At 59.5% G+C, this 57671-nt stretch carries 48 protein-coding genes (1 of these 48 running past the window's edge); 29 read left to right on the top strand and 19 right to left on the bottom strand.

What is annotated here, in order from left to right; translation table 11 throughout:
* The 6 genes from IC235_RS01980 to IC235_RS01960 all read left to right on the top strand — a co-directional run.
* Nucleotides 1-623, top strand: the 3' portion of a protein-coding gene (locus IC235_RS01980) for an NAD-dependent epimerase/dehydratase family protein (protein ID WP_191003492.1). The gene continues 67 nt to the left of window position 1, outside the view; only the last 623 of its 690 coding nucleotides appear in the window; its start codon lies beyond the left edge, outside the window; its stop codon occupies nt 621-623.
* Complete coding sequence (locus IC235_RS22355) at nt 620-1501, top strand: MBL fold metallo-hydrolase (protein WP_240540690.1); 882 nt, start codon at nt 620-622, stop codon at nt 1499-1501. Before IC235_RS01980 ends, IC235_RS22355 begins: the two co-directional genes overlap by 4 nt.
* On the top strand, nt 1501-1806 hold the full coding sequence (locus tag IC235_RS22350; protein WP_317173514.1) for an MBL fold metallo-hydrolase: 306 nt from the start codon (nt 1501-1503) through the stop codon (nt 1804-1806). Before IC235_RS22355 ends, IC235_RS22350 begins: the two co-directional genes overlap by 1 nt.
* Nucleotides 1807-1941: 135 nt before the next feature.
* Nucleotides 1942-2547 carry a pseudouridine synthase gene (locus IC235_RS01970; protein ID WP_191003491.1) on the top strand — a complete coding sequence of 202 codons (606 nt, stop codon included), beginning with the start codon at nt 1942-1944 and terminating at the stop codon, nt 2545-2547.
* A gap of 227 nt (nt 2548-2774) precedes the next feature.
* A complete protein-coding gene (locus IC235_RS01965; RefSeq protein WP_191003490.1) occupies nt 2775-4364 on the top strand; it encodes a TPM domain-containing protein in 1590 nt (529 codons plus the stop codon).
* 80 nt (nt 4365-4444) lie between these two features.
* Nucleotides 4445-5395 (top strand): alpha/beta hydrolase, encoded by a 951-nt coding sequence (locus IC235_RS01960; RefSeq protein WP_191003489.1) that lies wholly within the window; start codon nt 4445-4447, stop codon nt 5393-5395.
* Between the two features lie 117 nt (nt 5396-5512).
* On the opposite strand, the gene IC235_RS01955 is transcribed toward IC235_RS01960, so the two are convergent.
* Together IC235_RS01955 and IC235_RS01950 are read right to left on the bottom strand one after the other, a co-directional pair.
* Nucleotides 5513-6271 carry an ATP-grasp domain-containing protein gene (locus IC235_RS01955; RefSeq protein WP_191003488.1) on the bottom strand — a complete coding sequence of 253 codons (759 nt, stop codon included), beginning with the start codon at nt 6269-6271 and terminating at the stop codon, nt 5513-5515.
* A gap of 105 nt (nt 6272-6376) precedes the next feature.
* A complete protein-coding gene (locus tag IC235_RS01950) occupies nt 6377-6973 on the bottom strand; it encodes an HAD family hydrolase (protein ID WP_191003487.1) in 597 nt (198 codons plus the stop codon).
* 384 nt (nt 6974-7357) lie between these two features.
* Here IC235_RS01950 and IC235_RS01945 point away from each other — a divergent pair, with 384 nt between their 5' ends.
* Together IC235_RS01945 and dnaK are read left to right on the top strand one after the other, a co-directional pair.
* The gene (locus IC235_RS01945; protein WP_191003486.1) at nt 7358-10423 is read left to right on the top strand and encodes a nidogen-like domain-containing protein; all 3066 of its coding nucleotides are present in this window, start codon (nt 7358-7360) and stop codon (nt 10421-10423) included.
* Between the two features lie 491 nt (nt 10424-10914).
* Nucleotides 10915-12858 (top strand): molecular chaperone DnaK, encoded by a 1944-nt coding sequence (gene dnaK, locus IC235_RS01940; protein WP_191003485.1) that lies wholly within the window; start codon nt 10915-10917, stop codon nt 12856-12858.
* A gap of 337 nt (nt 12859-13195) precedes the next feature.
* Here dnaK and IC235_RS01935 read toward each other — a convergent pair whose 3' ends face one another.
* Together IC235_RS01935 and purE are read right to left on the bottom strand one after the other, a co-directional pair.
* Nucleotides 13196-14317 (bottom strand): endonuclease/exonuclease/phosphatase family protein, encoded by a 1122-nt coding sequence (locus IC235_RS01935; RefSeq protein ID WP_191003484.1) that lies wholly within the window; start codon nt 14315-14317, stop codon nt 13196-13198.
* A gap of 17 nt (nt 14318-14334) precedes the next feature.
* Complete coding sequence (purE, locus tag IC235_RS01930) at nt 14335-14907, bottom strand: 5-(carboxyamino)imidazole ribonucleotide mutase (protein WP_191003483.1); 573 nt, start codon at nt 14905-14907, stop codon at nt 14335-14337.
* Nucleotides 14908-15027: 120 nt separating this feature from the next.
* Between purE and IC235_RS01925 the strand changes: the two genes are divergently transcribed.
* The 8 genes from IC235_RS01925 (at nt 15028) to IC235_RS01895 (ending at nt 23437) form a co-directional block, all read left to right on the top strand.
* Entirely contained in the window at nt 15028-15648 is a 621-nt protein-coding gene (locus IC235_RS01925; protein ID WP_191003482.1) for a MarC family protein, read from the top strand.
* Nucleotides 15649-15781: 133 nt separating this feature from the next.
* Nucleotides 15782-16213 carry a MarR family winged helix-turn-helix transcriptional regulator gene (locus IC235_RS01920; RefSeq protein WP_191003481.1) on the top strand — a complete coding sequence of 144 codons (432 nt, stop codon included), beginning with the start codon at nt 15782-15784 and terminating at the stop codon, nt 16211-16213.
* A gap of 248 nt (nt 16214-16461) precedes the next feature.
* The gene (locus IC235_RS01915; protein WP_223847031.1) at nt 16462-18909 is read left to right on the top strand and encodes a TonB-dependent receptor; all 2448 of its coding nucleotides are present in this window, start codon (nt 16462-16464) and stop codon (nt 18907-18909) included.
* Nucleotides 18910-19013: 104 nt separating this feature from the next.
* Nucleotides 19014-20039 (top strand): uroporphyrinogen decarboxylase, encoded by a 1026-nt coding sequence (hemE, locus tag IC235_RS01910; RefSeq protein WP_191003480.1) that lies wholly within the window; start codon nt 19014-19016, stop codon nt 20037-20039.
* A gap of 413 nt (nt 20040-20452) precedes the next feature.
* Nucleotides 20453-20635, top strand: a complete 183-nt coding sequence (locus tag IC235_RS22920; protein ID WP_449405146.1) for a recombinase family protein — start codon at nt 20453-20455, stop codon at nt 20633-20635.
* A gap of 43 nt (nt 20636-20678) precedes the next feature.
* Entirely contained in the window at nt 20679-21065 is a 387-nt protein-coding gene (locus IC235_RS22915) for a recombinase family protein (RefSeq protein WP_449405145.1), read from the top strand.
* A 74-nt stretch (nt 21066-21139) separates the two neighbouring features.
* Nucleotides 21140-21406, top strand: a complete 267-nt coding sequence (locus IC235_RS01900) for a transposase (protein WP_317173522.1) — start codon at nt 21140-21142, stop codon at nt 21404-21406.
* Between the two features lie 120 nt (nt 21407-21526).
* Entirely contained in the window at nt 21527-23437 is a 1911-nt protein-coding gene (locus IC235_RS01895; protein ID WP_191003478.1) for a T9SS type A sorting domain-containing protein, read from the top strand.
* Nucleotides 23438-23819: 382 nt separating this feature from the next.
* Here IC235_RS01895 and IC235_RS01890 read toward each other — a convergent pair whose 3' ends face one another.
* From IC235_RS01890 to IC235_RS01865, 6 genes are all read right to left on the bottom strand, one after another.
* Complete coding sequence (locus IC235_RS01890; RefSeq protein WP_191003477.1) at nt 23820-24380, bottom strand: Tn3 family transposase; 561 nt, start codon at nt 24378-24380, stop codon at nt 23820-23822.
* Between the two features lie 89 nt (nt 24381-24469).
* Nucleotides 24470-25471: a bifunctional heptose 7-phosphate kinase/heptose 1-phosphate adenyltransferase gene (locus IC235_RS01885; RefSeq protein ID WP_191003476.1), complete on the bottom strand. Its 1002-nt coding sequence runs from the start codon at nt 25469-25471 to the stop codon at nt 24470-24472.
* An 89-nt stretch (nt 25472-25560) separates the two neighbouring features.
* Nucleotides 25561-26781 carry a pyridoxal phosphate-dependent aminotransferase gene (locus IC235_RS01880; RefSeq protein ID WP_191003475.1) on the bottom strand — a complete coding sequence of 407 codons (1221 nt, stop codon included), beginning with the start codon at nt 26779-26781 and terminating at the stop codon, nt 25561-25563.
* Between the two features lie 236 nt (nt 26782-27017).
* Nucleotides 27018-29036 (bottom strand): glycosyltransferase family 2 protein, encoded by a 2019-nt coding sequence (locus IC235_RS01875; RefSeq protein ID WP_317173513.1) that lies wholly within the window; start codon nt 29034-29036, stop codon nt 27018-27020.
* 216 nt (nt 29037-29252) lie between these two features.
* Complete coding sequence (gene recR, locus IC235_RS01870) at nt 29253-29867, bottom strand: recombination mediator RecR (RefSeq protein ID WP_191003474.1); 615 nt, start codon at nt 29865-29867, stop codon at nt 29253-29255.
* Nucleotides 29868-29966: 99 nt separating this feature from the next.
* Nucleotides 29967-30248, bottom strand: a complete 282-nt coding sequence (locus tag IC235_RS01865; RefSeq protein WP_191003473.1) for an ATP-dependent Clp protease adaptor ClpS — start codon at nt 30246-30248, stop codon at nt 29967-29969.
* 253 nt (nt 30249-30501) lie between these two features.
* On the opposite strand from IC235_RS01865, the gene IC235_RS01860 reads away from it, so the two are divergent.
* Complete coding sequence (locus tag IC235_RS01860) at nt 30502-31059, top strand: hypothetical protein (RefSeq protein ID WP_191003472.1); 558 nt, start codon at nt 30502-30504, stop codon at nt 31057-31059.
* A 352-nt stretch (nt 31060-31411) separates the two neighbouring features.
* On the opposite strand, the gene IC235_RS01855 is transcribed toward IC235_RS01860, so the two are convergent.
* On the bottom strand, nt 31412-32149 hold the full coding sequence (locus tag IC235_RS01855) for a class I SAM-dependent methyltransferase (RefSeq protein WP_191003471.1): 738 nt from the start codon (nt 32147-32149) through the stop codon (nt 31412-31414).
* A gap of 554 nt (nt 32150-32703) precedes the next feature.
* Here IC235_RS01855 and IC235_RS01850 point away from each other — a divergent pair.
* Nucleotides 32704-34338 (top strand): DEAD/DEAH box helicase, encoded by a 1635-nt coding sequence (locus tag IC235_RS01850; RefSeq protein ID WP_191003676.1) that lies wholly within the window; start codon nt 32704-32706, stop codon nt 34336-34338.
* Nucleotides 34339-34463: 125 nt separating this feature from the next.
* Here IC235_RS01850 and IC235_RS01845 read toward each other — a convergent pair whose 3' ends face one another.
* From IC235_RS01845 to IC235_RS01825, 5 genes are all read right to left on the bottom strand, one after another.
* Nucleotides 34464-35357: a 1,4-dihydroxy-2-naphthoate polyprenyltransferase gene (locus IC235_RS01845; RefSeq protein ID WP_191003470.1), complete on the bottom strand. Its 894-nt coding sequence runs from the start codon at nt 35355-35357 to the stop codon at nt 34464-34466.
* Between the two features lie 184 nt (nt 35358-35541).
* A complete protein-coding gene (locus IC235_RS01840) occupies nt 35542-36114 on the bottom strand; it encodes a glutathione peroxidase (protein WP_191003469.1) in 573 nt (190 codons plus the stop codon).
* Between the two features lie 282 nt (nt 36115-36396).
* Nucleotides 36397-36978 carry an LOG family protein gene (locus tag IC235_RS01835; protein WP_191003468.1) on the bottom strand — a complete coding sequence of 194 codons (582 nt, stop codon included), beginning with the start codon at nt 36976-36978 and terminating at the stop codon, nt 36397-36399.
* Between the two features lie 87 nt (nt 36979-37065).
* The gene (gene argS, locus IC235_RS01830) at nt 37066-38901 is read right to left on the bottom strand and encodes an arginine--tRNA ligase (protein WP_191003467.1); all 1836 of its coding nucleotides are present in this window, start codon (nt 38899-38901) and stop codon (nt 37066-37068) included.
* 171 nt (nt 38902-39072) lie between these two features.
* The gene (locus IC235_RS01825) at nt 39073-39669 is read right to left on the bottom strand and encodes a hypothetical protein (RefSeq protein ID WP_191003466.1); all 597 of its coding nucleotides are present in this window, start codon (nt 39667-39669) and stop codon (nt 39073-39075) included.
* A gap of 442 nt (nt 39670-40111) precedes the next feature.
* Between IC235_RS01825 and IC235_RS01820 the strand changes: the two genes are divergently transcribed.
* Nucleotides 40112-41263 (top strand): alpha/beta hydrolase family protein, encoded by a 1152-nt coding sequence (locus IC235_RS01820; protein WP_191003465.1) that lies wholly within the window; start codon nt 40112-40114, stop codon nt 41261-41263.
* 737 nt (nt 41264-42000) lie between these two features.
* Nucleotides 42001-44313, top strand: a complete 2313-nt coding sequence (locus tag IC235_RS01815; RefSeq protein ID WP_191003464.1) for a T9SS type A sorting domain-containing protein — start codon at nt 42001-42003, stop codon at nt 44311-44313.
* A gap of 134 nt (nt 44314-44447) precedes the next feature.
* On the opposite strand, the gene IC235_RS01810 is transcribed toward IC235_RS01815, so the two are convergent.
* Nucleotides 44448-45422 carry an arginase gene (locus IC235_RS01810; RefSeq protein WP_191003463.1) on the bottom strand — a complete coding sequence of 325 codons (975 nt, stop codon included), beginning with the start codon at nt 45420-45422 and terminating at the stop codon, nt 44448-44450.
* 316 nt (nt 45423-45738) lie between these two features.
* On the opposite strand from IC235_RS01810, the gene IC235_RS01805 reads away from it, so the two are divergent.
* Together IC235_RS01805 and IC235_RS01800 are read left to right on the top strand one after the other, a co-directional pair.
* Complete coding sequence (locus tag IC235_RS01805; protein ID WP_191003462.1) at nt 45739-47133, top strand: type III PLP-dependent enzyme domain-containing protein; 1395 nt, start codon at nt 45739-45741, stop codon at nt 47131-47133.
* A gap of 106 nt (nt 47134-47239) precedes the next feature.
* Nucleotides 47240-47395 (top strand): hypothetical protein, encoded by a 156-nt coding sequence (locus IC235_RS01800; RefSeq protein WP_191003461.1) that lies wholly within the window; start codon nt 47240-47242, stop codon nt 47393-47395.
* Nucleotides 47396-47965: 570 nt separating this feature from the next.
* On the opposite strand, the gene IC235_RS01795 is transcribed toward IC235_RS01800, so the two are convergent.
* Nucleotides 47966-48547, bottom strand: coding sequence for a D-glycero-alpha-D-manno-heptose-1,7-bisphosphate 7-phosphatase (locus IC235_RS01795; protein WP_317173512.1), 582 nt, complete (start codon nt 48545-48547; stop codon nt 47966-47968).
* Nucleotides 48548-48562: 15 nt separating this feature from the next.
* Here IC235_RS01795 and hemG point away from each other — a divergent pair, with 15 nt between their 5' ends.
* Together hemG and IC235_RS01785 are read left to right on the top strand one after the other, a co-directional pair.
* Complete coding sequence (hemG, locus tag IC235_RS01790) at nt 48563-49891, top strand: protoporphyrinogen oxidase (protein WP_191003459.1); 1329 nt, start codon at nt 48563-48565, stop codon at nt 49889-49891.
* A gap of 121 nt (nt 49892-50012) precedes the next feature.
* A complete protein-coding gene (locus tag IC235_RS01785) occupies nt 50013-50753 on the top strand; it encodes a polyprenol monophosphomannose synthase (protein WP_191003458.1) in 741 nt (246 codons plus the stop codon).
* Between the two features lie 193 nt (nt 50754-50946).
* Here the strand turns inward: IC235_RS01785 and IC235_RS22545 are convergent, their stop codons facing one another.
* On the bottom strand, nt 50947-53070 hold the full coding sequence (locus tag IC235_RS22545) for a transglycosylase domain-containing protein (protein ID WP_191003457.1): 2124 nt from the start codon (nt 53068-53070) through the stop codon (nt 50947-50949).
* A 163-nt stretch (nt 53071-53233) separates the two neighbouring features.
* Between IC235_RS22545 and purB the strand changes: the two genes are divergently transcribed.
* The 5 genes from purB to IC235_RS01755 all read left to right on the top strand — a co-directional run bounded on the left by purB (nt 53234) and on the right by IC235_RS01755 (nt 57651).
* On the top strand, nt 53234-54574 hold the full coding sequence (purB, locus tag IC235_RS01775; protein WP_191003456.1) for an adenylosuccinate lyase: 1341 nt from the start codon (nt 53234-53236) through the stop codon (nt 54572-54574).
* Nucleotides 54575-54952: 378 nt separating this feature from the next.
* Nucleotides 54953-55402, top strand: a complete 450-nt coding sequence (locus IC235_RS01770) for a DUF6252 family protein (RefSeq protein WP_191003455.1) — start codon at nt 54953-54955, stop codon at nt 55400-55402.
* Nucleotides 55403-55501: 99 nt separating this feature from the next.
* Nucleotides 55502-55969, top strand: a complete 468-nt coding sequence (locus tag IC235_RS01765) for a hypothetical protein (protein ID WP_191003454.1) — start codon at nt 55502-55504, stop codon at nt 55967-55969.
* 107 nt (nt 55970-56076) lie between these two features.
* Entirely contained in the window at nt 56077-57183 is a 1107-nt protein-coding gene (locus IC235_RS01760) for a glycosyltransferase family 9 protein (RefSeq protein WP_191003453.1), read from the top strand.
* Between the two features lie 78 nt (nt 57184-57261).
* The gene (locus IC235_RS01755) at nt 57262-57651 is read left to right on the top strand and encodes a COG3415 family protein (RefSeq protein ID WP_223847029.1); all 390 of its coding nucleotides are present in this window, start codon (nt 57262-57264) and stop codon (nt 57649-57651) included.
* The last annotated feature ends 20 nt before the right edge of the window (nt 57652-57671 follow it).

Below are 57671 nucleotides of genomic sequence, written 5' to 3'. Positions count from 1 at the left end.
TCCGCGACGCCGACGTTGAGTCCGTGCTCCTACTCAGCCGGCAGCCCAGTGGCTACGCCCATCCCAAGCTGCGGGAGCTGCTGCACGCCGACTTCCAGCACTTGCAGGCCGTCGAGTCCCAACTGGCGGGCTACAACGCCTGCTTTTACTGCGCGGGCGTTTCCGCGGTGGGTCGGAGCCCGGCCGAGTATGAGCGCATTACCTTCGACACCACCCTGGCAGTGGCCCAAACGCTCCTGCGGCTAAACCCCGACCTGGCCTTTATTTACGTGACCGGGGCCGGCACCGACAGCTCCGAGCAAGGCCGCAGCCATTGGGCCCGCACCAAAGGCCGAACCGAAAACGCCTTATTGCGACTGCCTTTCCGGCAAGCGTACATGTTCCGGCCGGGCTTCGTGCGCGCCACTCCCGGCCAACGCAACGTGTTGAAGCTGTACAAGTACGTAAGCTGGCTGTATCCCCTATTCCGGCGGCTGGGCTCCAACTACGTCTCCACCATGGCGGAGTTGGGCCAGGCCATGCTGAACGCCGTGCGCGGGGGCTACCCCAAACGGGTACTGGAAGTGCCCGACATCGTGACACTGGCCCGGGCCCAAACAGCCGCCCATTCAACTCCTTCATGAGCCCGGCCCTAAAAACGTTCCTTATGACCACCGGCGGCCTCATCGGCACCCTACTCGTGGCGGCGGTAGCTTTCACCAGCCTCAGCCCGCAGCTGGGCGGCACGCCCACCAAGGCCGAGCGGCAGGCGTACGCGCAATCGGGCCACTACCAGGACGGCAAATTTGTGAATCTGGTGCCCACGGCGGTTTCTACCGGCGGCAGCTTTGGGTCGATGCTGTGGAAGTTTCTCTTTCGCAAAGACCCTCAGGCCACCCCACCCGGCCCGCTGCCCATGCAGCCGCTCGACTCGCTCAGCATCGCCCAAAAAACGCCGCAGCTGGTGCGCGTGACCTGGTTTGGCCACTCGGCCAGCCTAGTGGAGCTGGCCGGGCAGAACATTCTGCTCGACCCCATGCTGAGCATCGAAATGGGCCCCGTGAGCTGGGCCACGCCCAACCGCTACAACCGCCGCCTGCCCATCAGCTCCGAAAAGCTGCCTCCCATTGCTGCCGTGCTCATTTCGCACGACCACTACGACCACCTCGACTACCAAACCATCCGGACCATTAAGGGCAAGGTGGCGCGTTTCTACGTGCCGCTGGGCATCGGGCCGCACCTGCGCGCCTGGGGCGTGGCTCCCGAGCGCATCACCGAAATGAACTGGGGCGATAGTGCCCGCCTGCCCGGCCTCACGCTGCGGTGTACACCCAGCCGCCACTTTTCAGGCCGCGGCCTCACCAACCGCAACTCTACGCTGTGGTGCTCCTGGGTAATGCAGACGCCCACCAAGCGCTTGTTTTACAGCGGCGATGGCGGCTACGGGCCCCACTTCGCCGCGATTGGAGCCAGCTACGGCCCCTTCGACCTCGTGGTAGGCCGGGCGGGCAACGGGCAGTAGTGGGGATTGGAGCCAGCTACGGCCCCTTCGACCTGGCCCTGATGGAGTGCGGCCAGTACGACCCGCAATGGGCCCAAATCCACATGCGGCCCGAACAAAGCGTGCAAGCGGCCCGCGACCTGCGCGCCGCCTTGATGCTGCCCGTGCACTGGGCCGCCTTCACCGAAGCCAACCACGCCTGGTACGACCCCATCAACCGCGCCACCGCCGAAGCCGCGCGGCGGGGGCAGCCCATCACCACTCCGCGCCTGGGCCAGCCCGTAACGTTGGGGGCAGCGATACCCAGTTCGCGGTGGTGGGAGTAGGCCCCCGGACCGCGAACTTTGCAGCTCGCGGCTCAGAATGACACCCAAACATCTTAGCTGAACCGCGAGCTATAACGACACTGGGGTGCCAACTACGCAGCCCGCGCTACCACGCGCCGCCTCTCCGTTTCTTTCATGCGCTACCTCCTGCTGAACAAGCCCTACGAAGTCCTCACCCAGTTCACCGATGAGCATGGCCGCGCCACACTCAAGGATTTCGTGCCCGTGCCAAATGTGTACCCGGTTGGCCGGCTCGATTACGACAGCGAGGGCCTGCTCCTGCTCACCGACGACAAGCAGCTCCAGCACTCCCTCAGTGACCCGCGCTTCAAAGTACCGAAAACGTACTGGGCGCAGGTGGAGGGCCTGATTTCTGAAGTCGCGCTGCAACGGCTGCGGCAAGGGGTGCCGATTAAGGAAGGCCTCACTACCCCCGGCGAAGCCGCCGAAATACCCGAGCCGGCTCATCTTTGGCCGCGCACGCCGGGTATCCGCTACCGGGCCAGCATTCCCACCAGTTGGCTGGAGATTCAGATCTCGCAGGGCATGAACCGCCAGGTGCGCAAGATGTGCGCGGCCGTCGGCCTCCCCTGCCTGCGCCTGGTGCGCGCCGCCCTCGCCGGCCTTTCCCTGGGCGAGCTGCCGCCCGGCGAGTGGCGCGACCTCACCCCCAGCGAGGTCGCCTCATTGCGTTCGGCTCCCGCCACCCCCACCCGCCCACCCCTCCGCCGCTTCCGCTAAAGCGCTGGTTGCGCACGCCGCAATACTGCGTGTTGGCTTCGATGCTTCATGATTTGGGTTCGGTGTTGCCAATGAATCTGCCTACTCTGCCAACACCAGTATAATGGAACCGCTGACGGAATTCCAGCAACTGTTCCAATAGCCCAACCGCGGAAGGAAAGCCCGGGCGGTGCCATCCAGGTATTTTTCCTATCTTCGCTTGACATAGTGCTATATTCTCTCAACTCATGGCCTGGCGATACCTGCATTCATTCCTGCTATCGGCTTGCCTGCTGCTCACGGCCTGTGGCTCCTCGCAAACCCCGCCGGCCGCCGACTACCTGACCTATATTCCGGACCCCAAAACACTGGGCGAAGCCTACGTCAGCGACCCCGATAGCATCCTGGCCCCGAACACGGTGGCCGACCTGAACGCCACCCTGCAAGCCCTCGACCAGTCCGGACGGGCCCACCTGGATGTGGTGCTGGTTAAGAGCATTGGCGAGGCTGTGCCCAAGACGGCGGCCTACGAGCTATTCAACCGCTGGAAAATCGGGGCTAAGGAGAAAGACAATGGCTTGCTGATGCTGCTGGTGCTGGACCAGCACCGCATGGAGTTCGAGACCGGCTACGGCCTGGAAGCGGATTTGCCCGACATCATTTGCTACCGCATTCAGCAGCGCTACATGGTCCCGCTGGCCCGTGCCAACCGCTACGACGAAGCCGTGCGCCAGGGCGTAGCCGCCATCATCCAGCACCTGGCCAACCCCTCGCTCAGCGATGCTTCCCAACCGACCAACAGCGCTACCGATGCCCAGGATGCCGGGGCGGCTCCGAAGCCACCCGAGGCCCAGACTGCCGCGCCGGACCCAGAGCCCTCTGGCAGCGAAACCCAGCCTCAGGCGCAGGAAGAAGGGGCGGTGACTGGCCCGGATTTAGAGTCCACGCCGACTGAAATACCGCCGGAATCACGCCCCGAGATTAGTCCGCTCGGCTGCGTAGGAATCGGGGGGGCAGGTCTGGCAGGATTTTTACTATACATTGTTCTGTGGCAGTTCACGACGGAGGCGGGCAAATGGCCCCGCAAGTTGTTAGGGCTGAGCCTGCTCCTACCAGTGGGGGTTGTGATCGTGACTTTTATCGCAGGCGTCGCCACCCTCTGGCTCCTCTCCGGGGTGCTGTACGGGCTGCCGTTGTTTTATCTCCACGGCTATCTAGGAGTAGTCAACTACCGGGCACGTACCATCTATGCCCAGCAGGGACGCCACCCCCAGTACGAGTACCTGAATAAGGCGCACTATAAACTGGGTTTCAGCGCCTACGTGTTTCCGCTGCTGCTGGCCTTCTACTGGCCCTGGCACCGCCGCCGCCTGGGCCGCTTGCGCGACACGCCTTATAACTGCCCCGGCTGTAGCAGCCCGATGCACCGGCTCGACGAGCATGCCGATGATGAGCACCTGGAGCCGGGGCAGGTGGCCGAAGAAAGGATTTTGTCGGTTGACTACGACGTGTGGCGGTGCGACCGGTGCGCACGGCAACTCGTGTTCGGCTACCGTAATCTGGCCACCGAGGCCTTGCCTTGCCCGGCGTGCCAGCACCAGACCGACCTCCTGAAACAGCGAAAAACTGCTCATCGGGCCACCACTTCGGCCCCCGGCTGGGGCTGGGAACACTACCAGTGCGCGTTTTGCGGCCATCAGCATGAAACGAAGTTTATCATTCCCCAACTATCCGAATCCTCCAGCAGCTCCTCCTCTTCCGGCAGCTCCAGCTCCTCTTCCAGCTCCTCGAGCAGCGGGGGCTCGTCGGGCGGGGGCGGCGCCGGCAGCAGTTGGTAGCTAGGAATTAAAAAATAAAAATGAAGAATTAAAAAATGGACCAGCCGATTTTTAATTCTTTTCCCAAAACTGCTCTTAAGATGAAAAAACGCTTCCCCCGGCGCCAGTTGCTCTTGCTCCTGGGTGTGGGTTTCGCCGCCCTGAACGCCGTAGCTTTCTTCCACGCCTGGCGCTTCACCCACTTCGCCAACGAGGCCGGGGCCCACTCCCCTAACCCCGAGCAGCTCAGCCCAGCCCAGAAATGCTGGGTGCTGCTCACGGGCATCCGTAACCCTAAACCCCGCAGTGGCCCTAAACCTAGCTTCCCGGTCGAAACCGTGACCATCGCCAGCCCCAACGGCGCGCTGGAAGCCTGGTACGCTCGCCCCGACAGTGGCCGCGCCCGTGGCACCGTGGCCCTGTTCCACGGCTACACCAGCAGCAAGTCGCACCTCACCCACGAGGCCGGCTACTTCCGCCGCCTGGGTTACAACGTATTGCTCGTCGACCAAGCCGGCAACGGTAATTCGGCTGGTTTCCGCACCACCGCGGGCTACCGCGAGGCCGACGATGTGGCCGCCGCCGTGCACTGGCTGCAAGGTTCAATCAAACCCCAAACCCTCATTCTCTACGGCGTGAGCATGGGCGCGGTGGCCATCCTGCGGGCCGAAGCTGAGCTGGGCGTCCGCCCCAGCGCCAACATCCTGGAATGCCCCTACGGAAATCTGCGCCAAACGGCCTCCAACCGCTTTGCCTCCATGCACGTTCCCGGTTTTCCGCTGGCTGATTTGCTGGTATTCTGGGGCGGCGTGCAAAACGGGTTCTGGGCCTTCGGCCTCAACGCCGAGCACTACGCCACCCAAATCCACACCCCCACCCTCCTGCTCTGGGGCACCACCGACCCGCGCGTAACCCGCGCCGAAACCGACGCCATCTTCGCGAACCTCGCCGGCCCGAAAGCCCGGCACGACTTCCCCGGCGTGGGCCACGAGCCGTACTGGAAGCGCTATCCGGCAGACTGGGAGCAGCAGCTGCGGGCGTTTTTAGAGTAGTTCTCAAGCCCGTGTACCGTTTTTTAGAAATTAAAAATGAAGAATTAAAAATGGACCAACACATTTTTAATTCTTCATTTTTAATTTTTAATTCTTTCCTCCTATGCGAAAACTGCTCTAAGTCGCTGATTTTATTTCGGCCAAATAGTTTATCGCGGTTTCGTACAGTTCGGCTACATCCCACTCTTTCGTGTCCGAAACCTGTCCGTCGCCGACCTCAATAATAATTGGCTGGCCGGCCCGGGTATAGGCTACGTCTACCGTATAAAAGCAGCGGCTTTGCAGGGCAGTCAGCGCCGGGACCAACGCGGCGGGGAAGGGCTGGCGGGCAGTCCCAAAAGCTCGGTTATGCACCGCGAAGAAGCGCTGCTCTGGCTGGTCGGATAATTTGATAAGCTCGCGTGCAAAGAGGTAATCGTCGGGGTCAATAGCGTGCTTTTTAACCAACTGCTCCAGTTCGACCAAAGAATGAACGTAGGAGTCGGCCCCGAAGGACTTGCTCGCTCCTTTAATGAAACACCCACGGCGTACCAGCTCCAGCATCCCGCCGCGCTCCTCACTGGGCACGAAGTAGCTTTTCGGGGTGAAACCGGCAATGGCCTCGTACCAGCCGTCGGCCCGGTGCGAGGCCAGGTACATCGCCACGGGCACCAGCAGGGGCGTCAGCCGCTCCAGCTTCTGGTATTCGGCCGGGGTCAGCATCCAGCCGCGGTACAGGCTGGGGTAGTTGGGGTTGGGTGACTGATATAGCTTTTCCTGCTCGGAGTCGAATAAGCCGACCGTGTGGCCGAAGCGCTGGGCCGTTTCCATTTCTTCCTGCCACATTGGATCGACCAGCCGCTGGTAAGGCAGGCTGGGGAATATCAGGTTAAGCATCTACCGAAGGTCATCAGGGGTGAGATGCAAAATACGCTAACTTCTTTTCGACCCGAAGACGGAGAATCCCGGAGCGTTTTACGCTAGCAATCATTCCGCACGAACTCAAGGGGCTGGATCAGGGTTTGGCAGGAATTGTTGCCGCCACGGCCGCTTTTCGATGCTTCGGGTGTTCTCCACCGCTTTCAGCGTATCCAGATACGCCGCAAGCATGCTCAATTCCTGGTCGTTCGGATTACCTAGAAAGGGCTCCGGATAAATGGCATTTCCGTAGCAGTTTCGAACCTTAGCCGGCGTATCGTCCACTATTAATACCCTGTTCAGGTTAAAGCCCAGTCGCTTTACTTTCTTCAGTAGCTTAGCATACTCATAATGACTTGAATAGTCGCAATGGTAGTAGCCCAACTCATCCGCGCGGGCCGTGCTTATGGGCGTGCAGCGTGAGCGGCCCCATACAAAAGCCAGTTTTATTTCCTCCGAGAAAATCCTTTTTACCACTTCGGCTACGTAGTCGTCACTAGCCGAGGACCAGACTGCCAGTTGAAACTTCTCGGCGCAGGCCGCGATGAACGCATCCAAACCGGGGCGCTTATACACGTAGTAGTGGTACAGCTGGAACGCGAAATTATCGCCCAGCTTGCTCGCCGTGGCATGGAGCAGGGTTTCGTCAAGATCAAGAATCAGCAGGATTTTAGAGTTCATCGCGTTCAAGCTCATCTTGCTCAAAGTAAATAGGTACTGCTAAGAAGGGTAGTTGGTCAGCCCCACGGCTTGATGGGCAAGTAGGATAACTTCATCGCGGTTGGTTAACGGATGGCCGACGAGTACCGCGCGGGCAAAGTCCAGCCCAGCCAGGTGCGTGGCGGCCTGACTCCAGCAGGTGACCGGGGTCTTCGGCCCTGAACGGGTCGATGAGGGACGCGGTGGAGAAGCAAAAAGTAAAGAGCCGCTCGACAGGGTAGGGAAGCAAAGCCGTCTTTGGCATAATTCCGCTTCCCTGCTTTAATAAATCTGCTGTAACTGTCGAATTACCCTGCTTAGAGTCATATATTTGTCTGGTATTTCAACCTCCTCTCGCGGCTCTTCATGCAAACACTTCTCTCTCCATTATATCGTATCTTACTGGTGCTAGTACTACTGATGGCTACTTGGCACTCCCCAGCAAGAGCCCAGCAGCCGGCTCACAATTGGAGTCCCACCGATACGGACCCCGGCTACCAAGCTCGTAAAGACGAGCAGGCCCGGCGCTGGGCCGCGGGCCATCCCTCGCAGCGCTACGCTCCTGGGCGTACCCCACTGGCCCGCCCGGCCTGTTTCGAACCTTTCGATACCACGGCCAGCGGAGGCTGGTCTCGCTTGAGACGTGATGATGACAACTCTTCGGGCTCGATACCGCTAGGCTTCAACTTCTCTTTGTTCGGCACTATTTACAACCGGGTATACATTAACACGAACGGTAATATCACGTTCGACCGGCCGCTGGATGCTTACACCCCGGCGGGCTTCCCCATTAACACGCCCATGATCGCGGCCTTTTGGGCTGACGTGGATACGCGCGGCCCGGATGACCGAGGTACCGGTAGCGGCTCGGTCTGGTACAAAGTGTTTCCCGATCGGCTGGTGGTGGTCTGGAACCGAGTGGGATACTTTAGCAGGAGGATTGATCGGAAAAACACTTTCCAGCTTGTCATCAAGGCCAATACCGCCCCGGGCTTCACCGGCAACGACGTGCTTATTTCTTATGACGACATGCAGTGGACCTCGGGCGATACCGGAGGGTCCGGAGGCTTCGGAAGGGATCTGGCTACCGTGGGAGCCAACCGGGGTAATGGCGTAGACTACATTCAGACGGGCCGGTTCAACATTAATAACGATCAAGCCCCCAACAGCCCTACCGTAGGTGCTCCCGGTGGGGTCGACTGGCTGGATGGCAAGTGCCTGGGCTACGAGGTCGGTCCCCGCGACAATATTCCACCCGCCGTGGCTGGTTTGCCGGCGGGCAACATCATTACCGTCAATCAAGGCGAGACGCGCACGCTGTCGCTGCAGTTTTCCGGGCCGGAAGTAACGCAGACCGTTAACGTCACTTCCGAACTCAACGGGTTGTGCTCCGCCGCGGAATTTACCACCGAAAACAACAGCTCAAACCCCAACCTGCTGTTTTTCGTGACGGGCAGTGACTGTAACATTGGGACGACCGACGTCACCTTTACCGCTGTCGACAATGGTACCCCCACGGGCGTCTCGGTCTTTACGCTACGGGTGGTCGTGAACCCACCCCTCCCGGACGGGCAGTGGACGGGGGCCGTGAGCACCGACTACACCAATCCGGCCAACTGGAACAACAACACCGTGCCCGGGCGCACCGACAACGTAACCATTCCCGGCGGCGTGGTGAACTTCCCGGTACTCAACGTCCCGGCCGCGGCCAACAGCTTTACGGTGGCCGACGGCGCTTCGATGACCGTAGCTGCGGGCGGGGCACTCAGCCTCAGCGGCAACCTGACCAACAACGGCATCGTGAGCGGCGCCGGCACGCTGCTCGCCACGGGCACCACCACGCAGCAATTCGGCGGCAGCAAAGACATCAGCATCGCTAATCTCACGGTGGGGCCCGCGGGGCTCCAGCTCAACCGCCCGCTGATGGTCGCCCAAGTGCTGTTGCTGAACGGCAGCCTGGTTTCCAACGGCAACCTGACCCTGCGCTCGGACGAGAATGGCACGGCTATGGTCGTCAATAACGGGGCCGCCGTCGTCGTAGGCAGCGCCACGGTACAGCGCTACCTGGACCCCAGCCTGAACGCGGGGCTGGGCTACCGGCAGTTCGCGGCTCCGGTCAGTAACACCACGTTGGCCGATCTGGCGACGCCCAACTTCTCGCCTCGGGTAAACTCCAACTATAACACGGCCGCTAACCCCGGCTCGGTCACGCCCTTCCCCAACGTCTTCTTCTACAACCAGGGCCTGGTCGCGACGACCGGCAACGGAGCCAATGCTGATTTCGATAAGGGCTGGGTGTCACCCGCCAGCACCAGCGAGCCGATGGTACCCGGCAAAGGGTACACGGTAAATTTGAGCGGCGGCCAGGTCCTGGACTTCGTCGGTACGCTCGGCAACGGCAGCGTGGTTCAGTCGGCCCTGCTCCGGGGCTCCCAGGATCAGGCTGGCTGGCACCTGCTCGGCAACCCCTACCCGGCTCCTATCGACTGGACGCAGGCTTTCCTGGGTAGCTCGGGCCTGGCCAACGCCGTACACGTGTTCAAGTCGAGCGGGCAGTACAGCGGTACGTACGCCAGCTTCGTGAATGGGATAGGCACTAACGGGGGCACGAGCATTATTCCGGTGGCGCAGGGCTTCCTCGTGCGGACCAGTGCTCCCGGCATTACCGGCAGCCTGAACCTGACCAACGCGGCCCGCCTGACCACCTACACCAACGCCGCGCTTCAGCGCACCGCCGAAACGCGGCCACTGCTGCGGCTGGACCTGCAAGCGGCCAACGGCAGTACCGAACAGGCGGCCATCTACTTCCAGTCGGGAGCCACCGCCGCCTTCGACCAAGCCTTCGATGCCTTCCGCATTGGCAACAGCAGCTCGGTGCAGCTCGGCACGCTGGCGGGCGCGGAGGAACTAGCCATCAATGGCCTACCGGCTCTGGGCACCAGCGAGGTAACCGTGCCCCTGGTGGTGCGCGTGGCCCGGGCTGGCGCTTACAGCTTGCGCGCCACCGACCTGCTCAACCTGCCCAGCGGCTGGACGGTGACCCTGCGCGACGCCCTGACCGGCCGCACGGTTGATTTGCAACGAAACCCCGTCTACACCTGCACCCTGGAGCCCTCGCAGGCGCCGACGCGCTTCTCGGTGCAGTTCAGCCCAGGCCGCGTGCTGGCCAACGCCTCGCCTCAACTGAGCGCGCAGGTGAGCGTGTATCCCAACCCGGCGCGCGAGCAAGTCTGGTTGAGCCTGCCCGCGCTCAAACAGCCCGTCGAGGTGCTCGTGCTCAATGCGCTGGGCCAACAAGTGCAGCGCCACCAAGTGCCCGCCGGGCGCAGCTCGGTGGCCGCCCTGCCCCTGGCGGGCTTGGCTAAAGGCGTCTACACGCTGCGCATCAGCCTGTCGGAAGGAGTCGTAACGAAACGGCTCGTGGTGGAATAGGCTTTTTCTTCCTTGCATTAAAAAAGCAGCAGGTTCCTCGGGAACCTGCTGCTTTTTTAGTTTGGGAATATCAATATCAACCAATGCTTTTCAGCAGACCGACCTACCCAGCTATTCGCTTCGTTCACCTGACGGGTATCGTTGTGGTCGCTCCGGCTAATGACGACGCTGGTTTGCTTCATGGCATTATGGCGCCGGCTCTACCCTTTTATCTCTTGGCTTTTTTGCTCTGGCTTCCGGTCAGCTAGCACGGGCCGCTTGCATACCGCAAGCGGTCAGCCCTGCTCGGCCCTACTTCTGCAGCCCTGTCAGGAAAAATCTCCTGGTCGAAAACAAACCCGGCCACCGAGTCGCATAAGGCCGGCACTTGCCGATAATCGGTGACAGTTTGTCACCAAAACGACGCTGGTACGTTGCTTGTAATCCCCGGGCAGCGGCCGCGAGGCTGTTTGACCTGACATTCCACTCCTAACCAACCAACACCCAAAAACATGGGCAAGATAATCGGCATTGACCTCGGCACCACCAACTCGTGCGTGGCCGTAATGGAAGGCAACGAACCCGTTGTAATTCCCAACAGCGAAGGCCGCCGCACCACCCCCAGCATCGTCGCGTTTCTCGACGGGGGCAAGGGCGAGCGCAAGGTGGGCGACCCCGCCAAGCGCCAGGCCGTTACCAACCCTAAGAACACCATTCAGAGCATTAAGCGCTTCATGGGCCGCCACTTCAACGAAGTAACGGCCGAGCAGAAGCACGTTTCCTACGAGGTAGTGAGCGGGGCCAACAACACGGTGGCCGTAAAAATTGGCGACCGCAATTACACGCCGCAGGAAATTTCGGCCATGGTGCTGCAAAAGATGAAGCAGACCGCCGAAGACTACCTCGGCACCACCGTAAGCGAAGCCGTTATTACGGTGCCGGCTTACTTTAACGACGCGCAGCGCCAAGCCACCAAAGAAGCCGGCGCCATCGCTGGCCTCGACGTGAAGCGCATCATTAACGAGCCCACGGCCGCGGCCCTGGCCTACGGCCTCGACAAAAAGCACAAAGACCAGAAAATCGCCGTGTACGACCTCGGCGGCGGTACGTTCGACATCTCCATTCTGGAGCTGGGCGATGGTGTGTTCGAAGTACTGAGCACCAACGGCGACACCCACCTGGGTGGCGACGACTTCGACCAGGTTATCATCAACTTCCTGGCTGACCAGTTTGCTTCGGAAAACGAAGGCCTCGACCTGCGCAAGGACCCGATGGCTCTGCAGCGCCTTAAGGAAGCTGCCGAGAAAGCTAAGGTTGAGCTGTCGAGCTCGACCGAGACGGAAATCAACCTGCCCTACATCACCGCGACGGCTTCGGGCCCCAAGCATTTGGTGGTGAAGCTCAGCCGCTCGAAGTTCGAGCAGCTCGCCGACGACCTCGTGCGCCGCTCGATGGACCCCGTGAAAAAGGCTCTGCAAGATGCTGGCCTGTCGACGTCGGACATCAACGAGGTTATTCTCGTGGGTGGCTCGACCCGCATTCCCCGGATTCAGGAGGAGGTGGAGAAGTTCTTCGGCAAGAAGCCTTCTAAGGGCGTGAACCCGGACGAAGTGGTGGCCATCGGCGCCGCCATCCAGGGCGGGGTGTTGACCGGGGAGGTGAAGGACGTGCTTCTGCTCGACGTAACCCCGCTGTCGCTGGGCATCGAGACCATGGGCGGGGTGATGACCAAGCTCATCGAGGCGAACACGACCATCCCGACCAAGAAATCGGAGACCTTCTCAACGGCTTCCGACAACCAGCCTTCGGTCGAGATTCACGTGCTGCAGGGCGAGCGCCCACTGGCGGCTCAGAACCGCACTATTGGCAAGTTCCACCTCGACAGCATCCCCCCCGCCCCGCGCGGCGTACCGCAGATTGAGGTAACGTTCGACATCGATGCCAACGGTATCCTGAACGTAACCGCCAAGGACAAAGGCACCGGCAAGGAGCAGAAGATCCGCATCGAGGCCAGCAGCGGCCTGAGCGAAGCCGACATCAAGCGCATGCGCGACGAAGCGGCCGCCAACGCCGAAGCCGACCGGGCCGAAACCGAGCGCATCAGCAAGGTAAACGCGGCCGACTCGATGATTTTCCAAACCGAAAAGCAGCTGAAAGAGTACGGCGACAAGCTGAGTGATGGCAACAAGACCGCCATCGAAGGTGCCCTTGCCGACTTGCGTAAGGCCCACGAAAGCAAAGATCTCGGCGCAATCGATACGGCCATGACCGCCATCAATGCGGCCTGGCAAGCGGCCTCGCAGGAGATGTACGCGGCGGGTGGTGCCGGGGCCGATGGCCAGGGTCAGCCCGGCGGGGGCTTCCCCGGCGGCAACGGCCAGAGTTCGAACGGCAACGGCCAGCCGGAGGCTGATCATGTTACCGACGTGGACTACGAAGAAGTAGAAGGCAAGTAATGCGCTGATTTCGCGGATTGCTTTTCGCCAACCAAAAAGGCCCGGGGCACAGTGCTCCGGGCCTTTTTGGTTGGCAGCTGCTATTAATTGCCGGTTCGGTTTTCTCTTGCATGAAAATAGCAGGTCTTGACCAGTAACTCAACTCGGTTCTAGTTATCTGCCTAATGAATACCTTTCAACAATACCCGAATTTTCTATCCCCGATGGGGCTTAGCCGCTAATTGAATTGCTCGCCAAGAGTAACGAACGACGTACGGCCGACACAGATTCCAGCCATTACCTAATTAGGGCTTTACTGATGACTAGCTGCGTAAAGTACGCGCAGCCTCTGCCCGACTCATTTTACCCGAGGCTGGGCAGCTTCTTCCAATCCCTCCTCGATTCGCTCGGCCGCCTCGACGTGGTCATCGGCGTCGGCCTGCTCCAGCTCAGCCTCCTGCTCCTGCCAGCCGCTAGGCTCGTAGCTGAGGCGGATGTAAATGGGGTAATGGTCGGAGCCGATGTGGGAGAGACGCTCCAACCGCTGAATGCGGAAGTGCGCCGAATGAAACACATGGTCTAGAGGCCAGCGCAGCAGCTTGTAGTCGGCGTGGAAGGTGGGCAGCAGGCCCCGCCCGATGCGCGGGTCGAGCAGGCGCGAAAGCCGCCGAAACAACTCCGAGGTGTGCGACCAGGCCACGTCGTTCAGGTCGCCGGCCACGATGGTGGGGCCGTCGTGGTGCTGAATAATTTTGCCTACCACCAGCAGCTCGGCGTCGCGGCGGGCACTGGTTTTCGATTCCTGCGGCGCGGGCGGCTTGGGGTGGAGGAAGTGCAAGTTTACCGGGACCCCGTTGGGTAGCACCGCGCACCCGTGGAACGAGGGAATTTCCGGGTCCAGAATGTAGCGAATCTGCGGCTCCCGCAGGGGCAAGCGCGAAAACACCAGCATGCCGTAGGTATTGGGCAGCGGCGCGTGGCAGGTGTACGGATGCGTTTTTTCGATGCTTTGGAGCTGGCTCAGCCACCAGTCATCGGTTTCGACGGCTAGCACGATATCGGGCTGGTAGTCGCGAATGTGGCCCAGGCAGCGCGAGGCGTCGCGGTTATACATCAGCACGTTGGTCACCAGCAGACTAATATGGTGCTCGTCGTCGTCGGCCGGGCGGGCGGCGTCGGCCACCTGCTTGCGGTGCAAGGGCGTGTAGGGCCAGATGCGAGTGGTTTGGTAAACCAAGGCGGCGGCCAGGCTCACGGCGAAAACGTCGCGGCCAAAGCTGGGCGAGGCGGGCAAGGCCACGGCCGCCAGCAAGCTCAATGCCAGCCCGGCTACTATTTGCAGGCGTGGAAAGTCGCAAATGCGAATCCACCACGCAGTTTGGCGCAGAATGGGCAACAGGGTCGCTACCAGGGCCAAGCTGCCCAAAATCCAGGTAAGCCAATGAACCAGGGTGAGCAGCAAGGCAAGAAGATCAGCCATCGACAGGGCGCTGGGAATTATACATCATCCTGAAAGCCTCCCTTCCGCAGTTCTTCAATGGTGCGCATCACCCGGTCTTTGAGCGTGATGCGGTACTTTTCCAGGGCATCGGCCAGCCGGGCGTTGTTCAGGGCCAGCATCTGGATGGCCAGCACGGCGGCATTGGTGGCGCTGTCGATGCCGACGGTGGCCACGGGCACGCCGGCCGGCATCTGAATCATGCTCAGAATGGAGTCGAGCCCCTGGACGGACAGGGTGCTGTTGATGGGTACGCCAATGATGGGTATGGTGGTGAACGCGGCCACCATGCCGGGCAGGTGGGCCGCCCCGCCCCCGCCGGCAATCAGTACGCGCAGGCCCCGCTTGCGGGCACTTTCAGCGTACTCAACCATGCGGTGCGGCGTGCGATGCGGCGACACCAAGGTGATTTCATACGGAATGCCGAATTGGCGGAGCAGGTCCGCGGCGGCCGACATAATTTTTAAATCGGATTTCGACCCCATGATAATGCCGACGAGGGGCGTTTCAAGGGTAGGGCGGTCGTCGTGGTCGGAGCCCGACGAAGGACCGCCGGAAGAATCAGGAATCATAAAGTGCGAAAGAGTATATTAAGAACGCATAATACACGGCAAAAGGGGGAAACCAACCGTTGAGGTAGCAAAATACGGCTTTTCTGTCCGGCCCAGCACTTCTCCTACCTTTGTACCGCCATGGAAGTACTGCTCGCCACCTTCACCACCCTGTTTTCCATCGTTAACCCGTTTGGGGCGATGCCGGTTTTCCTCACGCTCACCGCCGACGACCGGGCTTCCGAGCGGGCCCGCACCGCCCTGCGGGCCTGCGTGTACATGGTGGCCATCCTGAGCGTGGCCTTCTTTGGTGGGCAGTATATCCTCAACTTTTTCGGCATCAACATCCAGCACCTGCGCATTGCGGGCGGCATCTTGCTCATGCGCTCGGCCTTCGAATTGCTCACCCCCGGCGCCAACCGCGACCGCGTCGGTCCCGATGCCCTGGAGGAAAGCAAACACAAGGACGATGTGAGCTTCACGCCGCTGGCTATGCCCATGCTATCAGGGCCGGGGTCCATGGCCATTTGCATCGGCCTCATCCGCCCGACTTACGTGGACAAGGCCATGACCATAGCCGGCTTTTCGCTGGTGGCGCTGGCCAGCTTTATCATTCTGCTATTTTCCCTGCGCCTGACGCGGGTGCTGGGCAAGCCCGGCATGGCGGCCATGGCGCGTATTATGGGCTTTATCACGCTGGCTATCGGCGTTAACTTCTTCGCCACGGCCATCGCGGCCCTGTTTCCGGGCCTGACTAGGTAGCGCCCGCCACGGCAACCCGACGGCGCTACGACGTTCAACAAGCCTACGGCGTGGCAGTACTTCCTCCCCTCGACACCAGGGTTCGCAAATTTTTTATGATATATCATAAACATTGCCGTATCTTTGCTTCATCATGCTTAACTCCATTCTTTTTTACTCGCTTGATAAGGCTATCCGTAGCTACCGGCGGATGGCTCAGGCCAACATCGACCGGGCGGGGCTCGCCATTACCATCGACCAGTGGCTGGTGCTGCGGGTGCTGCTGGAGCATGACGACCTGACCCAACACGAAATCGCGGAGCAGGTTTTTAAGGATCAGGCGTCGGTGGCCCGCATGCTGGCGCTGCTCACCAAGCGCGGCCTGCTGTCGGCGGTACCCTTGCCGAACGATGGGCGCCGCACCAAGCTCCGAGTCACCGAACAGGGGCAGCACTTGCTCGACGCCGTGCACCCCCTGATCCTGAATAACCGGGCCCGGGCGCTGGCCGGCATTTCGGTTGAGGAGATAGCCGTGCTCCAACAACTGCTGGAGCGCATTGCCGGCAACTGCGTACCCACTGACTAGGTCTTTCGACCGTTTCGCCTGCTTCGCAACGGCTTAACAAATAACAGCCCTCTCTTACCATCTTGCCGAAGCTCATCAGCTTGATACAAGCTGCTGCGGAATACGCACATCTAAGCAATGTTTATGATATATCATGCTCTTTTAACCACTCCCGGTTTTCCTACGATTCAGCTCTGAGCCTATCAGCCTCAGGCTTGCCAAAACGCCTTCAACTTCTATTTATCCCCAACACCTCCCCACTCTTTATTATGAAACCTCTCCGTTATCCCTTCATGAAAGCGGGCTGCTGGCTGCTGGCCCTGCGACTCACGGGTGCCCTGGCAGCGCAGGCCCAGGCGCCCGTTGATGTGCACGGCACGGTACAAAGTGCCGCCGGCGCTCCCATCGAATTTGCCACCGTGACTTTGCACCGGGCGACTGATTCCACGGTGGTCAAAACTGAATTCAGCGACCCGAAAGGGCATTTCCAGTTTGAGCGGGCCGCCAACGGGCGCTACCTGGTTTCGGCCGCGCAGGTCGGCTTCGTGCGGCAGTGGTCGCCGCCCTTTGAGGTGGCGGGCCAGGCCGTGGCGCTGCCGGTGCTGGCGCTGGCGACCAGCGCGGCCACGGCGCTGAAGGAAGTGATGGTAGTGGGACAAAAGCCGTTGTACGAGCACGAAGCCGACCGCACCATTGTCAACGTGGAGGGCTCGACGCTGGCGGCCGGCAACACGTCTCTGGACATCCTGCGCCGTTCGCCGGGCGTGACGGTTGACGGCAACGACAACCTGGCTCTGCGCGGCAAACAGGGCGTCCTGGTGCTTATCGACGGCAAGCGCCAGCCCATGACCGGCGCCGAGCTGGCCGACTACCTGCGCGCCCTGCCCGCCGACCAGCTCAAAAGCCTGGAACTGATAACCAACCCGCCGGCCAAGTACGACGCCCAGGGCGGGGCCGGCATCATCGCCATCAACCTCAAAAAAGACCAGCGCCTCGGCACCAACGGCACCCTTAACCTGAGCTACGCCCGAGGGGCGTTTAACCGGTACACCGGCGGCCTGAGCCTGAACCACCGCCGGCAAAACCTTAACTTGTTTGGCTCCTACAACTACTCCGACCGTTCGTTTTTGAACCTGCTGACTATTCACCGGGACTTTTACAGCCGCCTCACCGCCACCGGCCGGCCCCTGACGGGCACCTCCGACCAGGACAACCGCAGCCCGATTACCCTGCATTCGCACAGCTGGCGCGGCGGGCTGGACTATAATCTATCGGAGAACACCACGCTCGGGGCGGTGGTGAGCGGCCTCGACAACCGGAACGCCACCGCCGGTACCAACCAAACGGTGCTGAACGACTTACTGCGCGGCCGGGAGCAGCGCTACAACGCCACCAACACCAGCCAGAACCAGCTGGATAACGTGGCCGGCAACCTCAACCTCCGGCGCACTTTCACCAACGCCTTCGGCCCGCAGGAGCTCACGGCCGATGCCGACTACGCCCGCTACCGCAGCAACCGCAACCAACTGCTGCGAACCTACTTCGTGGGGGAGCCTGACCTGGCCAACCGCCTCGACCAAAACGGCCTCCTGGTTATTCAATCAGTTAAGATTGATTACCTGCAGGCACTCAGCAAGCAGTTGCGGGTGGAACTGGGGGCCAAATCCAGCTTGGTGACGGCCGATAACGACCTGAAATATTTCAATGACGCCCGGCTGGATTTGAGCCGTTCGAACCGCTTTCGCTACGACGAGAACATCAACGCGGGCTACGTGAACCTGAACTACAGCCAACCCCGGCTGACGCTGCAAGCGGGGTTACGCGGCGAGCAAACCAACGCCGTAGGTAAGCAGGACCGCGAGGTGGAATACCAGGACTTCCAGCGCAATTACTTCCAGCTGTTTCCGAGCGCGTCCATCAAGCGCCAGGTGGGTGACAACCACGAGCTGGCCCTATCCCTGAGCCGGCGCATCGACCGGCCAGGCTACGGGCAGCTGAACCCCTTCCGCCAGCTCATTGACCGTACTACCTCGGGCAGCGGCAACCCCAACCTGCTACCCCAAACCAGCTACAACGTGGAGCTGACCCATACTTTCAAGCAGAAATACAGTGCGGGCCTGAGCTACAGCCGGACCAGCGACCCGCTCCTCGGCGTGGTGCAGCCCGAAACGGACAGTACGGTGCTCTCGACCTTCCGCAACCTCACCCGCCAGCACTATTATGCCCTTACGCTGACGGCCCCGGTGGATATTACCCCCTGGTGGAAGACCTTCAACAACGCGGTACTGTATTACAACCGCTTCAGCGGCGCGGTGGCGGGCACCAACCTCGACCGCGGCGGCGTGGCCGTGACGCTCACCTCCAACCACACCTTCACCTTCGGCAAGGGCTGGAGCGCGGAGCTGAGCGGCAGCTACGAGTCGCGGCAAGTGGATGGCTTCTTCGTGCAGCGCCCGAACGGGGAAGTGAGCGGCGGGGCCCAAAAGAGCCTGTGGGAACGCAAAGCCACCCTGAAACTGGCCGTGACCGACCTCTTTTTCACCCGAACCGGGCGGGTTACTTCCACTTACGACAACTACGTGGAGCGTTTCTACCAGCGCCGCGACTCGCGCTTTATGACGCTGTCCTTCAGCTACCGCTTCGGCAACGATAAGCTCACGCCCACTCGCCGCCGCGGCGGGGGGGCCGAAGACGAAAAGCGCCGCGCTGGCAGCTAGCCCACTTGGCGACTGATCGCGCAGTTGGACTGGATTTTAAGCAAGGGGACACTTTTCGGCCGGCCTTCAAAGGACTAGCCGGAGGGTGTACCTTTGCCTTTCCTATGCTGAAAAACGACCTTTTCCTGCGCGCCGCCCGCGGCGAAGCCACCGAGCGCCCCCCCGTCTGGCTGATGCGCCAAGCCGGCCGCATTCTGCCCGAGTACCGCGCTCTGCGGGCGCGCCTCTCCGGCTTTAAAGAGCTGGTGGAAACGCCCGCCCTGGCCGCCGAAGTCACCATCCAACCCGTGGATGCGCTCGACGTGGATGCCGCCATCATCTTCTCCGATATTCTGGTGGTGCCCGACGCCATGGGCCTGCCCTACGAGATGGTCGAAGCCCGGGGGCCGCTCTTCCCCAACGTCATCCGTACGGCTGCCGACGTGGCCAAGCTCCGCGTCGCGGACCCCGAAGAAGGTCTTGGCTACGTGCTCGAAGCCCTGCGCATCACCAAGCGCGCCCTCAACGGCCGGGTGCCGCTCATTGGTTTCGCCGGGGCGCCCTGGACCCTGCTGGCCTACATGGTGGAGGGCCACGGCTCCAAAACATTCAGCAAAGCCCGGGGCATGCTCTACCGCGAGCCCGCCCTGGCCCACCAGCTACTGGCCAAGATAACGGCCACGACCATCGCCTACCTCCAGGCCCAGGTCGCGGCTGGTGCCCAGGTGGTGCAGATATTCGACTCCTGGGCGGGCACCCTGCCCCCCGAACACTACCGCGAGTTTTCGACGCGCTACATCGCCGAAATCTGCGAAGCGCTGGCCCCGCGGGTGCCCGTCACCGTCTTCGCCAAAGGAGCCTGGTGGGCCGTGCCCGATTTTGCTGCCACCCCCTGCCGCACCATTGGGCTCGACTGGAACCAGGATCCCGCTCAGGTGCGCCAGCAAGCCGGCGACAAAACCCTGCAAGGCAACCTCGACCCCTGCGCCCTCTACGGCACCCGCGAACAAGTGAAAGCAGCCACCGTAACCATGCTTCGCAAGTTTGCGGGTGGCCCCCACATCGCCAACCTCGGCCACGGGGTGTACCCGGACACTGACCCAGACAATGTACGCGTATTTGTGGACACGGTGAAGACTTGGCGGGGATAACGATTGGTCAGGGGCTTTATGAAACTTCTTTTGGTCCCTCCTACTGCCTGCTGGCCCCTATTGCGCTACTGGCGCGAGTTTAGCGCAGCGTAACTCGTGCCGACCATTCGGGCGAGGCTGAGCCTCGCGTAGAACGACTTCATTAACGATTCGTCGGCATGATTGAGTAATCCTGGCCTTGGTTAAAAGGTTGGTGCAAAAGTTAAACAAGACACTTTAAAACAGGCCCACTACCTGCTGACGCTCTGCAGAGGCTATTTAGCTTGTTCAGCCAAATGAACGTATTTCTGTACAAGTTAATTAAACACCTGTAGTCCGGCGAAGCCAAAACCAGCCGATTTGGTACAGAAAACTTGTTCAGCAATCAAAGTGCAGAAGGGTACCTGCGCAACGGATAACCTGTACTTTGCCCCATGAAAATCGGCTACGCCCGCGTCTCCACCCGCGACCAGCACCTGGAACTGCAACTTGATGCCTTACACAAGGCCGGGTGTGAAACTATCTTCCAGGAACATGCTTCCGGGGCCACCAAAGCCCGCCCGGAATTAGACCGGCTCTTGGCCAGCTTGCGCAAAGGCGATACGGTCTACACCTAATAAGCTCGACCGGTTGGGCCGCTCGCTCAAGCATTTGCTGGATATGGTGGCCGAACTCGAGTTTCGCGGCGTGGGCCTGGTCTCGCTGGCCGATGCCATCAACACGACCTCCGCCCAGGGCCGGCTCGTGTTTAACCGGTTTGCCTCACTGGCCGAATTTGAACAGGAGCTGATTCGCGAGCGTACCCACGCCGGACTGGCTTCGGCGCGCGCCCGGGGCCGGGTGGGTGGCCGCCAGCGGGGCCTCTCGAAAGAGGCCGAGCGCACGGCCATTATCGCCGAAACCCTCTATCGGGAACAGCTGCTTGGCATCAACGAAACTGCCCAGCGCCTGAGCATCTCTAAGGTCACACTCTATAAATACTTACGCCACCGGGGCGTCGTCATTCATAGTCATCGCAAAGCTGCTATGGGCAAGCAGACCGCGTGAGTTTTGTGCCAAGTGCTCGGTTCAATTCCTTAGCGTGCTATTTTTCCGTTTCCTGAGAGGCCCCCTTTACAACCATCATCTCAGCCACGGCCGAACGCTTTGTGTTGGCCGTAGCCAAGTTCCTCACCCACCTGACCCAGCCCACCGTGCTCGACAATGCCTCCATTCATAAGGCCCACCTAGTCAAAGCGCACCAGGCGGCCTGGGCAGCTGCGGGCTTGACGCTCTTGTTTTTACCACGCTATTCCCCCGAACTCAACCGCATCAAAATCCTCTGGCACTTTTGCAAGCACTATTGGCTCACGCCCGCAGCCTGTCAAACCCCGCAGACATTGCTCTAACACGTTACCGACCTGCTGCTAGCCATTGGAACCCCACAATACCAGATTACTTTTGGCTGAATAATTATTTAATGATTACTTTTGATAATCTACGCTCAGACACCTTTTTTCTCTTAATTGATGAACAAAACACTTACTCTCAGCTGCTGCTTCCTGCTAGCTGGCCTCAGCGCCCGGGCGCAAGCCCTAACCGGCACCGTTACGGTGGGCGGCACTACCCCAACTTATTCAACCCTGACTGCCGCCGTGACGGCTCTACAAAGTCGTGGGGTAGGGGCCGGCGGAGTTACGTTAGCCGTGCGCCCAGGTACTTACGCGGAACGTATTACCCTAACCACGCTCACGGGCTCGTCGGCCGCCAATCCAGTGCGATTTGTAGGGCGCGGCGGAACCGTAACGTTGCGGCCCGTGGGTACCAACGCCAATACCGATGCAGCCGTTACTATCACAGCCTGCGACTATATTACCCTCGATTCGCTGAACGTAGCCGACGGCGGTACTAGCGGCGCCGATCAGGTGGAGGTTGGTTACTCTATCACGGGTACTGCCACCAAGGGTAGCACCCACGTTACGATTAGTAACTGTTCGGTACGGTTGGGCGGCGGAACGGCGCCATCCGGGTCCTCTAGCAGCCGAGGAGTGCAAATAGTGTCGGTAGCTACTACAGCTAGTGGAGCCAACAACTTCAACCGCATCCTGAATGTGCAGGTAGACAAAGCCGCTAGGGGAATCCAGCTGAGTGGCCAACCCACTTTTCGCGACCAAGGCAACGAAGTGCGCGGCTGTGTACTAGGTGGACGCACGTTCATTGGAATTGATGGCATAGATGCCGGAGCGAGGGCCATTGGCATTTCGGCGGCAGAGCAACGGGCCGTACGCCTGCTCAACAACCGCATCGACAGCGTGCTGGTCCGTAACTCGAACCCGCTTCCTAGGACTAGCATATCCGGCATTGGCTTGGACAATGTGAGTGGCCGACTTGAAGGGAACCGTATTAGCTATGTGCGGTTTGCTGGGGAAGGACTATCCTTAGCCCAAGGCATCCGCGCCAGTGTTATAGATGGGGATACTCTCAAAGTATTCAACAATTTCGTAGGAGGCATTTCTCGCATTAATTTCACCATCGGCCCTGCAGACAATGCGCTTTATGCTCTGGGCATCTGGCTAAATTATCTGCCGGGTGGCGGCGGCCTCACGCAGGTCTTCCACAACACTATTGTATTGCCCGCCGCTCCCACGCCAGTGGGCTACAGCTCCGCTGGTTTCCACATGATCGGTGGTGTCCTCGTCGGTGGTATCATCCGTACCGTCCCAGCCGAGCTGCGTAATAACATTATTATCAATCGGCTCAGCACCAGTGTAAATGGGCATGGTGCTTTTGCCATTGTAGATGGCAACTCGGCCCGTGGCAACCTAACCAGTGATACCAACGTGCTACTAGCGCCTGGTACTAACGGCAGTATCGGGCAGACTGGCCGCGAGGATGGTGGCACCCGCATCACATCGGTTACACTAGCGGAGTGGCGCACCAACACCGGTACTGATGCTCGGTCGATAAGCAAGGCCGTGGCCTTCATAAACGAAGCCGCTAGCGACCTGCATCTGGCCGGGGCTTCGGTTGGTGACCGGGAACTAGCCGGCAATTTCCTCGCCGCAGTAAATCTTGATATCGACGGGGCTTCGCGTAGTCGTACTGCTCCCTACATTGGGGCCGACGAGGCTAGTGTACCATTACGCAACGCGGAGGCCAAGGCACTGGCGCTAGGTTTGCAAGCGTATCCCAATCCGGCCCTGAGCGCAGTGAATGTGCGCTACGTTCAGCCTCTGTCAGGTTTCGTGCGCATAACGGTGGTGGATGCGTTGGGCCGGTCGGTGCAGCACTTTACCACGCTGCCGCAAGCTGCCGGCGCGCAACAGCGTCAACTCGATATGGCTGGTTTAGCTGATGGAGTGTATGTGGTACAGGTAGCAGTCCCCGCGCCTGGCAACACCTTCACTACGGCTTCAACCCGTGTAAGCATAGTTCGCTAACTACGCGTTTAAATACCTTGTTCAGGAAGTTTTAGTGTATTTCAGATGCATGAGAACACCGCATCTGACCCTTACGCCTGAGCAGGTGACGTACCTGACGGAATTGAGCCTGCACCGTATCGCAACCCACTGCGTAGGCGGCGGCCAACTGGTCCAGACTCAAGCCCCGGCTGTGGCTGAGCACGGCCTGCGTTCGCCTGCGCTCGCGGGCATGAACCCCGGCCGCGGCGGCCTGCTCCAGCGCCAGCAGGCAAGAAAATGGGCCTTGGTTAAAAGTTTGGTACAAAGGTTAAACGAGCGGGGCGGCTGGGGCTCCCACTGGAAGGCAAAAAGCGCCTCTACATCGAAGCGGAGCGAGTCTTTTAGGGCTTCGTCGGAAAAGTCAAACTCGCCGTGTAGGTTGGGGTGCTGCCAGCTTACGAGCGAACTGGCGGCGATGGTATCGGCCACCGCCTGGCGCTCGGCCGCCGGGGCCTGGAGTAGGTACTGGTTCAGGTACAGGCAATTCCAGCACACAATCACGGCCAAATGCTTGAAGCGCATTTTGGACCAGCCGTTTGCAGGCATCGGCCAGTTGCTGCTCTTCCTTGCCGGCGTAGGGAATCTGCCCGTTCTGGCCGTAAAACACGGCCCGCGCGAATGAATGGGCGCTTTCGAGCTTGTCCAATTGGTCGTCGATGCGCTGGCGCAGGTCCTGGTCGTCCATGTAGCGCAACAGGAATTCGGTGCGCACCGCCCGGCCCAGCTCGCGCAGGGCCAGGTACACGGGGTGGTGCTGGGAGTAGGAATTGAGCCGCAGCAGCACGGTGGAAGCCGTCACGTGCTTTTGTTTGAGGCTCACGACCAGCCGCAGCAGCGTGTCCCACTGGGCCTCAATCAGCGCCCGGTCAACGCGCTTGACCGGGGACAGGGCGTAGGCCGTCAGGCCCAGCCTCCACCCCATAAACAGGCACGAGTTACGCTGCGCTAAACTCGCGCCAGGGGCAGTCAGGGCAGTGATAAAGCGTCTGGCGGAAAAATCGGAATAGAAGCTTAAGTGGCTATTCCAGCTTCGGCTGCTTCGACTAGCAGCAACTGCTTTTCCACGGGCACCACGCCGACCTGCTCGCACACCAGCCCGCCGCCGAGGTTGGCGAGTGCAGCAGTAAAGGAAGCCGGGCAACCCAAGGCCACACAGAGGGCGGCAATGCTAATCACGGTGTCGCCCGCGCCGGACACATCCGAAATCGTGCGCAGATGAGCCGGCAAGTAGGTTTTCTGAGCGTCTTGCTGGGCAAATATCCCGTACTCCGAGAGCGTGACCAGCACCGTTTCGGGCTCCAGTACTTCGCGCAGTCTGGCTACCGCGGCCTCAAAGCCGGGGCGGTCGGAATCGGGGTCGCCAAATTCCAGCTTCAGGCCTTCGCGCAGCTCTTTCAAATTGGGCTTGAACAGGGTGCAATGGCGGTAAGCCAGGAAGTTTTTCTTTTTGGGGTCGACCACCGTAGGGATGCCGCGCCGCCGCGCCCGGGCAATGCACTCGGTGATGATGGCCTCGTTCAACACGCCCTTGTCGTAATCTTCAAATACCACCACGTCGGCGCGGACCAGCAGGTCGTCGTAGGCGGCCAGCATCTGGGCGCTTTCGTCGGCATTCACGTCGGTTTCCACCTCCGAGTCGATGCGCAGCAGCTGTTGGCCGTGCGCCAGAATGCGTTGCTTGACCGTGGTGGGCCGGTGGGCACTGCGAATAATGCCCTCGGCCGAAAGCTGCCGCTCGTGCAACAGCTGCAGGAGCTGGTCGCCACCCACGTCGGTGCCGATGACGGCGCACAGCAGCGGTGTCGCGCCGAGCGCCTGCACGTTCAGGGCCACGTTGGCGGCCCCGCCCAGGCGCTGCTCGGTGCGGGCCACGTGTACGATGGGCACCGGTGCTTCGGGCGAGAGCCGCGTCGAGCGACCCCACACGTAGGCGTCCACCATCACGTCGCCGATGATGAGGACGCGCAGGTTGTTGAAGTTTTCAAAAAGTGTCAGTAGAGAATCAATGGGCATTACGGCAGCAGAAATATTTGTAGCGCGGACTCTGCGAGTCCGCGCCCCTCTGAACAAGACCACTCATTCGCGGACTCGCAAAGTCCGCGTTACAGCTTCGCCAGGCTGGCTTTCACCCGCCGGAAAGCCTCTACTAGTTTGTCGTCGGCGGCGGCGGTGCTGAAGCGCAGGCACTCTGGGGCCCCAAACGCCTCGCCTGACACGGCCGACACCAGGGCGTCGTTCAGCAGATAAAGGGCCAGATCCAGGGAGTTACGGATGGTACTACCATCGGGGGCGGTGCGGCCGAAGTAGGCCGACACCTCCGGAAAAATGTAGAAGGCTCCGCTCGGCGTGGGCGTTTTGAAGCCCGGAATGTCTTTCACAATGTCCAGCACCAAATCGCGGCGGCGGCGGTAGGCTTCGACCATCTCATCGGCCGAGGTGCGGCCGCCGCGCAGGGCCGCCAGGCCGGCCCGCTGGGTGATGGAGCAGGTGCCGGACGTAATCTGGCTCTGCATTTTGTCACACGCCGCGGCAATGTCCGGCCGAGCGGCCAGGTAGCCCAAACGCCAGCCGGTCATGGCGTAGCCTTTGGAGAAGCCGTTCACAGTAATCACCCGGTCCTTAACCGCCGGAAACTGAGCCAGGCTCACGTGTTCGCCCACGAAGTTGATGTACTCATAAATCTCGTCGGCCAGGGCGTACACCTGGGGGTGCCGGCTCATAACTGCCGCGATTTCCTCCAGCTCCGCGCGGGTAAACACGGCTCCCGTTGGGTTGCAGGGCGACGAATACATGATGAGCTTGGTGCGTTCCGTGATGGCCGCTTCGAGCTGCGCCGCCGTCACCTTGTAGTCGTTTTCGAGGGTGCCCACCAGCGGCACCGAAGTGCCTTCGGCCAGCCGCACCATCTCCTCGTAGCTCACCCAATAAGGCGAAAACACAATGACCTCATCGCCAGGATTTACCAGGCTGAGCACCACGTTGGCCAGGGCCTGCTTGGCGCCGGTGCTCACCACAATCTGGTTGGGCAGAAAGTCGAGTTGGTTATCGCGCTTGAATTTGTCGCAAATGGCCTGCCGCAGCTCCGGGATACCAGGGACGGGCGTGTAGAAGGTGTAGCCTTCATCCAGGGCCTGCTTGGCGGCATCTTTAATGTATTGGGGCGTTTGAAAGTCGGGCTCGCCGAAGCTGAGGTTAATCACATCGAAACCCTTGGCGATCAACTCCCGGCACTTTTTGGCCATGGCAATGGTCGCCGATTCATTCATCGCTAGCACCCGATCGGAGAGCGGCGAAGCAGACGTGAGGGTGACAGTGGTGGGCATAAGCACAAATAATTGCGTTGGATGGATAAAGATACAGCGCCTCAACCCGTCAACCCGACGCCCCGTGATGGTTGCCATCTATTTTACCCGTGATCTGCTGGTCCTACCCACCCATTATCGCTATCAAAGGGTTTCCAGAACCTGGAACTTAGAACCTAGAGCTTAGAGCAGAGATTTCAGTCATAAGCCGGTTCCTTTCTTCGGTCTAAGTTCTAGGTTCTGAGTTCTGAGTAAAGTTACTGCCCTAGCCGCCGCCAGCAACGCCAGAGCACGCTTAAATCCATCCCCGGCTCGTAATCTTTGGCGTACAGCAGTTCCAGCCGCCGCTGGGTTACCTCGGTCAGCGGCGTAACCGTCGCCACGGCATCGGCCGGCGACAGCACGGCGGGCACCGCCTGCGCCGGGCCCGTGGTGTAGCGCAGGCCCACCCAGGTCCGGTTCCCGAGCAGGACCTCCAGGCAGTTGCGCAAAAAGCCTTCTTTCCGGGGTTGCCACCAGATGAGCAGCGGGGCCAGCAGCAGCAGCCCGGCACTACTCACCACGTCGAGCAAGCGCTTGGCCCGGGCCTGCTGAGGCTGGTAGAGGCTCAGGGCAATGTCGAGGGTATAATAGTCACCTGGCGTATCCTTGTTGCTGCTGCCGATGATGTACTGGCTGTCTTCGGGCAGAATTTTATAGGCCACCGGCGGGTCCGCGGGCAAGCTGAGCATCAGGGCGATGATTTGACTGGCGGGCAGGTCTTTACCACAGAAAATCAGCTCATCCAACGCGTAGAGGTGGATGATGTCGGCCAGCTGGCGCAGCTCGCCAAGCGCATCCTCAAGGGGCGAATGCGGCAACGGGGAAGGCGCGGCGTGCGCATCGGCAGCCGCGACGGCAGGGGTGGTAGCTTCGGGCGCCACGTTCACGTAGCCAATCACGCGGGCCTGCACGCCGGCGGCTTCCAGCAACTGGCGCACGCGACGGCTTTCGGGCCCCGAACCCACGATGGCAATGTTTTTCTGTCGGCGCTCACTCAAGCGCAAATCGCGGTACTTGATGAAGTGCGCTACCAGCTGCCGCCCCACCAACGCGGCCACGGCCCACACCCCGCCCAGAATAATCAAGGCCTTGGAAAAGCGCCAGGCATCCAGAAAGTTGGAAGCCGCCGAAATCACGAGCGTCCCGACGAAAACGCCCCGCACCACCCGTGAGGTTTTCACGGGCCGGTCGTAGGCCCCGCTCAGGTAAGCCGACGTCAGCCACACCAGAATGTAAGCCGGCACCACCACTTCCATGTACTGCGGCGGGTAGTTGCCGGGCGCGAACTTGTGGTTACGCTCCCAGTACGTTTTCAGAAAGTACATGCCGCCCCAAATCAGGCCGGCGTCGAGCAGCAGCGGGGCCACCCGCACGGCTAGCCGCTCCAGCAGCGCAGCCCCGGCCCGCAGCCAGATGGCAGCATTGATCAGCAGCGAAAACAGGCCCGCCCGCCCCGGCGCGAAGTGCTTGCGAGCAAAAATCACCATGGCCCGATAAAACACGAACACGAAGTTCACGCTCGTGCGCTTAGTGCTTTCGCCTTTGTAGTGAATGATGCGGGTGCCAGGGTAATAGTAGTTTTTCCAGCCGCCCTGCGTGAGGCGGTACGAGAGGTCGATGTCCTCGCCGTACATAAAATAATCCTCGTCGAGTAAGCCGATTTCGTCGAGTGCGGCTTTGCGCAACAGCATAAAGGCACCACTCAGCACTTCAACTTCGTGGGTTTCGTCGGGGCTCAGAAAGCCCAGGTGGTAGCGGCCGAACGTGCGCGACCTGGGCAGCAGCCGGGCCAGCCCAAACATCTTGTAGAAGGCGACTGTGGGCGTGGGCAGAGCGCGCTTGCTCTCGGGCAGGAACCGGCCCTGGCCGTCCAGCATTTTCACTCCCAGCCCCCCACACTCGGGGTGGGCGTCCATAAAGGCGCAGCAGGCGCGGAAGGTGTCCTCCTCCACCACCGTGTCGGGGTTCAGCAGCAGCTGGTACTGGCCGGTGGCCCGGCGCAGGGCCTGGTTGTTGGCCTTCGAAAAGCCGGGGTTGGTATGGTTGGCAATGAGCACCACCTCCGGAAAGCGGGCCTGCACCATGGCCACCGAGCCATCAGCCGAGTTGTTGTCGACCACGAAGACCTCCACCGGCTGCCCCAGTTTTTCCACTGCTCGCCGCACGGATAGCAGCGCCTGCTCCAGAAAATAGCAGACATTGTAATTGACCACAACGACGGAGAGCTTCACCACAGGGCGAAATTACGGGTCGTTCTACGAAACCTCACTAGCTCCCACGGGGCATGCCCCCCTCTCCGCAGTCGAGGGGCACCGGTTCAGCGCAAATCAATACTGAAACCGAAAACCCAAGAGCCCGCTCTCTAGCGGGCTCTTGGGTTGAATGTATGGAATGATACGTGGCGCAAGACCGGTGCCCCGCCGGAGAAGGGTTAGGGAATGAGGCTGCACTTACCGGGCCTGCCGCAGGCGCTCGACAATGCTGCGGCCCAGGGTGATTTCGTCGGCGTACTCCAACTCCCCTCCTACCGGAATGCCCCGGGCAATGGTGCTGATGTGCACGTTGGGCAAGTCGCGCAGGCGGCGCGAGAGGTAAAAAGCCGTCGTATCACCCTCCATGGTCGGGCTGATGGCCAGAATGACTTCGCGAATTTCCGAACCTTCTACCCCGGCCCGCTCGACCAGCGAGTCGATATGCAAATCCGAAGGACCCACGCCTTCGATGGGCGAGATCACACCTCCCAGCACATGGTACACGCCTTTGTACTGGCCCGTATTTTCGATGGCAATGACGTCGCGCACGTCCGAAACCACACACACCAGGCTGTGGTCGCGCAGCTTATTGGCGCAGATGTCGCATTCCTCGGCGTCGGCAATACTGTGGCACGTGCGGCAGTAGCTTATCTCGAAGCGCATCTTAGCCAAGGCCTCCGCCAGCGAAGCCGTGGTATCCATCTCCGCCTTGAGCAAGTGCAGGGCCAGCCGCAGCGCAGTTTTGCGCCCAATGCCGGGCAGGCGAGACAGCTCACCCACAGCGTTTTCAATCAGTTTTGAGGGAAACTCCATTCAGGTAGTGGTGCTTGGTTGTTGGTGCCTGGTGCGTGGTTGAAAAGTGCGGCTTTACCGAAAGCCAAGCACCAAGCACCAACAACCAAGCACCAAAAATTAAACGACGTCGGCCGAAATGCCGCGGTCGTGAATGGCGGTGCACATAGGCTCCAGTTCCTCGTAAGTCCCTATTTTGACGGCGCACTGCCCTTTGTAGTGGATGAGCAGGGTGCATTGCTCGGCCTGCTCGGGCTGGTGGCCACACACGTCAATCAGGGTTTTGATGACGTGTTCGAAGGTGTTGACGTCGTCGTTGTACACAACGAGGTTGCGGAGCTCGACTTCCTCTTCGAGCAGCAGTACCTCTTCATCGTAGTCAATTTGTGGGCGGGTGTTCATAGGGCAAATTTACGCAGGAATGGCCGTTTAGGGCAGCCCTTAATAACCCCAAATCCGGTTGATTCGTTTCGTCGCCAGCGGTTGATTCAGTTATGACTTAGTTAAACCCGACTGGAGAGGATGCGCGCCGGGCACCCGAAGCTTCTGGCCCCAAAGCCAGCGCCTGGGTTTCGGGCGTAATTTTTCCTCTCCACCCCCTCAATCAATTAGCTCCGGCATTCGACACCCAAATTCCGGCTTAACCCCGCTCCTCATGCCCGTTCCTTCTTCTGATTTCAAAAAAGCGCTTAAGCGCCTCCCCGAGAGCGACAAGGAAGCGCTGTTGCTGCGGGCCGTGCGCCGCGACGCCGAGCTGTACGAAACCTTCCGCTACGAGCTCCTGGCCGACGTAACCCTGAACCAGATTCAGGAGGAAACCGTCGACCGCATCCACGAGCTGTTCAACGTGGCCGTGTCGGGGCGCTTGCTCAATCGCAGCCTAGTGAAAGCCTTGCGTGCCAGCGTCCAGGAAGCGGCCCGGGCCCGCCGCATCACCAAAAGCAAGCAGCTGGAAATCGACCTGCTGGTCTACGCCCTCCGCCAGTGCATCGACCACTACTCCGGCCAGTTCGATAGCGTGTACGACGGCTTTTTCAACGCCACGGCCCGGCTCGCTGCCCGGCTCCCGGCCCTGATTCTGAAAAACCTGCACGAAGACCTATGGGTCGAATACCAACCGGAAATCGATGGGATACTGGGCGAGTTGCACGGCCGCAGTAAAAGCCACCAATTGCGGTTTGAGCTGCCCCGCCGCTTCAGTCTGCCCGAATAAAAAAGCCTGCGCGGGCTAGGCTTTTTTATTCATTGCGATGGCCAACCAGAAAAAGCGGGGTTGCTAAGAGGGGTTAACCGTAGGTAGTAAGTTTGGCACACGCTGCGGCTGAACTCGACCACGGTGCGGGCCCGCCAACACGCCAGCGGAGCACGCACAAAAACGGGCCGCACGCCCTCGGGCGCCACGGCTTGATCAGCAAGCTATGACAAGCGTGATGCCCATTTTAGGCCTTTATTCACCTCACTGCAGCCGCCCTGTGACTGCGTGACTGTTAACACTTCCTAGATCTTACCACGCCTTTAAGATCGGCAGCCGTTTTACCTGCCAACGCGGCTCAACTCGGCTTATTCTACTCTATGCGCCCGGCGCGCGCAAAAACGGGGAAAATCACCTCCCGCTCCCCTGCTTGCCAGCGCCGCGACACTTCTTCGGCCAGGGCCCCGACCGGGTCTTCGCCGTGCTGCTTGTGGTATTTCTGCACGCTCGACCAGGTGCGCAGATACTGCAGAAACCATTCGGCCGACCAGCGGCGCCGCACCGCGAAATGCGCCCGCTGCACCTCGGTACCAGGAAACGGGATCCGGGCGTACTCGTCGTCGATGTGCCAGCGGTTAGCGTCCCAGTACGGGCCCATGGTGGCGCGGTAAAAATGCTCAATAAGCGGGTCGATTTCCGGGCTTACCCGCACCAGGCCGTAGCCCCACTCGGCCAGCACCGCCCCCGGCCGACTCACCCGACGCACCTCCTGGTGGTAAGCGGCGGGCTCGAACCAGTGCACGGCCTGAGCCACAGTGATTAAGTCAAAATGCTGGTCAGGAAAGGGCGTTTGCTCGGCGCGGGCCGGCTGATAGTGGATATTTGAACGAGGGACGGCTTGTGCCAATTGATTCTCGCTCAAGTCGGTCGCATCGACCCGGGCGAAATAGTCGGCCAATACGACGGCGACCTGGCCGTTGCCAGTGGCGCAGTCCCAGGCCCGTGCGCGCCGGCCTACCTGGGGCAGCAGCCACTCGTAGAGGGCGGCGGGGTAGTCGATACGGTAGCGGGCATAGTCGGCGGCCTGGGCGGAGAAGCGGTCGAGGGCCATAGGCGGATTCTGGTTAACCCCAGTGGTGGAATAGATGAGTAGCGGCGGCAAGTTGGCAGAAAATTTAACGCCTGCCAACCCGCGGTGTCGGAGCCATTAGATGGATGAAGGTGCCACCGCTACGCGGCTTTAACTACGCTGCTTCTTTATATTCTACCAACCGGTCGCCGCTACGCGGCTAGGCCGCAATTTGAATTAGTAAAGCGATTTTCAGTTCAAAGTACCTGTCGCTGGGCTCCGCTCTGCTTTGGCACCACTCTGCTGGGGCTTCGCGCCTGAAGCGAACTGGGGTCGTACCCGGTAGTCTCGCCCTACCTGGTACGACCCCGTAGGACTCACGGGAGGTTCCACTAGCGGTACTCTGACTTGAAAAGTGGTGGTTAGGCCAACGGTTTGCCAACGAAAAGTTGGCGTAGCGCTACCGTATCTTTACCCCAAATCAAGCGGTTTGCTGGCCAATGCATCGGGGTCAGCCTTTTACAACTCTCATAAGCTGAACCTTGACCTTCCATGAATTTAACCTCCACGACGACCTTCTGGCCGGCGTGGATGCCATGAACTACCAGCAGGCCACCCCCATTCAGGAGCAGGCCATTCCCAAAATTATCGAGGGCAAAGACCTGATTGCCTGCGCCCAAACCGGAACCGGCAAAACGGCGGCCTACCTGCTGCCCCTGCTCGACAAGATTTCGCACGCCAAGCACGGCCACACCACCACCCTTATTCTGGTGCCCACCCGGGAGCTGGCCACTCAGATCGACGAACAGGTGATGGGCTTTGGCTATTATGTCGAGGCCAGCAGCATTGCCATCTACGGCGGCGGCAAAAGCGAGAACTGGGAGCAGCAGAAACGCGCCCTCACCAGCGGCGCCGACATCATCATCGCCACTCCCGGCCGCCTCATTGCCCACCTGCAGATGGGCTACGTGAAGTTCGACCAGATCCGGTATCTGGTGCTCGACGAGGCCGATAAGATGATGGACATGGGCTTTTCGGACGACATCCTGAACATCGTGCGCCAACTGCCCAAAGACCGGCAGACCCTGCTGTTCTCGGCCACCATGCCCAACAAAATCCGCGACTTCTCGCAGCAGATCCTCAAGAACCCCGAGGAAATCCGCCTGGCCGTTTCGAAGCCCGCCGCCGGCATCGACCAGCAGCTGTACATGGCCTTCGACCGCCAGAAGATCTACGTTCTGGAGCACATTATCAAAACCCAGGACGTGCAGAGCATGGTGCTCTTCACCAGCCAGAAAGCCGCCGTAGGGGGCATCGTGAAGGCCATCAACAAGCTGGGCTACGAGGCCCGCGGCATCAGCTCCGACCGCACCCAGGAAGAGCGCGAGGAAATCATGCGCGCCTTTAAAAACAAGCAGTTTCCCATCCTGGTGGCTACCGACGTGCTCAGCCGAGGCATCGACATCGACTCGCTGAGCCACGTGGTGAATTACGACATTCCGCGCGCCGCCGAAGACTACGTGCACCGCATTGGCCGCACGGCCCGCGCGGCTACCAAGGGCACGGCCATCACCTTCGTCTCCGACCAGGACCAGGACCGGGTGGTGAAAATTGAAAAGCTGATCGAGCGCGACCTGGAGAAGCGTTCCATCACCGAGGAGTTGGGTCTGGGCCCGGCTCCGGAGTTCGACCCCCGGCGCTTCGCCGGCCTGGGTGGTAAAATCGGCGGTCGGCCTCCCCGCGGTAGCCACGGCGGTAGTGGGGGCGGCCGAAATGGCGGCTCCCGCGAAGGGGGCAGGCGCGAAGGCGGTCGGGAGGGGGGCCGCCCCTCCCGCCGCGACGCGCCCGACCCGAAGGACCCTAAGCACTTGGAGCGTCTGGCCCACGCCAAAAATGCCCTGGCCGCGCTCGATTCCGGTCAGGCCCCTACTGTGCCCTACCAGCGCCCGCCCCGGGAGCCCCGCCCCGAAGGTGAAGCCCGCCCCGAGCGCCGGCCCCGGCCGGAAGGGGAAGCGCGCCCGCCCCGGGAGCCCCGCCCGCCCCGCTCCGAAGCTGAATCGCGCGAACCGCGCGCCGAAGGCGAGGCCGGCCCGCCCCGACCCGAAGGCGAGCGGCGGGGCAATCGCGGCGGACGCAATCGTGGTGGTCGTAATCGGGGTGGCCGGGGTCCCCGGCCCGGAGGCGCCGCGGCTACTGGTGAGACGCCGGCGGCTCCCGCTCCAACCGAATAAGCGGGCTTCCCGACAGCAAAACAAAAAAGCGGCTCATCGGAGCCGCTTTTTTGTTATTCCATGGTTTGGTGCCCGGGCCCGCCCGAGGCATACCAGCGCGTGGCCCCAGCATCAGGGCCCCGGCTTCACATCACCTGCCCCACCCCAAACAGCAGCGTAAAAACCAGCGTGCTCAAAGCCATTTGCTTGAGCAGCGGGTCAATCTGCATGGAATCTTGCCGCAGCCACACCTGGACGGCATTGAACGCGAACAGCGGGGTAGCCAGCGCGTACAGCCACTGCCAGGCCGAGTGGTACGTGAGGGCCACGAACACCGTCGCGCAGCCCAGGCCCAGCAGCAGGAGCAGCCAGTGGTAGCGCCGGGCACGAATGGCCCCCAGCCGCACCGGAATGGTGATTTTGCCGGCGAGCAGGTCGGAATTAATGTCGCGGATGTTGTTCACGTTCAGCACCGCCGTGGCAAAGCAGCCCAGGGCGGCGGCGGGCAGTAGTACCGGCAGTGGCAGAGCCCGCGCCTGCAGAAAGTACGTGCCGCCCACTCCTACCAGCCCGAAGAACAGGAACACCGAAAGGTCGCCCAACCCCGCGTAGCCGTACGGGTTCGAGCCGGCCGTGTAGTTCACGGCCGCCCAAATGGCTGCCAGCCCCAACGCCAGGAACCCCAGGAACAGCCCCAGGCCCCCCGCGCCCAGCGCCACCCACAGTAGCACGAGGCCGCTCGCCAGCGCCAGCAAGCCACAAATAACCATGCCCCGCTTCATCTGGGCGGGCGTGATGGCCCCGCTTTGCACGGCGCGCTGGGGCCCCTGGCGGTGCACGCTGTCGGCGCCGTTCTGGGAGTCGCCATAGTCGTTGGCGAGGTTGCTCAACACTTGCAGCAGGATGGTGGTGAGCGCAGCCAGCCCTACCACCAGCCCATTAAAACGGCCCGCCGCCGCGGCCAGGAAGCCACCCGTGAGGATGCTAGCCAAGGCCAACGGCAGGGTGCGAGGACGGAATGCGGAAATCCAGGGAGACATGGGCAAGGACAATACGGTACTAAACCAAACCAGCGGCAAAATAAAACGTCATGCCGAACTGGCCGAAAGCTCGCTTCTCTACAAAAGAGTAGTCCAATCTTAGGATTTACGCTCGTGGTAGAGATGCTTCGGCCAGCTCAGCATGACGGTCGGTTAGCTCAGCTCATGCCGTGACGATTAACGACTACTTGGTGATATCGGCCACCAGCTCGGGGCTCAGCGGCGTCACCCTGGAATTATAGAACTTCACGACGCGGCCTTGCTCATTGACCAGGTATTTGCAGAAGTTCCAGTTCGGAGCCTCGCTTATTGCGCCATTCTTGCTTTTGTCGGCCAGGTACTTGTAAAGCGGCGCGGCATCCGCGCCCTTCACCGAAACCGTTTCAAACAGTGGGAAGGTGACGCCAAAATTCTTCTCGCAGAAGGTGGCGACTTCGGCGTTGGAAGCCAGCTCCTGGTTGAAGCTGTTGGACGGAAAGCCGAGGACGACCACCTTGTTGCCATACTTCTTTGATAGCTCCTCCAGCTCCTTGTACTGCGGGGTGAAACCGCATTTGGAAGCGGTATTCACAATCAGCAGCTTTTTGCCCTTGTATTTACTCAGGCTCACTTCTTTGCCATCGATGGATTTCACTTTGAAATCATATACGGAAGGAGGAGCAGTGGTTTCGGCGGGGGTAGTCATGGCGGTAAATTGAGCGGGCTTGGCGGCGATAAAGGCGGCGGTAGCCAGCGTAAGCAGAATCGTTTTTTTCATGGGGCGAAGGTAATAATTACGGGTTCGACAGCGTAACCGCCCGCAGACCAGCAGGGTTTTAATTCGATGGTTGTTGGTTGTCTGTTCTGACGGCTTTTGTCAGATGTTCCAGTTGTCGATTCAGAGCAGATTTTAGATTAGCCGAGCGCGGCTGTGGGAACCTCAGGTGCCCCCCTGGGGTCGTACCCTGTTTGCCTCATGCGCGAAGCCGCAGGAAATGGGAGCCGGGCGACGGGACACGGAATAAAAAACGGCTCAAAAACCAACTATCAGCAACTACAATCAAGTGCTGGGCGGCGTCAGCCACTTCTCTAGCCGCACCGGCTGGTAGGCGGCCAGCTGGGCCAACAGCGCTTCGGGGTCGGCCGATTGCAGGAGCTGAGCGCGATTCTCAGCGCGCAAGAGCTGGTCGTCGCGCATGCGGTCGAGGGCCAGCAGCAGGTGGTCGTAGTAGCCAGCTACGTTGAGCAGGGCCACGGGCTTTTCGTGCAGCCCCAACTGGCCCCAGGTCAGGACTTCGAACAGCTCTTCCAGCGTGCCGTAGCCGCCGGGCATGGCGATGAAGGCATCGGCCCGGTCGGCCATCAGCAGCTTGCGCTCGTGCATGGATCCGACCACGTGCAGCTCCGTACAGCCCAGGTGAGCCAACTCTTTGTTGGCCAGAAAATCGGGGATAACGCCCACAACCCGGCCCCCATGAGCCAGCACGGCGTCGGCAATGGTGCCCATCAGGCCCACGCGCCCACCGCCGTATACCAACGTAAGGTTTCGGGCAACGAGCGCTGCCCCCAAGGCCCGGGCCTGGGCCACATAAAGAGGGTTGGTTCCGGCACTGGAGCCACAATAAACAGCGACGCTTTTCATTAGGATAACCCAGCTTTTTAGGGACTAGGTCGTTAGATGCTAATCATTGGGCAGCCGGCAACGCAGCCAGCGTGCCAACTGCGAGAGTTACATGCGTTCGGGGGCTTGCATGCCCAGCAGGCCGAGCGACGCCTTGATCTGCTCGCCTACACGGGCCGACAGGGCTACCCGCAGGCTGCGCCGGGCCGGGTCGGGCTCCTGGAAAATGGAAACTTCGGCGTAGAAGCGGTTATAGGCTTTGGCCAGGTCATAGGCATACTGGGCTACCACGGCAGGCGACAGGTTGCGGGCTGCCTCGGCCACCACCGCGGGGTAGCGGGCCAGCTCCTGCACCAACTCCCGCTCGGTGCCATCGAGGCTAGCGATGCTGGCCCAGTCGGCCGTTTCGCTGATGCCCAGCTCGGCCGCTTTGCGGCGGATGGCCGCGATGCGGGCGTGCGAATACTGAATAAACGGCCCCGTATGCCCCTCCAGGCTCACCGACTCTTCGGGGTTGAAGAGCATGCGCTTCTTGGGGTCGACTTTCAGCAGATAGTATTTCAACGCGCCCAGGCCGAGCATATGGTACAGTTCTGCCAGCTCGGCATCGGTCAGGCCTTCGGTTTTGCCTTTTTCGAGGGTGGCGGCTTGGGCGGCGGCCACGACCTCGCGCACCAGCTCGTCGGCGTCGACCACGGTGCCTTCGCGCGACTTCATCTTGCCCGAGGGTAAATCCACCATGCCGTAACTCAGGTGATGAATCGCCTCGGCATAGGGCTTGCCCAATTTACGCAAGGTGGCTTGCAGCACCTGCATGTGGTAGTTCTGCTCGTCGGCGATGACGTAGATGCTGGAGTCGTAGCCAAAGTCCTGGTACTTCAGCTCGGCCGTGCCCAGGTCCTGGGTGATGTACACGCTGGTGCCGTCGGCGCGCAGCAGCAGCTTTTCGTCCAGGCCCTCGGCTTGCAGGTCGACCCACACCGAGCCGTCTTCCTTCCGGAAAAACACCCCTTTTTGCAAGCCTTCCTCGACCCGTTCCTTGCCCAGCAGATACGTAGCGGACTCGTAGTAAAACTTGTCAAAATCGACGCCAATGGTCTGGTAGGTTTCGTCGAAGCCCTCGTACACCCAGCCGTTCATCTGGCGCCAGAGGCTCACTACTGCCTCGTCGCCGGCCTCCCAGGCTTGCAGCATCTGCTGGGCCTCGGTGATGAGCGGGGCGCTTTTCTTCGCGATATCGGGAGCCACCCCTTCGGCTTCGAGCTGACGGATTTCTTCGCGGTAATGCTTCTCAAACAGCACGTAGTATTTGCCGGCGAGGTGGTCGCCCTTCAGGCCCGCGCTCTGCGGCGTTTCGCCGTGGCCGAAGTGCTGGTAAGCAATCATCGACTTGCAGATGTGAATGCCGCGGTCGTTCACCAAATTCGCTTTGGTGACGGCAGCGCCGGTGGCCTTCAGAATCTCCGCCACCGAGTAGCCCAGAAAATTGTTGCGCAAGTGGCCCAGGTGCAGGGGCTTGTTGGTGTTGGGCGACGAATACTCGACCACCACCCGGCGCGGACCCTCGGTGGCTACGGGCGCGGTGGCCGGCTGCGCGCGCAGCTGGCCAAACACCGTCAGCCACTCCGAGTCGGCAATTTCGAGGTTCAGGAAGCCTTTCACCACGTTGTAGCCGCTCACGCGGGGCTCGTGGGCTTGCAACCACTCGCCCAGCCCCTGCCCGATTTGCTCCGGGCCCTTGCCCAAGGCTTTGGTGAGGGGAAACGTGACGAGGGTGAAGCTGCCGGCAAACTCCTTGCGAGTGGGCTGAAGCGTGAGGCTGGCGGCGGAGATTTCAACCCCGAAAACAGCCTGAGCGGCGGTTTGCAGGGCGGTTTTGAGGGAGTTTTCTAACTGTTGCACGGGGCAAAGGTACGGGCAAGCGCTAACCTTACGGGACCCCATGGGGTGGGCCCCGGCTTACTCACCGCCGCGAGGCCCAAAAGAGTGGGCACCAGTTCCGGTTCTCTCGGTGGCCTGCTGGCTCCGGCCCAGCGCCAGCCAGATGAACAGCCCACCTAAATTTAAGCGACGGCCGCCCTGCCAGGGTTTAGCGGAGTTGGAGCTCGTTGTTGCTCACTTTCTTGGACGATTGTACCATTTATAATTCTGCCACTGCTTCAGTTTGCGCCAGCTCTTCGGCAATGGTTGTTCTTTGTCACCCCATCTATATAGGCCCCCTAAATCAACCAACGATTTAATTAGAGAGACCACTGCGTAATGCTGGTTGTGGTACCTGTTTACCACTAATACTTGGTCATGTACAGAAACTTCAATGGGATAAAAGTCACCATAACCGACCGCTATTTCAACTCTGCTAATATGGTTTAAACGGGCCTTTTCTTCTTTCATCCGATCTCTCAGTGCAGCGGCTTGTTCGTACTGACTTGCTAAAAGCACACATCTTTCTTCAACGTTGTACCGATTCTCAATTGCGGCAACTGCGGCGGCATCCGACTGCAGAATCGAAACAAGAGTAGCTGAGTCCTTCAATACCTCTCCAAATTCACCGGTAGCCAAGTGGATAGTAGCTGTTAACGCTATATCAAGGCCCGTTTGCTGTTTGTATTGTTGGCTAATAGTTTGGAAAGTAGGCGTTTTCTCTTTAAAGAAAATTTCTGCTTGACAAAGGCCCATTGTGGCTATAAGGCTTAGTTGGTGAATAGCAAACATACTTCTACTCTCACCTAGCAGATATTCTTAAGGAGCCTGAGTTAGCACAATGAGCTGATTGCCGAGTAGCGTCGCCGCTGGCTTCGCGGGCAACGCGGAAGGCGAAGGCTTTGTCAGATTACAGGCTTGTGGTAATGGCGCCGAGCTACAAACCCTTCTTTCTATCGGGGAACCTTACTCCCCGCTCAGCATCTGCTTTATGCGCAGAGCCCCCAGGAGAGGGGAGCCTGACGATTCCAGCCCGCGCATGACCGGGGCCCCCCTCTCTTGCGGAGAGGGGGTTAGGGGGTGAGGTCCCGGTCGTGCCTTCGCTACCGGGCCTCCCCGGAACGCCGGCCCCATAGAACGGCGTTAGGGTTTTGATTCCTCCACTTCAAGCCTTTCCCGTGTGTCGCTATTCCGCTTTTCCATCGTTTCCAGATATCGCTTTGTATGGTTGTTTATGGCATTGCTGGCCGCCCCAGCCTGCAAGAGCAATGCTCCGGAGCCAACCACCGCCCCTCCCACCGCCGAAGCTGCCGTTCTGACCGGCAGTACCCTTATTGGCGAATACAGCACGACCGCCCTGGCCGGGCGCGTGCCGGGGGTGCCCCTGGCGGGTAGCCTGGTGCGCTACCCCATCCGGGTGTACCGGCTTACCTATCACACCCAGACTCCCGAGGGAGCCGAAACGACGGCCTCCGGGGCGGTGCTGGTGCCAGTGGGGGCTGGTCCGCTGCCCGTGCTCAGTTACCAGCACGGCACACTCGAACCCCGTAGCGAAACTCAGGCGCCCTCGTACTACGCCACTGGCAGCGACGTCTGGTCGGTGGTGTCGGTGCTGGCTTCGGCGGGGTACGTGGTGTCGGCGCCCGACTACCTAGGCTACGGCGCCTCCAAAGCTCTGCCCCACCCCTACGAGCACGCGGCTTCGCTGGCCTCGGCCTCGGCCGACATGCTACGGGCCACGCGGGAGTTCTGCCAGCAGCAAAACGTCGGGGTCAACCCGAAAAACTTCCTGCTTGGCTACTCCGAGGGCGGGTACGCCACCATGGCCTTGCACAAGCTGCTGGAAGAGCGATACGCTACCACGCTGCCCGTTACGGCCAGCGCCCCCGGGGCGGGAGCCTATCACAAGACGGCCTTCGCCCGCTACGTTCTCGGCGCCACGCAGCCGCTTAACTTCCTGAGCACCTACGTATGGGTGCTGCGAACCTACGACCGCATCTACCGCTTAAACCGGCCTCTCTCCTTCTACTACCAGGAACCGTACGCCACGCGGTTGCAAGCCGACCCGTTCGCCGCGGTGCCCAGCCAGCCGAACCAGCTATTTACCCCGGCCTTCCGCCAGGCGGTGTTAGCCAACACCGATGCGCCGTTTGCCGCCGCCTTGGCCGCCAACGATCTTTACGACTGGCGGCCGCGCGCTCCGCTGGCCCTCTTCCACGGCACCGCCGACGATTACGTGCCCTTCTTCAACTCGCAAGATGCCTATGAGGCCATGCGCGGGCGCGGTGCTACTCAGGTTGAGCTGCACCCGATTCCGGGCGGCAACCATTTCTCATCGGCCGCTGCCTATACACTAGGGGCTTACGCATTTATCAGTCAGTATTAACTGCAAGTAGTGCCGTATTCCCTTTCGTGTCGCTAATCCACGTTGTGGAATAGCCGCGTAGCGGTGAGAGGTTGGTAGCATCTTTACCCTGTGACAACCAGAGCCGCGTCGCGGTGGCAGAGCCGCCGGACGAGTCTGTCACCGCTACGCGGCTTCAACCCCGTTCCGGCTGCCCATGCTACCAACCGCTCGCCGCGACGCGGCTGTTCGGCAACTTGAGTTTGCTATCGTCTCCCCTCTCCCGAAACTTCGCGCCTGAAGCGAACGAGGAGCGTAGCTGGTAGCACCCGCCCTGACAGCTATACCCCGTTTGTCGCGCATGCGCTAGGGGTCGAAGTAGCTTTCGCCGAGTTCAACGCCCCCCCGGACCAGTAGGCACCGGACCCCGGGGCTGGGCGGCGCACGCTCAGTCCCGGGAGTCGGGCCGTATTTAACGGCCGTCAAATCCAAGGAACACAACCGCAACAGGTAGTGGAATTTGTCCTCGGGCGGTTATAATGGCGATTAGCAGGTCGGATAACAATTAAGTTAGTTCTTCGCCTACTATGATTGCTTCCTAAACGCTTTGTTTTATATCTTGAATTTTGGTGAGTTGGTAAAACAAGTCCGTTTACCTATATGCCAGTTGTAAGCTTGGTCATAGCAATTCTAAGTTACCATTATCGTTCAAGCTTTAATCAGAGGTAGCCTGCGAAGGATTAATCAATAAAAAAATTAATTAAAATCCGGTTTATACCATGAAAATTATTACGTTAATCATAGCAACCCTGTTAATAGCAACTCTTGGTTTTCAAAATGCTTTAGCACAAGCTCCTATAGCCCCTGTAGGTACCATTAAACAATCCTGGGTAGGCAATACGTTTAGCAGATTTATTGATCTACAGAGGGTTGAGAGAGTACCGGAAGAACTTGAAGACATAAAGCTTGGTAACGGGGCCTTATTCTTCGCCGGGTATCACGAAAGAGGCGGAGGTGGTGCTTCATTCAATACCACTGACGGGAGTTTTTCGGGGCAATATGATGGTTTTAATTCCGGTTTTGGAAGCCCCGTAAAGGCGGTAGCTGCCACTGCTGATAATGTCTATTTTGGTACACCCGGCCAAGGGATAAAAAAATATGCTTACGGGGGATCTTTAACTCCGCTGGTCACTTATTTGAATGGGAAAGATATAGAGGGGCTGTACATAAAGAACGAAAAAATGTACATAAGCAATTACACCGACAATAAGGTTCATATATACAATATTATTACCATGACAGAAGATATCAGTTGGGCAGTAACTAATCCAACCAGGATAACGGTGGACAACAATGGAAAGATATGGGTACTGCAGTGGGATCCTACCAGCAGTCAGACACCGGCTGATGGACCTACCTGGTACGGGAAAAACATTCTTTCGTTTTCAAATACGGGGGTACCGGGAGCAAGCATTTCTGATTTTGAAAAGCCTAAAAGCTTAGCTATCGACAACCGTAACCAATTGCTGGTAGGCGGCCTGAACGAGCATAGCCAAATTTGGAAGTATGGCAACCTATCGGGCACCCCGAGTAAAGTAGGTACGTTTGGAGTTATGAACGGAATATTCTCCGGGGTTGCAGGGCAGTTTAACAATACCGCCAAGCTACACTGGATAAGTGGTATTGATGTTGACGCAGCCGGAAACATCTATGTAGCTTGTCGCTACGGAAGTTTTTGGGGCGCGGCGGTTGAGAAATTCAATGAAGCCGGCACCTTGCAATGGCGGATTTTTTGCGGGTCTTCATTGGATGGCGGGGGCATAGATCCTGATAACGAAACCGAGGTTTACACCAAATATCACCATTACTCCCTGGATTATAGTAAAACCACGCCCGGCAGCGAATGGTCCTTAAAAGGGTTTACAATGAATCGTTTCAGATATCCTTTGGACCCCAGAGTCGACCATTTAACCGATGTTATAGTACGCTCATTGGGCCATGGTGTATTTAGAATCCAAGGCAAGCTGTTTACTACCCGCTCAGATCAGGCAGGGTATGATTTGGAGATGTTTCGTTTCGACAGAACAAATGACGGTGAAGTTGCCATTCCATCGGTCATAATGCCTACGGGCTTTAACTATAACATTGCTACCTATAACCCTACAACCCGTACGTGGAATACTGTTTTAGGCAGGGAAGAATATACATCTTACTCACAGGTTAAGAAAAACGGGGATATCTATATGCTGGCCCAAAAGCCTAATCCTTTTGATCATTGCATCAAGTATCCGTTTAAGGGCTTTGATAGTTTTGGCAATCCTGTTTACAATACTTCTACAATTGCTCCAATCCCTGATTCCAGATACAGATCAAGTGGATTGGCCTTGGATGAGGATACCGATTGCTTATACCTGATTGCAAGCCTTACTACTGATAGGGATGGCGACAATAAGTATATACGATGCATCCAGAATTGGAATACTAGTCCATCTGAAAAGTGGATTGCGAATGTTCCTTTCAATGATTTACAGTATACCCCCGAAATAAACTACGGCGGCGGCCGTGTAGTTGCCATAAGAGTAGCGGGTGATTATTTGTTCGCTGCATACGGTTATGGGCACATCCGAATTTTAAATAAATCGACCGGATCTTTAGTGGGTACTATAACCCAAAATATGAATGGGTGGATCGGTGGCGAGGGCCAGGTGGATGCCAAATGCGGAATAAATGTTTTTAAACGCAGCAATGGCGAGTATGTGATTTTATTTGAAAATGCTGGAATGGGCAACATTCAAATGCATAGATGGTGCCCAACCGGAGATTGCAGAGAAGTAATAACGGCAACCAATCAAGATAACCAAATCCGCAATTTATACAGCCTGCACCCCAACCCGACCAAAAATCAGCTCTACCTTTCAGGAAACATTTTAAAGGGTACTACTTATGAAATAAACTCCATAGAAGGAAAGTTGTTGCAGAAAGGCGCACTAGATGCTGGAGTCATTTCCATCGAAAATCTTAAAGTCGGACTATATATTATCAGAATAAAAACCGATGCGCGGGAGTGGGTGCAGCGGTTCGTAAAAGAATAAATCCAGATGAGGTTTCACAGCGGCCTTTACCCTGTATACGAATTAGAAAGCTACTCTGAATAAAGATAAAAACACCGAATTAAAAGCGGTCGTAAACCCCTCTTTTAATTTGGTGTTTTTACTTTTCAATTGATTCACCGGCTCACCACCTCATTGAGCCGCAGGCGCCGTTCGATGGCTTCGGTAGCGGCTTCCAGAATACTGAAAGCATTTTTAGCCATGGTATTCTCGCTGTCGAGCGTGGGGTTGATTTCGACCATCTCGAAGCACACTACCCGGTCGTTTTCGAGCAGGGCGCGGCAGAGGGCAATGGCTTCGGGCACGTCGAGGCCCAGCTCAACCGGCGTACCAGTACCCTTGCTGAAGCGCGAGTCCAGCGAGTCCACATCAAAGGAAATGTACACCAGGTCGCAGAAACGCAGCTGCTCATAAATCTCGCGGGCCACCTGACGCGGGCCTTTGGCGCGAAACTCGGGCAGCTTAAAGTTCTTGATACCCAACGATTCGATAATGGCATTCTCCTGCTCCTCGGTGTCGCGCACCACCACGTACACCAGGTGGTCGGGGCTGAGCTTGGGGCCGGGCTCGCCGAGGTTTTGCAGGCGATGCCAGAAAAACTCGGTTTCCGGGTCGGGCCGGTTGCGCTGGTGGGCGAGGTTGTCGAGGCCCAGGGCAGCGGCCAGGGGCATGCCGTGCACGTTGCCGCTGGGGGTGGTGTAGGGCGAATGAATGTCAGCGTGGGCATCAATCCAAACCACGCCCAGGGTTTTGTGCGGGTACGTAGCCTTGATGCCGGCAATGGTAGCGTTGGCGCTGCTGTGGTCGCCGGCCAGCACCAGCGGAAACTCCCCAAAACGTAAGGTTTGCTCCACAGTATTGGCAATGGCCTTTTGCACCGTGTAAATAGAGTCGATGTGCTTGGCGAATGGAAAGTGGTTTTTGTCGAAGAGCACGTGGTTCAGGTCCGGGACCGTTACGGAGTTGAACCGGCTGAAATAGTTACAGCCCTTGTTGAGGCAGGCCACGCGCAAGGCATCGATGCCCATACTGGCCCCGCGGGTACCGGCCCCCAGCTCAGAGCGAACCTCCAGTAGTTTTATGCGTTTCATCGGGTGGGAATTGTAGGTAGGACATGGCGGCATCGTTCCAAGGCGGCTCTCAGTCGTCAGCTGCTGGTAGCCAGTCGCTCGGGTCGAAAACCCGTGCTCACTGACCATCAGCAACCGACAACTACAGAATAACCTTCGAGCGCTGCCTTGCGGGAGAGGGACGCTCTACCGTAGCCAAGTCGCTTAATTCCATCGTCACGATGCAAGGCGGGACGGCTCACGAACAACTGCTTGCTCCTGCCACTTCCGCACCCCGGCGGTACTTTTGACCCGCCCGAAGCAAATATCGGCTTTTCTCGCCGCATTCAAAAATAGAATGGACACTTACCACGACCTAATTTCCCAAACGTTTGACTTCCCTACGGCCGACTTTACCGTCCAAAACCACGAGCTGCGCTTCCACGATATTGACCTGATGGGCCTTGTGGCGAAGTACGGCACCCCGCTGCGCCTCACCTACCTGCCCAAGATCAGCTCCCAGATTCAGCGGGCCAAGCACTGGTTTGCCGAGGCCATTCAACAAACCAACTACCAGGGCTCGTACACCTACGCCTACTGCACCAAGTCGTCGCACTTCCGTTTTGTGCTGGAAGAAGCCCTGAAAAACGACATCCACCTCGAAACTTCGTCGTGGTTCGACATCAGCATCATTCGCAACCTGCACGCCCAGGGCAAGGTCGACAAGCAGAAGCACATCATCTGCAACGGCTTCAAGCCCGAAGCCTACAAGCAGGAAATCGCCGACCTGATCAACGACGGCTTTGTGAACTGCATGCCCATCATCGACGCGCCGAACGAAATCGACTATTACCACGACCACGTGCGCGAGAAGGTGAACCTGGGCATGCGCCTGGCTTCCGACGAGGAGCCGCGCTTCCAGTTCTACACCTCCCGCCTGGGCATCCGGTACGCCGATGCCATCCCGCTCTACGAGAAGCGCATCAAGGAAGACCCGCGCTTCGAGCTCACCATGCTGCACTACTTCATCAACACCGGCATCAAGGACACGTCGTATTACTGGTCGGAGCTGAGCCGCTTCGTGCACAAGTACTGCGAGCTGCGCAAGGTGTGCCCCACCCTGACCACTATTGATATTGGCGGCGGCTTCCCCATCCAAACCAGCATCCAGCCCGAGTACGACTACCCGTACATGGTAACCGAGATTCTGCGGACCATCCAGCGCATCTGCGCCGAGGAAGGCGTACCGGAGCCCGACATTTTCACCGAGTTCGGCATCTTCACGGTGGGCGAAAGCGGCGCCATCATCTACAGCATCCTCGACGAAAAGCTGCAGAACGACAAAGAGCTGTGGTACATGATCGACGGCTCCTTCATTACCAACTTGCCCGACACCTGGGCGCTGAACCAACGGTTTATCATGCTCGCGGTCAATGGCTGGGAGAAGGGCTACAAGCGGCTTCAGTTGGGCGGCCTCACCTGCGATTCCCAGGATTATTACAACGCCGAAAAGCACATCTACCAGGTTTTCCTGCCCGAACGCAAGCCCACCGACACCCAGCCGCTCTACGTCGGGTTTTTCCATACCGGCGCCTACCAGGAGAGCCTGAGTGGCTACGGCGGCATCAAGCATTGCCTTATTCCCGCCCCGCAGCACGTTATTCTTGACCGTGCCCCCGACGGTACCCTTATTGACACCGTGTTCGCGCCGCAGCAGGAAGCGGCGAGCATGATGCGGATTCTTGGCTACTAAATAGTACTATTTTTCGCCCTCATCATTTTTTCATCAGGTATAGGCTAACGTGCTTATCTTTGAACTTCAGCTCAGCCGCGTCATCCTCCACCCGTTTTTTATAATTATGAAAAAGTTCGTTTTGCTCGCCGCCGGTGTTGCTGCTCTTTCACTCGGCGCTTGCAACCGCCAAAAGTGCCCGGCCTACACCAGCACCAAGGAAGCCAGTCGCATTTCCTCGCCCATTACGGCTAGTACGGCTACGCCCGCCACCCGCCAGTAGGCTCCGAACTCGATTACCGCAGGCCGGCTTCCTCCGTAGGAAGCCGGCCTTTCTACTTTTAGCTACCCTCGGCCATGTTTAGGAAAATCAAAGTCGAAATCGTTCGGTTTGTTGATGATCCCTTTCCTGGTTTCGTAGAATGCCGCTTGGTCGATTGGGGCAGCGCCCGTGGTTCTTCGTAGAGAAAGTCCCGGTTGTAACAGCTTAGCATCTCGACTCGGCCAGTGTTTATCCCCGCCCGGGCGTCATTGCCGGCCGGGTGGTTGAAACGAAATTTAGCAAGGGCCAGGCAGTTATCCGGGTAGATACCGAGCCCCCCTGGGGCATCTGTGCAGTAGATGGCGCAACCCTATTTGATATTTTCCCGGAGCAACTGACTGAGGAATAGCCGCTGTCCGGGTGGTGGCCCGAATTGCCCGGAGGGCTTCGTGGTACCACTGGAATGACTGGTGGCAACCCCGTTCTCCCGAGTAGTGGTGCTACGAACCGCTCCGCGGGATTCGTAACACCACTCGGCTAGCCCCCTGCCGGGTTTGGTCCTTTTCGCTCAGTGCTCGTTCTCACCTTGGGTTAATTTGCCGGCGCAGCTCCCAGGATAACATCGGTGGCCGCCCGCAAATCTGCTACCCGGGGGGTGAAATCAACCGGCTCCGTTTCGCCCACCATGATGCCGCGCACGCCAATCTTAGCCCCGGCCTCCATGTCGCGGTACCGGTCGCCGACTATCCAGCACTGAGCCGGGTCGAGGTTGAAGCGGGCCACGGCTTTTTCGAGCATGCCCGAATCGGGCTTGCGCAGGATGGACTCGCTCACGCTCGGGTGGGCCTCGCTGAAATAAAGGGCGTCGAGCGCACTGCCGCAGGCGGCTTGCAGTTGGGCATGACAGGCCCGCACCTCCGTAGCCGTGTAGAGCTGCTTGGCGATGCCAGCCTGATTGGTGACGACAATCAGGTAGTAGCCAGCGGCTTTGAGGCGGGCTAGGCTTTCGGGCACGCCGGGGCTGACGATGAACTCCTCCAGCTTCCACACGTAGTCGCCGATTTCGTTATTTAACACCCCGTCGCGGTCGAGAAAAATGGCTTTGTTCTTTGTAGTCATCAGGGCAAAGCTACGGGCGCCCCGCCAGATGGGGTAGCTACCTTTGCCACCCACTTCCGCGACGACTCTATGAACATTGCGATTATCGGCGGCGGCATCAGCGGCCTCACCCTCGCCTGGTACCTGCAACAAGCCGGCGTGGCCTACGACTTGTTCGAAGCCAGCTCCCGGCCCGGCGGCAACCTCCACAGTTGGCCCACGCCCGAAGGCTACCTGCTCGAAACTGGTCCCAACTCCCTGCAGCTGAGCGTCGAACTAGAAGAGCTGCTGGCCGAACTCGGCCTGACCGACCAGATTGAGGACACCGCGGCCGTGAGCCAGCACCGCTTCGTGCTGCGCGGCGGCCGCTACCGCCAGTTGCCGGGCTCACCGCCGGCCCTGCTCAGTAACGGGTTCTTCAGCGTGCGCGCCAAATGGCACCTGCTGCGCGAGCTGCGCCGCCCCGCCGGTCCGCCCGACGTCAACGAAACCGTGGCCCATTTTTTTCGCCGCCGTTTCGGCCCCGAAATCGTGGACTATGCCGTCAACCCCTTTACGGCCGGCATTTACGCCGGCGACCCGGAGAAGCTGCTGCTGCACAAAACCTTCCCGCAATTGGTGGCCCTGGAGCAACAATACGGCTCGGTGCTGCGCGGCCTGGCCAAAACCGGTAAAGGAGCCCTGCGGCGGCGCATTGTCTCGCTTAAGCAGGGAGTGCAAACCATTACTGACACCCTCGCGGCCAAGCTCTCGCACTACCATCCCAGCACTGCCGTAACGGGGGTCGCCCGCCGCCCCGACGGCACTTACCAGCTACAGCTTGCGCCGGCCACCAACTCAGCGGCCTATACTCACCTGGCGCTAGCCCTGCCGGCTTATGGCGCCGCCCCGCTCCTGGCGCCCCTTTTTCCGCAGGCCGCCCGCGCCCTGGCCGCGGTGCACTACCCCCCGATGAGCGTCGTCTTCTCGGCCTACGACCGGGCAGCCGTCGCGCATGCCCTCAACGGATTTGGGGCCTTGCACCCCAAAGTAGAGCAACCCTACGCGGCCGGCTCCATCTGGACCAGCGCCATCTACCCGGGCCGGGTGCCCAAGGGGCAAGTGCTGTTCACCACGTTTGTCGGGGGCGCGCAGTACGAGGAAGCCGCCCACCAACCCGAAGACGCCCAAAAGGCCGCCGTGCACGCCGAATTAAGCCGCTTCTACGGCATTGTGGGTGAGCCGCGCTGGCAAGGGCGCTACGTATGGCCCCGTAGCATTCCGCAGTTCGACACGGCTATCGTTGGCGCCCACGTAGCTGCCAAGACGCTCGAAGCCGACAACATCGTGGCGGTTGCCAACTGGCGGGCCGGGGTGAGCGTACCCGACTGTGTGCGCTATGCCCGGCAGGTAGCTAATGCCTTAGCTGCTGGCCAATAGTAGGTTTTTGGCTGGCACCAGGGATCAGTTAATATAACTATTATTATTTAATTGCTAAATAATAGCCCTGGGCACCGTATCAGCATGCAGCTTCGTGCGGCAAAACCCTATCTTTGATCCCATGAGTGAAGGCCTCGTCCTAATTCCTACCTACAACGAGCGCGAAAATGCGGAATTGATTATCCGAAAGGTGATGTCTTTGCCGAAGGCGTTCGATCTGTTGATTATCGACGACGGCTCGCCTGATGGCACGGCCGCCATTGTGCGAGGGCTGCAGGCTCAGTTTCCAGGCCGGCTGTTTTTAGAAGAGCGTAGCGGCAAGCAGGGCTTAGGTACCGCCTACCTGCACGGCTTCCGCTGGGCACTTGAGCACAGCTACGAATACGTATTCGAGATGGACGCCGACTTCTCGCACAACCCTGACGACTTGGTGCGCCTGTACGAGGCCTGCGCCCTTGAGGGGTTCGATATGGCCATCGGTTCGCGCTACATTCAGGGGGTGAACGTGGTCAACTGGCCCATGTCGCGGGTCCTGCTGTCTTTCTTTGCCTCCTGGTACGTGCGCCTGATAACCGGCATGCCCATTCGCGATGCCACCGCCGGCTTCAAATGTTACACGGCCCGCGTGCTGCGCACCATCGACCTGGCCAGCATTCACTTTGTGGGCTACGCTTTTCAGATTGAGATGAAGTGGCTGGCCTACCAGTTGGGCTTTCGCATCAAAGAAGTGCCGATTATTTTCACCGACCGCACCCGGGGCACCTCCAAAATGTCGAAGGGCATTTTCGAGGAAGCCCTCTTTGGCGTGTTGCGAATGAAAGTGAGCAGTTGGCTGCACCCCCTGAAGCCGGCAGCCAAGTAAAGCCAGCCTTAGCACGTGGAACGCAGCTTGGACGGTGGCGCGCCCGCGCTGTGGTGAAATCGTTTAAGGTTGTGCCACATAGGCCCAGCTACCGAGCATAATACACAAGAAGCAAAAAGGGACGGCCGAATGGCCGTCCCTTTTTGCTTTATCCCCCTCACAAACCAGCGGCTTGGTGAGGATGAAAGCTCCCCTATTTGGGAGCCGTCGGCGCGTCCTCATCCCGGGCTCCGGAATTCACGCCGGCGTCCGGGGCGCCGCCGGTGTTCAGCAGATCAATCAGGTTGAGGGGCTCAAATTGACTGGAATCGGCCGCGGCCGTGGTGCGCGTAGTATCCGGGCGGGTGGCAAAGTGCATGTACTGACGCGCGGGACCGTTGAGATTAAGCGCATAGGACAGGTTCCCACGGTCCGCATTAGTGATAAGGCCGCGGTTGGCCATAATGTCGGCAATTAGCCGAAAGAAGTAGCGGGTGCTGCGGCGCAGGTCGCCGTAGGCATCGAAGGAATAGCGGTAGAACTTAGGCTTGGGAATGATGCTGGCCAAATATAAGCTTTCCGCCAGGTTGAGCTCGCTGGGGCGCTTGCCGTAGTAGAACAAAGCAGCATCCTTCACGCCGTATACGCCCCGCTTGCCGCTGGGCCAGCGGTACTTGCTGGGGCCCCACTCAATAATATTCAGGTACACCTCAAACATGCGCTGCTTGCTGGCCATGTGGGTGTTTTCGAGCAGCCACACGATGAGGGCCTCCTCTACCTTCCGGGCTACGGTTTTTTGGCGGGTCAGGAACACGTTCTTGACCAACTGCATCGATAAGGTGCTGCCGCCGCGGGCAAAGCGGCCCTCTTTGATGTTCTGAATAGCCGATTTCACGAACGCCTGCTCCATAAAGCCCCGGTGCGTGAAGAAGCGCGGGTCCTCGGCCGTGGTAATGGCGTGGATGAGGTAGGGCGACACGTCGTTGTAGGAGACGAAGTCGGGGTTGGGCGGCCCCACGGTGAAGCTGCGGACCGAGTCGCCCTGGTCATTGTAGGCCGTGTAACGGAAAGACGTGTTCAGCTTGTTCAGGTCTTCCTCGCCGAAGGCGGTGAGTTGAAAGTTCCTGCCCTGCAGGCTGGAATCAAATTTCAGGCTATCGACCTTAGCCATGTCGAGGCTGGTCCTCAGACGATACGTGAGCGTGCCCGTACCCCGGGCCCCGCGCACTTCGTCGAAGATGCCGGTGGGCAAGGACGCAAAGAAGTCGTTCGCCCCGGTTTCAGCCGAAGTCACGCTGATATTAACCGCCAGACTAGGTTTCATCCGCACGCTGATTTCGGGGTTGAACACCAGCTTGTTCACCGTTATCTGGCTGCCCTTTTCCAGCGCCATCGTGCCCCGGCCCAGCGTAGCCACGAAGTCGAGCGACCCGCGCTGCACCTCAATCTCGTTGGCGGCCAGCTTCGGGTGGTATAAGCTAAAGTTCCGGGCGGCCAGCGAGCCGCGCACCATCAGCTCCCCCCCCGCATCGTTGCTTTCAAAATCCTTGCTGTCGAGGCGGACCAGCACCGTATCGAAGCTCACAAGGGCCCCGAACTGGCGGGGCACGTAGGGCAACTGCACCGAGCTGCCCCGGCCGAACACCCGGGCCGAGAGGGAATAATCACCCGGCTCGATGTGCCCGCTGATGCCTAATTCGTTTGTTACGGAATCGATGTTCGCCGTGAGTTGGCCGGTAATGTCGCCGTCCTTGATCTGCAGCTCCGGCAGGCGCAACAGCGCCATGTGGTGCGGACTGTTGTAGCTCACGTAAAAATTCTTGAAGCTGGCCTCCCCGGGCACGTTGTCAAACGCGGTTTCGAGCACTTGGTTCAGCAGTAAGCCATAATTAGTGCCTTTGGTGACATCGCGCGGTACAACGGGGGTTTTCTGCTTCTTAATCAGAAATCCAAAGTTGTCGCTCGTCGGGGTTTTCCGGGCCGTCAGGTGCGCCGCCATGATTTCCAGTTCACTGAATACCGGGCGGCCGGCGAACAAGGAGCGCACGCTCAAGCTGGCCTGCAAACACTTGGCAGTGAGCAGGGTATCGGTAGGCGCCGCACTGGGCACGAGGCTCATGCCCGCGATTTCCACCGTTTTAAAGCCGACGAACCGGGCTCGCCCCAGGGTGAGAACGACCGGGTACTTGCGCTCAACTTTGGCCTTTATTTTCTCCAGCGCATACGTCAGGAGCTGCTGGCGCTTCCATTGAAATACGGCGAAGGCCAGTCCCAGCAGCAGGGTTACACCAGCCAGAATGCGGATGAAAAGTCGTTTGGTGGAAGGGGATATGGACACGGAACTCAGGAAGGTGGGCGGTTTAGCCAATGTCAAAGGTAAGAAGAACGGTTGCGCTAAACCGAAATTTACCTGGGTGATTGACCCAGCTAGCGGGGCCGGCCCGCGCACCGGCGCCCCCTGGCACGGGTTCACAGGTCGCGCCGTTCCTACTTTTGCCTTCATGCCGAGTTCCCTTACTGCCCTGTCGCCCCTCGACGGGCGCTACGCCCGCGCCACCGCCCCCCTGGCCCAGCGCTTCTCCGAAATGGCCCTGATGCGTTACCGCGTGCTGGTCGAAGTTGAGTACTTCATCGCCCTGGCCGAGTTGCCGCTGCCCCAGCTGCAAGACGTGCCGGCCGCCACTTTCCCCGCCTTGCGCCGCCTCTACGAAACCTTCGCCGAAGCCGACGCCGAAGCCATCAAGGCCCACGAAGCCATCACCAACCACGACGTGAAAGCCGTGGAGTACTGGCTGCGCGACCAGTTCACGGCCCTGGGCCTCGGGGGCTTCCTCGAGTTCATTCATTTCGGCCTCACGTCTCAGGACGTCAACAACACGGCCATTCCCCTGAGCTTCCGCGATGCCTTGGTGGGAGTGCTGCTGCCCGGCTACGCCCAGGTCCGCAACGCGCTGGCGGCCCGGGCTCAGGAGTGGGCGGCCGTGCCCATGCTGGCCCGCACTCATGGGCAGCCGGCCTCGCCCACCCGGCTGGGCAAGGAGCTTGAGGTGTTCGTGGCCCGGCTCGACGCTCAGGTGGAGTTGCTGGCTCAGGTTCCGTTTGGCGCTAAATTCGGCGGGGCCACCGGCAACTTCAACGCTCATTACGTGGCCTACCCGCAAGTCGACTGGCACGCGTTTGCTGCCACTTTCGTGAACGACCGGCTGGGCCTGCACCGCTCGTTTCCCACTACTCAAATCGAGCACTACGACCACCTGGCGGCCCATTGCGACGGCCTGAAGCGTCTCAATACTATTTTGCTCGACCTGGCCCGCGACGTGTGGCAGTACATTTCCCTCGGCTACTTCCGGCAAACCATCAAGGCGGGTGAGGTTGGCTCCTCCGCCATGCCGCACAAGGTGAACCCCATCGACTTCGAGAACGCGGAGGGCAACCTGGGGGTGGCCAGCGCTCTGCTCGAACACCTCGCCGCCAAGCTGCCCGTCTCCCGCCTCCAACGCGACCTGACCGATTCCACGGTACTGCGCAACCTGGGCGTGCCACTGGGCCACATTCTCATTGCTCTGGGCGCCCTACAGCGGGGCCTGTGTAAGCTGGCCCTGGATGAGTCGGCGCTGCAGCGCGACCTGGCGGCCAACTGGGCCGTAGTGGCTGAGGGCATCCAAACCATTCTCCGAAGAGAAGCTTATCCCGACCCCTACAACGCACTGAAGGCCCTTACCCGCACCGGCGAGGCCATTTCGGCGGACAGCATCGGAGCATTCATTGATGGGCTGAACGTGAGCGAGGACCTAAAGGCTGAGCTACGCGCCATTACGCCCAGCACCTACGTAGGCCGCTGAGCGCCCGTGCACCCTTTTATTTTTATTTGCCTGCCTCGTGCCCCGCACCGGGCAAGTTGATAGTGGTACCCACCAAAGGCATCCGCCGGAGATTTTGCTGAATTTCCCAGACAACTCAATCATCGCGTGAGCACATTGGCCGGCTGCGAGTGGTTTATGAATTGAGACTAATCGGCCGCATTTACGAGGCGGCAGAATTATACGGTGGTGCCAATGAAGCAGCGGCTCCGTTACACATCATCCTTTAGAGCCGGTAAACAGTTGATTTAAGGAAGCAGATTTATCTGATTCGCGCAATCATTAGGACTTGGCTCATTCCTTGCTTTGCCAACATCAGCTACCAGGCGACTGCCTGGTATCCCTCCTTTCCCCTTCATCATGAAATTCACTTTGCGTTTTCTTCGCATCGCTACCACCGTATTGGTGTTCGCATCCCTCGCTGCTTGCTCAAGAAAGAATTTGCCACCTACCATGTATATGAGCTGGACGGTTGACGGCACCAATATGAAGGCCGAGTCTCATACGGCTGCCCCAATTGGCAACGTAATTATAGCTAGTGGAACCGCTAAAGAAACCCCTACTGGCATTTACCTCACTCTACCTAAAAGCGTGGGCACTTACCCAGCCCCCCCCAGCACCTCGGTAGATGCCGCTACCTATCGGGTGAGTAATAGTGATGGCACAACCCAGGATTATAAAAGCACTTCCGGCACCATTGTTGTAACAAGCATCACGGACAAAACCATCGTTGGCACGTTCACCTTCACCGGCAGCGATGGTACCGTTTCGAAAAATGTGACTAACGGTAAGTTTAGCCTTAACTTCTAAGGGAATTAATAGTTAAATACCTCTTCTGTTAACGTCTGCCAGCGTTACCACTCGGCGAGTGCTGCGTGTTTTTACTCACCATTTTTGCACATTTTTCCTATGAGTTTCTCTTTGCATTCCCTCCGGGTCGCCACTACGGTATTGGCGTTCGCCTCTCTCTCCGCCTGCTCGAAAAAGAAGGATGATCCGGCTCCAGCTCCCGCTGCTCCGGCTACCGGCGTGAGCTGGACGATTGATGGCAGCAACGTAACGGCCGCTGGCGTCCTCGCCAGATCAGTTGGCACCGGCGTTATAATTACCGCAAGTACCACGAGCAATACGAGCGTTATCCTAGGGGTAGCCAGAAGAGTTGGCACTTATGCTCTTCCCGATCCGACGGGCACAGGCGATCAGGCAGCTCTCTACTCAACCGGCCCAGCCGCAAACCAGACCTATAATGCTACTGCGGGTACAATCACCGTGACCAGTGTCACTGCTACTAACATTGTTGGTACCTTTACCTTCACGGGCAGCAACGGCACAGCTTCGAAGACTGTGAGTAACGGCCAATTCAACGTCAATTTTTAAGGGCTCCTTGTTTTATGGCCGCCGTTGCTCCGCTGGGGCAGCGGCGGCTTTTTTATGGGCGGTGCCACCCAGCGCTATTTTTGCCTTTTCATCCGCTTCCCGACCTCGTGCCTCATCTTCTCGACAACTGTGTTGTGAACTCCGATTGCCGTCACTTTCGCGGCGATCTGCCCTGCCGACCCAATAAAGCCGCTGGCTACCTGTGCCAGGGGTGCGCGGTGTACGCGCCCGTGAGCAGTCGGGTACTCATCATTAAACTCGGAGCCATCGGCGACGTTATCCGAACTACCCCGTTGCTACGGCGGCTGCGGGTGGAGCAGCCGGGCTGCTTCATCACCTGGCTCACCCACACGCCCGCTATTCTGCCCCAGGCGGAAGTCGATGAAATTCTGAAGTTTGATTTCGCCAGCGCCTTGCAGCTCCAGGCCCGACAGTTCGACGTGGTCATCAATCTCGATAAGGAGAAGGAAGCCTGTGCCTTGCTGAACACCATTCCGGCTAAAGCGAAGTTTGGCTACGCCCTGCGCCCGCACGACGGCGTGGCCTGGCCGGTAAACGAACGGGCCGAGCACAAATTTCTCACCGGCCTCTTCGACCAGGTTAGCCAAGCCAACACCAAGCCGTACGTGCAGGAAATCTTTGAGCTCTGCGGCTTCGATTTCCGGGGCGAAGAATACGTCTTCGACACCCACGAAGACAAAGGCTACGACTGGAGCCAGCTACCCGTTGCTGCTCCCCGCATCGGCGTCAACACCGGCTGCGGTGACCGGTGGACCACTCGCCTCTGGAGCGACGAAAAGTGGACCGCTCTCATCCAGGACCTGCAAAGGGCCGGCTACACCCCCGTGCTCCTGGGCGGCGAGGCCGAAGATGCCCGCAACCGCGTGCTCCACGCCGCCACCGGGGCGACCTACCCCGGCACGTTCCCCCTCCCCCAGTTCATCAACCTGATGCACCAGATGGATGGCATCGTGACCCAGGTTACCATGGCCATGCACATCAGCATCGCGTTGGGTAAGCCTACCATCCTCATGAACAACATCTTCAACCCTCACGAATTTGACCTCTACGGCCGCGGCCAGATCGTGCAGCCCGACCGCGAATGCGTCTGCTTCTACCGGGGCACCTGCCAGTTCGGCACCAGTTGCATGGAGGATTTACCAGCCGAGAAAGTGTTGCAGGCGGTGCGCGAAAGCATACCATTGCCGCGGTAACATCCGAGAGCGTATCGGACAAGTTAGAGCGGTTTTGCAGTTAATGTACACTTTTTCCTGCATTGCGTATGCAGGTTAATGAAAGCGTATTCGGACGATTTGCGGGAGAAAGTGGCGGCCGCCTGCCAGCGGCCGGGACAGCGGCAGCACGCGGTGGCGGCGCAATTCGGGGTGAGGTTGTCCTTCGTGGCCAAGCTGTTGCGGCGCCAGCGCACGAGCGGCACGGTGGCGGCCAAGCCCTGGAACGGCGGTCCGGCCCGGTGCTTGGACGCCGCCGCGCAAGCGCAACTCGTGGCCTGGGTGGGCCAGCAGCCCGACATCCCGCTGGCCGAGTTGCGGGCACTGCTCGCGGCCCAGAACGGGCTGCGCGTGTGCGTGAGCACGGTCTGGCAGGTACTGGCCGCGCACGATTTGCGGCGCAAAAAAAAGCCCTGCATGCGGCCGCACGCGACACGCCCCGCGTCGTAGCCCTGCGCGGGGCCTTTGTC

Source organism: Hymenobacter montanus (assembly GCF_014699115.1).
GTDB classification, from domain to species: domain Bacteria; phylum Bacteroidota; class Bacteroidia; order Cytophagales; family Hymenobacteraceae; genus Hymenobacter; species Hymenobacter montanus.
This window is presented reverse-complemented; position numbering and strand designations above follow the sequence as displayed.

Excerpts from the sequence above, each read along its gene's own strand:
- IC235_RS22355 (WP_240540690.1), top strand. The coding sequence starts at position 620 with ATGAGCCCGGCCCTAAAAACGTTCCTTATGACCACCGGCGGCCTCATC.
- IC235_RS01970 (WP_191003491.1), top strand. The coding sequence starts at position 1,942 with ATGCGCTACCTCCTGCTGAACAAGCCCTACGAAGTCCTCACCCAGTTC.
- IC235_RS01965 (WP_191003490.1), top strand. The coding sequence starts at position 2,775 with ATGGCCTGGCGATACCTGCATTCATTCCTGCTATCGGCTTGCCTGCTG.
- IC235_RS01960 (WP_191003489.1), top strand. The coding sequence starts at position 4,445 with ATGAAAAAACGCTTCCCCCGGCGCCAGTTGCTCTTGCTCCTGGGTGTG.
- IC235_RS01955 (WP_191003488.1), bottom strand. The coding sequence starts at position 6,271 with ATGCTTAACCTGATATTCCCCAGCCTGCCTTACCAGCGGCTGGTCGAT.
- IC235_RS01950 (WP_191003487.1), bottom strand. The coding sequence starts at position 6,973 with ATGAACTCTAAAATCCTGCTGATTCTTGATCTTGACGAAACCCTGCTC.
- IC235_RS01945 (WP_191003486.1), top strand. The coding sequence starts at position 7,358 with ATGCAAACACTTCTCTCTCCATTATATCGTATCTTACTGGTGCTAGTA.
- dnaK (WP_191003485.1), top strand. The coding sequence starts at position 10,915 with ATGGGCAAGATAATCGGCATTGACCTCGGCACCACCAACTCGTGCGTG.
- IC235_RS01935 (WP_191003484.1), bottom strand. The coding sequence starts at position 14,317 with ATGGCTGATCTTCTTGCCTTGCTGCTCACCCTGGTTCATTGGCTTACC.
- purE (WP_191003483.1), bottom strand. The coding sequence starts at position 14,907 with ATGATTCCTGATTCTTCCGGCGGTCCTTCGTCGGGCTCCGACCACGAC.
- IC235_RS01925 (WP_191003482.1), top strand. The coding sequence starts at position 15,028 with ATGGAAGTACTGCTCGCCACCTTCACCACCCTGTTTTCCATCGTTAAC.
- IC235_RS01920 (WP_191003481.1), top strand. The coding sequence starts at position 15,782 with ATGCTTAACTCCATTCTTTTTTACTCGCTTGATAAGGCTATCCGTAGC.
- IC235_RS01915 (WP_223847031.1), top strand. The coding sequence starts at position 16,462 with ATGAAACCTCTCCGTTATCCCTTCATGAAAGCGGGCTGCTGGCTGCTG.
- hemE (WP_191003480.1), top strand. The coding sequence starts at position 19,014 with ATGCTGAAAAACGACCTTTTCCTGCGCGCCGCCCGCGGCGAAGCCACC.
- IC235_RS22920 (WP_449405146.1), top strand. The coding sequence starts at position 20,453 with ATGAAAATCGGCTACGCCCGCGTCTCCACCCGCGACCAGCACCTGGAA.
- IC235_RS22915 (WP_449405145.1), top strand. The coding sequence starts at position 20,679 with ATGGTGGCCGAACTCGAGTTTCGCGGCGTGGGCCTGGTCTCGCTGGCC.
- IC235_RS01895 (WP_191003478.1), top strand. The coding sequence starts at position 21,527 with ATGAACAAAACACTTACTCTCAGCTGCTGCTTCCTGCTAGCTGGCCTC.
- IC235_RS01890 (WP_191003477.1), bottom strand. The coding sequence starts at position 24,380 with ATGGGGTGGAGGCTGGGCCTGACGGCCTACGCCCTGTCCCCGGTCAAG.
- IC235_RS01885 (WP_191003476.1), bottom strand. The coding sequence starts at position 25,471 with ATGCCCATTGATTCTCTACTGACACTTTTTGAAAACTTCAACAACCTG.
- IC235_RS01880 (WP_191003475.1), bottom strand. The coding sequence starts at position 26,781 with ATGCCCACCACTGTCACCCTCACGTCTGCTTCGCCGCTCTCCGATCGG.
- recR (WP_191003474.1), bottom strand. The coding sequence starts at position 29,867 with ATGGAGTTTCCCTCAAAACTGATTGAAAACGCTGTGGGTGAGCTGTCT.
- IC235_RS01865 (WP_191003473.1), bottom strand. The coding sequence starts at position 30,248 with ATGAACACCCGCCCACAAATTGACTACGATGAAGAGGTACTGCTGCTC.
- IC235_RS01860 (WP_191003472.1), top strand. The coding sequence starts at position 30,502 with ATGCCCGTTCCTTCTTCTGATTTCAAAAAAGCGCTTAAGCGCCTCCCC.
- IC235_RS01855 (WP_191003471.1), bottom strand. The coding sequence starts at position 32,149 with ATGGCCCTCGACCGCTTCTCCGCCCAGGCCGCCGACTATGCCCGCTAC.
- IC235_RS01850 (WP_191003676.1), top strand. The coding sequence starts at position 32,704 with ATGAACTACCAGCAGGCCACCCCCATTCAGGAGCAGGCCATTCCCAAA.
- IC235_RS01845 (WP_191003470.1), bottom strand. The coding sequence starts at position 35,357 with ATGTCTCCCTGGATTTCCGCATTCCGTCCTCGCACCCTGCCGTTGGCC.
- IC235_RS01840 (WP_191003469.1), bottom strand. The coding sequence starts at position 36,114 with ATGAAAAAAACGATTCTGCTTACGCTGGCTACCGCCGCCTTTATCGCC.
- IC235_RS01835 (WP_191003468.1), bottom strand. The coding sequence starts at position 36,978 with ATGAAAAGCGTCGCTGTTTATTGTGGCTCCAGTGCCGGAACCAACCCT.
- argS (WP_191003467.1), bottom strand. The coding sequence starts at position 38,901 with ATGGGGTCCCGTAAGGTTAGCGCTTGCCCGTACCTTTGCCCCGTGCAA.
- IC235_RS01825 (WP_191003466.1), bottom strand. The coding sequence starts at position 39,669 with ATGTTTGCTATTCACCAACTAAGCCTTATAGCCACAATGGGCCTTTGT.
- IC235_RS01820 (WP_191003465.1), top strand. The coding sequence starts at position 40,112 with ATGGCATTGCTGGCCGCCCCAGCCTGCAAGAGCAATGCTCCGGAGCCA.
- IC235_RS01815 (WP_191003464.1), top strand. The coding sequence starts at position 42,001 with ATGAAAATTATTACGTTAATCATAGCAACCCTGTTAATAGCAACTCTT.
- IC235_RS01810 (WP_191003463.1), bottom strand. The coding sequence starts at position 45,422 with ATGAAACGCATAAAACTACTGGAGGTTCGCTCTGAGCTGGGGGCCGGT.
- IC235_RS01805 (WP_191003462.1), top strand. The coding sequence starts at position 45,739 with ATGGACACTTACCACGACCTAATTTCCCAAACGTTTGACTTCCCTACG.
- IC235_RS01800 (WP_191003461.1), top strand. The coding sequence starts at position 47,240 with ATGAAAAAGTTCGTTTTGCTCGCCGCCGGTGTTGCTGCTCTTTCACTC.
- hemG (WP_191003459.1), top strand. The coding sequence starts at position 48,563 with ATGAACATTGCGATTATCGGCGGCGGCATCAGCGGCCTCACCCTCGCC.
- IC235_RS01785 (WP_191003458.1), top strand. The coding sequence starts at position 50,013 with ATGAGTGAAGGCCTCGTCCTAATTCCTACCTACAACGAGCGCGAAAAT.
- purB (WP_191003456.1), top strand. The coding sequence starts at position 53,234 with ATGCCGAGTTCCCTTACTGCCCTGTCGCCCCTCGACGGGCGCTACGCC.
- IC235_RS01770 (WP_191003455.1), top strand. The coding sequence starts at position 54,953 with ATGAAATTCACTTTGCGTTTTCTTCGCATCGCTACCACCGTATTGGTG.
- IC235_RS01765 (WP_191003454.1), top strand. The coding sequence starts at position 55,502 with ATGAGTTTCTCTTTGCATTCCCTCCGGGTCGCCACTACGGTATTGGCG.
- IC235_RS01755 (WP_223847029.1), top strand. The coding sequence starts at position 57,262 with ATGAAAGCGTATTCGGACGATTTGCGGGAGAAAGTGGCGGCCGCCTGC.